Here is a 56,604-nt window from a genome sequence, read left to right on the forward strand (position 1 = left end):
AGGCGCTTGAGCCAAAGGCAGAAGCCGTTGCGCTCCCAGTACAACACTTTGACGCGGTTGCGGTGGCGATTTAGAAAGACGAAAAGCACAGGGTCGAACACCGCAACTTTGATGTCCAGTTCGACCAATGCAGCCAGGCCGTCGATGGACTTTCGAAAATCGACAGGCTTTGGGTAGAGGTACACTTTTTCAACGCTGGCATTGGGACGCATCATGGTGATGGGCTCCTGATGGAAATCGGGAGCACAGCATCAGCCGTCAGCTATCCGCTTGGAATGTGGAGTTCATGGAGCGGATACGATCAAAACCTGCCTGCAAAAACAGATAAACCTGCTGGAAGCCTTGGGCCGCGACAACCCAAAGGTCAACGAATACGCGCTATCGAGCATCTGCGATCAGCTCCCCCATTGGCCTCACGCCAAGGTGCGCAATGCGCTGAAAAGCCTCTATGGTTTCACCTGTGACTATCCGGGCATTCGCCATGGCGGAAAACCCGGCAGCGTAGAAGGCAATATAGAGATGCGCGATATGCTGGCACTTTGTATCCTGTTCACCGGATTCACTCCGTACCTGACCGACCGGTTAGACGTGGCCGCCATATTTCAAGGACGTTGATATGAGTAACTTTGCCTTCCTGCGCACTGAATGGCCCGGCCTCCATGCCGAAGCGGTCAAGGCCGAGGCCAACGTCTTGGCGGACCCACGCTCATCCTGCTTCTATGCCCGGCGCACGCTGGAGTTGCTGGTGGCATGGTTGTTCCAGGCCGATCGCAGCCTGAAGCTGCCATATAAAAGCGACTTATCGGCGTTCCTGTTTGAACCAAGCTTCAAGACCCTGACCGGGCCGATGCTCCACGCCAAAATGGAAGTCATCCGCAAGCGCGGTAACGATGCTGTGCACAGTGCCCGTCAGGTTCGCGAGCAAGACGCCCAAGCCGTGCTCAGCGAGCTGTTTCACGTGGCTTATTGGCTGGGGCGGCATTACGCACGCAGTACGGCGGGTAAACCGGATGGCGCGTTGCGCTTTAACCCGGCGCTGTTGCCAAAGCCGGCAGTAACAGCTGCGACTCAAAGTCTGGCTCAGTTGCAAAAACTGGAAAGCGAACTCGCCCAGCGAGACGTCGCACTCGCTCAAGCACAAAAGAAAAATGCTGCTCTGGATCAAGAGCTCGCTTCGCTGCGCGCTGATGTCGCCGCTGCGAAAGTGGCCAATGCGGTTCAACCCGATACCCACGATTACAACGAAGCGCAAACCCGCGACCTGTTTATCGATCAGTTGCTGCACGAAGCAGGTTGGCCGCTGGATGCCGCCCGTGATCGTGAGTTTGAAGTGGCGGGCATGCCGAACACGCAGAGCCAGGGCTTTGTCGATTACGTACTCTGGGGCGACGACGGCAAGCCAATGGCTCTGATCGAAGCCAAGCGCACTCAGCGCGATGCCCGAGCCGGGCAACAACAGGCCAAGCTGTATGCCGATTGCCTGGAGTCGATGTACGGTCAGCGACCACTGATTTATTGCACCAATGGTTACGAGCACTGGCTATGGGACGACACCTCGTACCCGCCGCGTTTGATTCAGGGCTTCCATAAGAAGACCGAGTTGGAACTGCTGATTCAACGCCGTAGCAGCCGCAAGGCCTTGGGGCCGGCGACGATTGATCCGTTGATTGTCGAACGACATTACCAGCTCAGGGCCATCCGCCGCATCGGTGAAACCTTCGAACAGGATCGTCAACGTAAAGCCTTGGTAGTCATGGCCACCGGCGCCGGCAAGACGCGCACGGTCATTGCCCTGAGCGATTTGTTGATGCGTTGCAATTGGGCCAAACGCATTCTGTTTCTGGCCGACCGCGTCGCATTGGTCAATCAGGCGGCTAATGCCTTCAAAAGCTTTTTGCCTAGTGCCGCCCCCGTGAATTTGGTTACCGAGAAGAACACTGAAGGGCGCATCTACGTCTCAACCTATCCGACGATGATGGGCCTGATCGATGAGAAGCAGGACGGACAGCGGCGCTTCGGTGTGGGCCATTTCGATTTGATCATCATCGATGAGGCTCACCGTTCGGTGTATCAAAAGTACCGGGCGATTTTTTCCTACTTTGATGGGTTGCTGGTGGGGCTGACCGCTACGCCTAAAGACGAAATCGATCGAAACACTTACAGCCTTTTCAACCTCGAAAGCGGCGTCCCGACTGACGCTTACACCCTGGAAGATGCGATTGCCGAGGGTTATCTAGTCAAGCCTCGCGGGGTCTCGGTACCGCTGAAGTTCCAGCGCGACGGTATTAGCTACGACCAACTTTCTGAAGATGAGAAAGATCAGTGGGACGAACTGGAGTGGGGCGAAGAGGAAGAAGTACCGGATGAGGTGAGCGCCGACGCGGTTAATCGTTGGCTTTTCAACACCGACACCGTAGACAAGGTGTTACAGACCCTCATGGAGCGTGGCCACAAAGTGGCGGGTGGGGATCGTCTGGGTAAGACCATCATCTTTGCCAAGAACAACGCTCACGCGCAGTTTATTGCTGATCGCTTCGATGAGAGCTACCCCGATAAGAAAGGTGCCTTCGCTCGGGTCGTTACCTACAAAACTGAATATGCGCAGTCCTTGATTGATGATTTCTCAATCAAGGACAAGGCACCGCACATCGCGATTTCGGTGGATATGCTCGACACCGGGATTGATGTGCCAGAAGTGGTCAACCTGGTGTTTTTCAAGATCGTTCGCTCCAAGGCCAAGTTTTGGCAAATGGTTGGGCGAGGCACGCGGTTGTGCAAAAACCTCTTTGGCCCAGGACAGGACAAAGAAGACTTCTTCATTTTCGATTTCTGCCAGAACCTCGAGTATTTCAATCAAAACCCTGAACCTACCGAGGGAACGCTGAGCGAACCGTTGGGGCAGCGCTTGTTCAAAGCACGTCTGGAAATGCTGGCGGCGCTGGATCGGCGGCGTAACAGCGTCGAGCTCAAGGAGCCTCAGGGCAGTTACTCGGTGGTGTTCAGCGATGATCAACTGCGTGAAGACATTGCCTTGTCGCTGCATGAGCGGGTGTGCTCAATGACACTGGACAACTTCGTTGTTCGCCCTAAACGACGTTGGGTCGAAATCTATTCCGCTGCGGGCATTTGGAAAGACATCGGCGAAACTCAGCTGCGCGAATTGGCCGACCATGTTTCAGGTTTGCCGACCACATTGGCGGAAGAGGACGAGGAGGCCAAGCGCTTCGACCTTCTGTTGCTGCGATTGCAGCTGTGCATTCTCAACGCGGAACCAGGTTTTGCCCGTTTGAGTGAGCAGGTTCAGGAGTTGGCGCAAGCGCTGTTGGGTCAAACCAACATTCCGGCGATTGTCGAACAAGTGCTAATGATCGAAGCCGTGGCGGGGCAGGAGTGGTGGGAAGACGTCACCGTTTCGATGCTGGAACAGGCTCGTCGCAAGTTGCGCGGTTTGATCAAACTGTTGGAAAAAGGGCGCGGGGTTACCGTCTATACCGACTTTGAGGATGAGCTGGGACAGGTCGAGGAGATCGTTATGCCTTCGATGGTGAACCCTGCGAGTTTCGAACGTTTCCGCGAAAAGGCCCGTGCTTTCCTGCGAGCACACCAAGACCATTTGTCCTTGCAGAAGCTACGACGCAATCAACCACTGACGGCTTTGGACCTTGAGGCTCTAGAGCAGATGCTGGTCGAAAGTGGTGCCGGTGCAGGGGAGATTAATCGGGCGAAAGAACAGGCCAAGGGTTTGGGGTTGTTCATTCGCTCCTTGGTTGGTCTGGATCGCGATGCTGCTACTAATGCGTTGTCTGGTTTCTTGGCTGGAAAAGCACTCAGCGGCAGCCAAATCGAATTTAGCAACCTAGTGATCCAGCACCTCACGGAACACGGGGTGATGAATGCGGATTTGCTCTACAAATCACCTTTTACGGATATCACACCCAGTGGACCGGAAAAGTTGTTCGAGCCAGGGCAGGTCGACGAGCTGTTTGCAGCGCTGCAAAAAATTGAGGCCAGTGCTCGCGTTGCTTAATGCAGGCGTTCATAAAGCCAGTTTTTAGTATGGATTGACAGTTTAAAGGAGCTGCACGATGACTTCGATTTCGACCGGTGATGTGATGGCGAATGCTTCGAACGAGGATCTAAAACCCTTGGTCGAATACATTCTCAAAGCAAGCACGACTGAAAGCCTGTCTGGCAAAGATATCTATAAGTCTCACAATCCTGATCATCGTCGTTATGCCAATGAAATCCTGGATGAGATCCGTCTGTTCGGTGGTAATAGCTTCGTCAACCTCTTCCGCAGCAACGGCCCCGATTACCACGAAGTAGTAAAGGACGTAGCTCAGAAGTTTGGCGTTAAGGACGTTGATTCCTTCGGCCTGGTTCAACTCGAAGAGGAGTTGATCCAGAAGATTTTGCGCGATGCGTTGAAAAAAGCTGAAGGCAAAGAGCGAGCCGATATGGAGGCCATTCTCAAGGAAGCGGGGCTCGGTAAAAGCGACTTAAGTGCGCTCTTGTCTGGTGCCTCTCTTTTTACCTTGTTAGGTGCCAGGGCCGCTGGAGTGGTGACCTACCAAGTATCGACAATCGTGGCTAGCGCGATGGCCAAACAGCTTCTTGGCTATGGCATAAAACTCGCCGCCGGCGGTGCCGCAGGTGCGGCTCTGGGACGTGGTGTGGCCGTTTTCATGGGGCCAGTCGGCTGGATTCTCACGGGTGTCTGGACTGCGATTGATCTGGCTGGACCTGCTTTTCGCGTGACAGTGCCTTGCGTGCTACATATCGCGATGCTTAGACAAAAAATGATGTGTGCTCAGCTCAGCTCGGTATTTGAGGGTGCTTTCGATGATTGATTTGAGCATTGTTTTCAAAGTGCCCGAGTGGCTGGCTATCGGACTTGAGTCAGGAGAACTGGAACGCGTCGGTGGGGTGATCAGAGACAAGGTCACGAAAAAGGTTATTGCCTGGTTGAGGGAGGGGGACTCTGTCAGTACCGAGCCGCCGTCAGATATCCTCAATGGACAATTATCGAAGTTGATGATGCAAGGCCAGATGCTGATGGGACTTCAGGTTGCCAACCTGGTTGTGAGCGCCGTTGGCTTTGCCATGATTTATCGGAAGCTACAGGGAATCGAACGGCAGTTAAATGTGATCGGCAATGCTGTAAATGATGTAAAGGCTAAGCAAGAGTGGCTTGAGGAAAAACAGTGGCTTGCTCATTTTGCCCCTGTGAACGCTGCGATGGGTACGCTTGCTGAGTTGGGTAATTACAGTTCGAATGAAGTCGTTCAGCACAAACTACTGACTGCTGAAAATCAGTGCTCTGTTGCTCAGAGTTACTTTCATGGTGTGGTCCGAAAACTGACAGCAGATAAAAGAGAGTATCTGCACGCGTTTGAGCTATCCATGAGCTATAGGTCATGGTTGGCGTCTGGGCAAGGTCGGGTTCAGGCGTTATCGGAGCTGGGTGAGCAGAAAGCTGCACTGGGCGTCGCCCAGAAACTCACAACCGAGCACGCCGAATTTGGTAAGACTCTGACGGCTATTTTGAGTGATCCACTGCGGCGTTTCGTGCCTGGAAATTATGACCAAGAAGCCGGTGCGAATTTAATAGGTCTTGCCGATCAGGCAGCGCAGGTCCATCAGGTATTAAAGGGAAATGTGCTTCAACTGGATTTCATGCATGAGAACAAGCTGCTTCCGTCTGATTTGCCATCGGCTGACGAGCTGGATCAGCGCGGGATGCTGATCTATCTCGCTAATCGTTGAGGCTCACTTTTTCGCAGACATTAAAAAGCCGGCTTGTGGCCGGCTTCTCGGGGACTGGCTTGGATCATTTTTGGTAAACCGCGCCAGCCTTCAAAACGTACACCCGGATCTTGCGTCCGGCTGTGGGACTTGGCGAGAAAGTCATCTGCCTTGTCGGTGCGATTCTCCGCCGCGGGGCGGGTCGATGCGCAAATGTGGGGCGCAGCATACTGATTTTTTTGCGGAATTCCCAGTGTGGCGTGCGCCCTAGAGCGATTGCGGTTACGTGTAATTGGATGGACTCGCCCAAGCCGAGGCGTCTGCGCGCCACGGTGGCATTCTTATAGAAGCCAACGACAGCGAGGGCGAGGCCATGAAAAAGCATACGACGATCAACCAGTCTTTGTCAGCCGAGGCGGCGGCATGCACCACAGTTGCGGTGGATCTTGCCAAAAGAGTCTTTCAGCTGGCCGGGGAGGATGCCCTCGGTCAGGTGTTGTTCGAGGATCGAATCAAGTCACGTGAGGCCTTTCAGGCATTTCTTCATAAGCTTCCAGCGAGCGTGACGGTGTTGGTGGAAACCGGGCCAGGCGCTCAGGCATGGGCGCGATTGCTGCAAACGCAGGGTAATCCAGTCCGCATCCTGCCGGCCCAGCATGTTGCCAATCATCGCAGCGGCCCGAAAAATGATCGCAACGATGCATTGGCTATCTTGCGCGCAGGCCGCGATAGCAAGATCTCAGCCGTACCGCTCAAGAGTGCAGCGGCGCTGGCGATGCAGGCTCTGCACAGGGCCCGGCAGGGATATGTACGGCGACGCACTGCGGTCGGCAATCAGATGCGCGGTTTACTGCTGGAACACGGTGTGGCCATGGCGCAGGGTGAAATAGCGATCAGCCAGCTCGAGCCTCGGATACTGGAAGATGCCACCCAGCCGTTGCCCGATTTGCTGCGCGAACTGATCGCCGAACTGCTGGGCGAATGGAGTCAACTGGGCGAACGCGTCAACGTGCTGACCGGTCGGCTGGAAACAGCCGCGAAGGCGGACGAGACGGCTAAGCGGCTGATGACGGTGCGCGGTGTTGGCCCGATCATCGCCACGGCGCTGTTGGCCAAGCAGACCGAGCCTAAACGCTTTGCCAACGCCCGCTTGTTCGCCGCCTACTTCGGGTTGGTGCCCAGTCAGCACAGCAGCGGGGAGAAGGTCCGGCTGGGCAAGATGAGCAAGCATGGCGATGCTTACTTGCGCAGCCGGACGACCAACGTCTCCTGCGTTGGATATCCCGTCTGGGTCGCAAGGAGGCGGCGGTGCGATTGGCCAACCGCAACCTGCGCATCCTCTGGGTGCTACTGCAAAACGACCAGACTTATCGTCGCCAGCCGGGCACTGACCAGGAGGCTGCGATGAGTCACTGATAACAGAGTTCTGCCACCGGGGCGTTAAGCCGCTCCAACCCATGCTAAGAACATTGACCCCAGGTCAGACCGTCGCGGATTGATGCCTAAGCTGCTACTGGCCCTTGAGGCCTTACTGTAATCGGCATACCGCGAGCTTACCCAATGTTGGCCAGAAGCCGTTGAAGGCTTCCTCGAACAGGCCTCATACATAGATGCAACCGGGTAGCAGTGTTCAAAAGCGGGTTGAACGCGGGGGCGAGTCCATACATAGGAGCTGGCGAAGCCTGCGTCCGGCTGCGCAGCAGTCGTGAATCCGGTATCCGCGTGTACCTGAAACACCGGGTTAGATGGTTTTACGACTGCTGCGTCCGAACGCGGCCCGAACCGGACGCAGGCTTCGCCAGCTGCTACAAAGTTATGTGTTTACAGAAAAGGTACGGGTGGCCTGCGTTTATTCAGGGTCGACCACCAGAACACCCATCCCAGAACCCTTATGTTTTGTTCTTCGATTTGCGGAGGTCTGAAGACTTCATCCGGATATTCGGAGCTGTTGTGGCTGCGCATGCGTATCGCGTTGCCTGGTACCCGGCTCAGGTATTTGATGCGCAACATGCCGTCGTGCTCGATTGCGTAAATCTCTCCGTCGACAATTTGCGTGAGCCCGCGGTCGATGGCGACGATGGAGCCATCTTCAATTTTTTCGGCCATGCTGTTGCCAACCATGCGGGCGCAGATGGCATCGGCGTGGTTGATTTCCAGGGAGTCAAGATCGCTGCGCGGCAGGCGGATCGATTCGCTAGGGTCTTTGATGACATGGGTTTTGTCGGAGCCGGGGGCGGTGGCCGCTTCTTTGTAAAAGGGTAGTTCGATATCGACTGGGTCGATGACCCGATAGGTGCCCCGGATTGACTGGGCGTCGAAGGTGTTGCCGGATGCGTCGACCAGATGCAATGCCCTGGCGTCTTGCGGTCCTTCGCCGGTTTTCAGCCATTCAGTGTTCACGGACAGTCTTCTGGCGACATCTTCCATGCGGTAGTCAGGAACTCCGCGGGTATACCAGTTATGGACAGTTTGAGGGTCGGAAATACCCAGGAATTCGGCAAATCTCGTTGTCGTGATTTGTAGCTCTTTCAGGAGCATTCTGAATCGTGGGCCGCAGGTTTTGTTCTTTTTCATAAACACGAGTCTAGCCGTGCTGCATAAGGCTTTGATTCAACAAAACGTTCAAATCTGGCGTGAAATTTAAGTCCTGATGTAAGACGTCTTTTGTAAAAATTAAACAAGAAAAAACCGGTTTGCCCGCCAGTTAAATGTGCTGTTGAATATGATATTCAAACGCCCACAAAAAACCCCGGATCAACCGGGGCTCTTCGTTATAGCCGTCCGTGAGAGGCGGTTATCAGCCTTTATAGGCAGCAACCGACTTCATGATCTCGGTGCGAGCGGCTTCTGCGTCGCCCCAACCTTCGATCTTCACCCATTTGCCTTTTTCGAGGTCTTTGTAGTTCTCGAAGAAGTGCTTGATCTGTTCCAGCAGCAGAGGTGGCAGATCGGTGTATTCCTTCACATCGACGTACAGCTGGGACAGCTTGTCGTGTGGGACTGCGATGACTTTGGCATCGCCGCCGCCGTCGTCGGTCATGTGCAGGATGCCGACCGGACGGGCGCGGATGACCGAACCTGGAGCAACCGGGTAAGGGGTCACGACCAGCACGTCGAGGGGGTCACCGTCGTCAGCCAGGGTGTTCGGGATGAAACCGTAGTTGGCCGGGTAGAACATCGGGGTGGCCATGAAACGGTCAACGAACAGGCAATCGCTGTCTTTGTCGATTTCGTATTTGATCGGGGCGTGGTTGGCCGGAATCTCGATCGCGACGTAGATGTCGTTCGGCAGGTCTTTGCCAGCCGGAATCTTGCTGTAGCTCATTGGGCGGTGCCCCCGTTAGTTGACCAAAAACACTTGGCCGGATTGACCAAAAAGTGGCGGCGATTATAGGCATATTCCGCCGCCGTTGCTATGTACCAGAGGTCGTAGAGACCTTAGTCGGGTGCCTGATAGACCGGGTCTTCAGCCAGAAGTTGCCGCAGCCGGGCCAGAGGGTCCTGACGATAAAACAGCTTCAGCTGCTCATACACCAGAGGATACGCCTCGTGCAGCAAATCCGGGGCGCTGAAGAAGTATTCGCTGGTGACCGCGAAGAACTCAGCCGGGTTTTCCGCAGCGTACGGGTCGATGGTGGTTTCAGCGTCGGGATTGCGATCCAGTTGTCGATCAAGGTCGTCGTAGGCTTCTTGCATGACCTTGGCCCAGTCGCTGACCCGCATGTCGGCGTGCAGCGGCGGCAGGCCGTTGGCGTCGCCGTTGAGCATGTCGAGTTTATGCGCGAGTTCGTGGATCACCAGGTTGTAGCCTTCCCAGCCGCCGCTGGCCATCACGCCAGGCCAAGCGAGGATGATCGGGCCTTGCTGCCAGGCTTCGCCGCTGTGTTCGCCGTCCCATTCGTGCTCGACACCACTGGCATCTCGATGGCGCTGTGGGCTGAGGAAGTCGTCGGGATAGAGGACGATTTCGTGGAAACCCTGATACCAGTTCAGATCGCCCAAGTGCAGCAGCGGCAGTTGCGCTTGAGCGGCGAGCAGCAGGCGTTGCTCCTGGTGGAGCTCGACGCCGGGCAGGGCGGTCAGGTGTTTGTCCTGGAGGAACAGCACGCTGGCTTCACGCAGCCACCGGTCTTCAGCGGCGCTGAGGCCATCGAGAAAACTCAAGTGATGACGCACCCGCTGCCACATGTCGTCGGCAATCGGGTGTTTGGCCAAGGTGCGCCGGCGACGCCAGGCGCTAAGGGACCACATGGTGAATCAGCGCGATTGAGCTTTGGACGCGGCGTTAGCAAGGCGACTGCGGATCATGCCGATGATCATCGGTACCAGCGACAGCAGGATGATGCCCACTACCAGCAGCGACAGGTTCTTTTTGATGAACGGTACGTTGCCGAAGAAGTAACCGAGGGTCACCAGACCGCCCACCCAGAGGATCGTGCCAAAAACACTGAAGGCGAAGAAACGCGGGTAGGGCATTTTGGCCACGCCGGCGATAAACGGTGCAAAGGTGCGAATGATCGGCATGAAACGCGCCAGCGTCACCGTTTTACCGCCGTGCTTGTCGTAGAAATCGTGGGTTTGTTGCAGGTAGTCGCGGCGGAAGATTTTCGAGTTCGGGTTACTGAACAAACGCTCGCCGGCCGTTCTTCCGATCAGGTAGTTGGTGCTGTCGCCAAGGATTGCCGCCAGCATCAGCAGGCCACCCAGCAGCACCGGGTCCATGCCGCCGCCGGCGGCTACTGCGCCAGCAATGAAAAGCAGGGAGTCGCCCGGCAGGAATGGCATCACGACCAGGCCGGTTTCGCAGAAGATCACCAGGAACAAAATGGCGTAAATCCATGGCCCGTAGTTGTTTACCAGCAAATCGAGGTACACATCGAGATGCAGAATAATGTCGAGCGGGTTGAAATCCATGTGGGGCACCTGTGGTGATAGTCCGACTCAGCAGACCTGTGCGATTGACTTCATGTAAGGCTACAAGCGGGTGTAGTTTTTCTTACAAGCCGGGAAGCTCGGGATTATACGGGCTGAGAAGTGAAAAACGCGTTGAGTTTGTAGCGGGGGATGTCTAGGGATCCACACAGGTTGGAGTGGTGCAATCGATTCCTGTGGGAGCGAGCTTGCTCGCGATTCAGGCACCTCGTTGTATCAGTCATACCGAGGAGAAGCTATCGCGAGCAAGCTCGCTCCCACAATGTTCGATGCGGATCAGAGCTCGTCGCTGATCGGCAACACGTAGTTCTTGAACTCGGTGTCTTCCTTGAATCCGATGGATTCGTAGGTTTTCTGTGCGACTTCGTTATTGCTGCTGGTGGAAACGCGCATGCGTACAGCGTTGGTTTCCTTGGCCATTTTCTTCGCGGTGCGGATGAGGTTGTCGGCCACCAACTGGCGGCGGGCCTCTTCGGCGACGTAGATGTCGTTGAGGATCCACACGCGTTTAAGCGAAAGGGACGAAAAGCTCGGGTACAACTGACAGAAACCCATCAGTTTGTTGCTGTCGTCATCGGCCAGGGCCAGGTAGATCACCGACTCCTTGCGACGCAGGCGCTTTTCAAGGAACGCCCGGGACGAGTCCGGATAGGCCAGGGAGCCATAAAACTCGCGATATTTGACGAACAACGGGGTCAGCAGGTCCAGGTGTTCGAGGGTCGCTTGAATAATCCGCATGGTAGGTCTCGTCTTCAAGTGGCTGTCTTCACGTACTCTGACGGCGAACGGTTCTCACTCGGGCAGCCGTGCGTCGATCCTGCCTGAAACTGGATCAGAAACGCAATGCGGAAACGGTTCAGGCATCCGGCAGACTCAGTAGGAAATTACCTTTCATGTCCGCTCCTGCGTCCGACTCCAGTGTCAGAACCTGTGCTTCGTCCTTCAGATTGACCCCTGACAACTGCCGCCTACAGGCTTCGCGCATCAAATACAGCAAACGGTGTGCTGCCATGCCGTAACTCAGGCCTTCGAGTCGGACATTGGAAATGCAGTTGCGATAGGCATCCGTCAGCCCGACCTTTGGATTGTAGGTGAAATACAGCCCCAAGCTGTCCGGGGAACTGAGGCCAGGGCGTTCGCCGATCAGGATTACCACCATTTTCGCACCCAGCAGTTCGCCGATCTCGTCGGCTACGGCGACCCGACCCTGTTCCACCAGAATGACCGGTGAGACGGACCAACCGTCATTCATAATCTGGTCTTCCATCCGCGCCAGAAACGGCAGGGTATGGCGATGAACGGCCAGCGCCGACAACCCATCGGCAACGACAATTACCAGATCGACACCGCCGGGATTGGCCAATGCGTAATCGCGCAGTGTCTGCGCCGACTCATCACTCAGCTTTCGCCCCAAATCGGGGCGTTGCAAGTAACTGTTCCGGTCCGTAGCGGCGCTGTGTAGCAGCAAACTGGCACGCCCGCGTTCGGCCAGTTGTGAGCTGAGCCCCGCATGGTCGAACGGCAAGTGCACAGCATCCCGGGCCTGAGCGTGGGCGTACTGGAAATCCAGCTGCGCGCTGGTCGGCATGCTGGTGCCGGTTTTACCCAGGGCGATCCGCGCTGGCGTCAGGCGACGCAGTTCCAGCAACGGGTTCTGTGGATCAACGGGTGGTTTATCCATTTCAACACTCATCCCAGTTGCGCCATCGCTTGGCGGAAAGCCGGCGGCAGGCTGTCGCCGAAGTGAATCTTGCCGTCTGCCTGGGTGAAAATGCCCATTCTCGCCAGCCATTGTTCGAATTCCGGCGCCGGTTTCAGGCCCAGCGTCTGGCGGGCGTAAAGGGCGTCGTGGAACGAGGTGGTCTGATAGTTGAGCATGATGTCATCGGAGCCGGGGATGCCCATGATGAAGTTGATCCCGGCCACGCCCAACAGGGTCAGCAGGGTGTCCATATCGTCCTGGTCGGCTTCGGCGTGGTTGGTGTAACAGATGTCGCAACCCATGGGCACGCCCAGGAGCTTGCCGCAGAAGTGGTCTTCGAGGCCAGCGCGGATGATCTGTTTACCGTTGTAGAGGTATTCCGGGCCAATGAATCCTACGACGGTGTTCACCAGGAACGGTTTGAAATGTCGCGCAACGGCGTAGGCGCGGGTTTCGCAGGTCTGTTGATCGATGCCGTGGTGGGCGTTGGCTGACAGGGCGCTGCCTTGGCCGGTCTCGAAATACATCAGATTCTGGCCCAGCGTGCCGCGATTCAGGCTCAAACCGGCGTCATAGCCTTCCTGCAGCACATTCAGGTTGATACCGAAACTGGCGTTGGCCGCCTCGGTGCCGGCGATCGACTGGAACACCAGGTCCAGCGGAACGCCGCGATTGATCGCCTCAATGGACGTGGTGACATGCGTCAGCACGCAGGCCTGGGTTGGAATCTCGTAGCGCTGGATGATCGCGTCGAGCATTTCCAGCATGGCGCAGATCGAGGCGATGCTGTCGGTGGCCGGGTTGATGCCGATCATCGCGTCCCCGTTACCGTACAGCAGGCCGTCGAGAATGCTCGCGGCGATACCGGCCGGTTCGTCGGTGGGGTGATTGGGTTGCAGGCGTGTGGATAACCGGCCGCGCAAACCCATCGTGCCGCGGAATTTTGTAACAACACGGATTTTTTGCGCCACCAGCACCAGGTCCTGCACGCGCATGATTTTCGACACGGCGGCGACCATTTCCGGGGTCAGGCCTGGCGCGAGGGCGCGCAGGCTCTGTTCGTCGGCGGCATCGCTAAGCAGCCAGTCGCGAAAGCCGCCGACAGTGAGGTGGCTGACGGCGGCGAAGGCTTGTTTGTCGTGAGTGTCGATGATCAGTCGGGTGACTTCATCGGCTTCGTAAGGAATGAGTACTTCTTGCAGGAAGTGGCTGAGCGGGATGTTGGCGAGGGCCATCTGCGCAGCCACCCGCTCGCCATCGTTGAGGGCGGCGACGCCGGCCAGAAAGTCCCCGGAACGCGCCGGACTGGCCTTGGCCATGACGTCCTTGAGGCTCTCGAAGCGATAGGTCTGGGCGCCGACGGAATGGGCAAATGCGGCCACGTTATTCTCCTGATTCAATCAACGACTCAAATACACCACCAAACCCCTGTGGGAGCGGGCTTGCTCGCGAAGGCGGTGTGTCATCCAGTACATGTGTCGGATGACACACCGCCTTCGCGAGCAAGCCCGCTCCCACATTGGATCTGCGTGCACTTCAATATGGCAGGCGCCGGGCAACAGGCCCGGCGCCGGTGCAACTCAGACGCCTTCGAGCATCGCGTCCGCCGGCGCATCGAAGCGCTGCTTGGCGGTCAATTGGAAATACAAGTAACCGACAGCCATAAACCCAAGGAACACACAGCCAATTAGCGTGTTGAACCAGGCCATCGCCACCAGGCACACGACAGCCAGGAAAAGCGCAATCCCCGGCACGATCGGGTAGCCCGGCGCGCGGAAGGTGCGCTCAAGGTTCGGCTCGGTTTTACGCAGTTTGAACAGGCTCAGCATACTGATGATGTACATCACGATGGCACCGAATACCGACATGGTGATCATTGCTGCCGTCAGGGTCATGCCTTGCAGGTTGACCAGGCCGTCGCTGTAGATCGCCGCGATGCCGATCACGCCACCGGCCAGGATCGCCCGGTGCGGAGTCTGGAAGCGCGAGAGCTTGGCCAGACCGCGAGGCAGGTAACCGGCCCGGGCCAGCGCAAAGAACTGCCGCGAGTAGCCAAGAATGATCCCGTGGAAACTCGCCACCAGACCGAACAGGCCGATCCACACCAGCATGTGCATCCAGCTCGAATTGTTGCCGACCACTGCTTTCATCGCCTGCGGCAACGGGTCGTTGATGTTCGACAGTTGACGCCAATCGCCAACGCCGCCTGCCATCACCATTACGCCGATGGCCAGGAACACCAGGGTCAGAATGCCGCTGACATAAGCCCTGGGAATCGTGCGTTTCGGGTCCTTGGCTTCTTCGGCCGCCATCGCCGCGCCTTCAATCGCAAGGAAAAACCAGATCGCAAAGGGGATCGCCGCAAAGATGCCAGGGATCGAGCCCATGGTGAACTCGTTGGCGCCCGACCAGCCGTTAAGCGCGAAATTACTGAAGCTGAAGCCTGGCGCAACGACGCCCATGAACACCAGCAATTCGGCGACCGCCAGTACGGTGACAACCAGTTCAAACGTCGCGGCGATGCTGACGCCGAGGATATTCAAGCCCATGAACACGAAATAGGCGCCAACGGCGGCGATCTTGGGGTCCAGTTCCGGGTATTGCACGTTGAGGTAGGCGCCAATGGCCATGGCAATCGCCGGGGGCGCAAAGACGAATTCGATCAGAGTGGCGATGCCGGCGATCAGCCCGCCTTTCTCACCGAAGGCCCGCCGACTGTAGGCAAACGGCCCGCCCGCGTGGGGAATCGCGGTAGTCAATTCGGTGAAGCTGAAGATGAAACAGGTGTACATCGTCGCCACCATTAGGGCGGTGACGAGGAAACCCAGGGTCCCTGCGGTGCCCCAGCCGTAACTCCAGCCGAAGTACTCGCCGGAAATCACCAGGCCGACGGCAATGCCCCATAAATGCAGGGTGCCGAGTGTGGGTTTGAGCTGTGTAGTAGAAGTCATAAGTCCTCGCTGTCTTTTTTATTGTTTGATCTGTTGGACTTTCGGGTACGACGTTTTCGTGTAGAGCGGGCACGCAAAGCCCGTGCCAGAGCGGCAGGGCGATGTCCGGTGTTGTCGGTGAGGACGCCTTCGCGAGCAAGCCCGCTCCCACAGGGGTTCTGTGAACACTGGAGAACCACTGTGGGAGCGGGCTTGCTCGCGAAAGCTATGTGAAGGGCGACACAGGAATACCTGTCCCGCCCACGCTTTTTAGAAGAAGCCCAACGGATTAATGTCGTAGCTCACCAGCAGGTTTTTGGTCTGCTGATAGTGATCAAGCATCATTTTGTGGGTTTCACGACCGACGCCGGATTTTTTGTAGCCGCCGAACGCGGCGTGCGCCGGGTACAGGTGGTAGCAGTTGGTCCACACACGACCGGCCTTGATGGCGCGGCCCATGCGATAGGCGCGGTTGATGTCGCGGGTCCAGAGGCCCGCACCCAAGCCGAACTCGGTGTCGTTGGCGATGGCCAGGGCTTCGGCTTCGTCCTTGAAGGTGGTGATGCTCACCACCGGGCCAAAGATTTCTTCCTGGAACACGCGCATTTTGTTGGTGCCCTTGAGCAGGGTCGGCTGGATGTAATACCCGGTCGCCAGGTTGCCCTCGAGTTTCTCCACCTTGCCGCCGGTCAACAGCTCGGCGCCTTCGCCCTTGGCGATTTCCAGGTACGAAAGGATTTTGTCGAATTGCTGCTCGGACGCCTGGGCGCCGACCATGGTGTCGGTGTCCAGCGGGTCGCCACGTTTGATCGACAGCACTTTTTTCATCACGACTTTCATGAAGTCGTCGTAGATCGACTCTTGCACCAATGCACGGGAAGGGCAGGTGCAGACTTCGCCCTGGTTAAAGAACGCCAGCACCAGGCCTTCAGCGGCTTTTTCAATGAAGCTTGGCTCGGCCTTCATGATGTCTTCGAAGAAGATGTTCGGCGACTTGCCACCCAGCTCCACGGTGGATGGAATGATGTTTTCGGCGGCGCATTTCATGATGTGCGAGCCGACCGGGGTCGAGCCGGTGAAGGCGATTTTGGCGATGCGTTTGCTGGTGGCCAGTGCTTCACCGGCTTCTTTGCCGAAGCCTTGCACCACGTTCAGCACGCCCGGCGGCAGCAGGTCGCCGATCAGCTCCATCAGCACGGTAATGCCCAGCGGCGTTTGCTCGGCAGGCTTGAGCACCACGCAGTTACCAGCCGCCAGGGCCGGGGCGAGTTTCCAGGCAGCCATCAGGATCGGGAAGTTCCACGGGATGATCTGCCCGACCACGCCCAATGGTTCATGGATGTGATACGCCACGGTGTTGCCATCGATCTCGGCGGCGCTGCCTTCCTGGGCGCGGATGCAACCGGCGAAGTAGCGGAAATGGTCGGCCGCCAGCGGGATGTCGGCGTTGAGGGTTTCACGCACGGCTTTGCCGTTGTCCCAGGATTCGGTGATCGCCAGGACTTCGAGGTTCTGTTCGATGCGGTCGGCGATTTTCAGCAGCACCAGCGAGCGAGCCTGGGCGGACGTGGCGCCCCAGGCATCGGCAGCGGCGTGGGCAGCGTCCAGGGCTTTGTCGATGTCTTCGGCCGTGGAGCGCGGGAATTCGGCAATCGGTTGGCCATTCACTGGCGAGGTATTGGTGAAGTACTGACCTTTAACAGGCGCGACGAACTCGCCGCCGATGTAGTTACCGTATTTACTCTTGAACGAAACGATAGCGCCTTCAGTACCGGGGTGAGCGTAACGCATGATGTTTTCTCCTTGGCTTTTGTACTTATTAGAGAGGCGCATGTGCGCTTGCTATAAGCGTAGAGCAAAGGTCGGGCCAGTGCCTTGCAGGTCAGGCAAATCAAGGCCTTACGCGGTTTTTGTCGGACCGACGGACGCTGCCTGTGACGGTTTCGGTACAGCCATGGTGACACTTTGTACCGCTTCTGGCGCAACCTGTGACCGGGCGGTCTTGCCAGCATTGCAAAGCATGGATGGCTGGAGGATGCTCGGTGCCTGTGATGGACCGTAGGCGCTGCCGAAGGCTGCGATCTTTTGATCTCGAACCATCAAAGTCAAAAGATCGCAGCCTTCGGCAGCTCCTACAGGGCCGTGTACACCTTTCGGGGAGAACAATAAGAAATGCACGACAACCATTTGAGTCGCCATGCCCAGCAGGTCCTGACCGTCACTCAGGGAAAGTCTCACTTGCACGGCCCCGGCAGCGATCCGTCGATTGCCCGCTCCTGGCTGCGCTGTCTTGAGGACTATCACCTCGACCCGGCCCTGACCATGGCACCGACAGTGCTGGAACATGGCCGCGTCCTGGAAAGCCGCGAGCGCTTGCAGCAAGTGCTGCACATCGCCGGCAGCGAAATGACCAGTCTTCATCAGCAACTCTCCGGCGCCGGCCACGCGGTCCTGCTGACTGACGCCCGCGGGGTGATCCTCAATTGCGTCACCGCGCCTGCCGAACGGAAGATTTTCGAACGCGCCGGCCTCTGGCTCGGTGCGGACTGGAGCGAAGCCTGTGAAGGTACCAACGGCATCGGCACCTGTCTGGTGGAGCGTCAGTCGCTGACCATCCACCAGGATGAGCATTTTCGCGGCCGTCACACCGGCCTGACCTGCTCGGCGAGCCCGGTGTTCGACCCGCATGGCGAACTGCTGGCGGTGCTCGATGTGTCCTCGGCGCGCCACGAGGTCTCTCGTCAAAGCCAGTTCCACACCATGGCCCTGGTCAATCTTTCGGCGAAGATGATCGAGAGCTGCTATTTCCTGCGCTATTTCGACAATCAGTGGTTGCTGCGTTTTCACCTTCAGGCCGAATCCGTCGGGCTGTTCAGCGAAGGGTTGTTGGCATTCGACGGAGAAGGGCGGATCAGCGCGGTCAACCAGAGTGCGCTGAACCTGCTGGGGCATATTCGCGGTGGGTTGCTGGGCAAACCGGTGGAGGCGTTTTTCGACTGCTCGCTGGATGAATTGCTCGGCCGCGCCAGCGTCAATGCCAGCGCCAGTTGGCCGTTGCGCACGCGCGACGGACGGAGTCTGTTTGCGCTGTTGCGCGGGCAGCCACGCAGCATTCCGGTGCCGGTGGTGCAAAGTGCGGTGATCGCCGAATCTTCGCGCTTGTCGGGTATTTGTCTGGGTGACACGGGGTTGCAGGAAGATTTCCGCAAATCCTTGCGCGTGTTCGAGCGGGACGTACCGCTACTGATCAACGGCGAAACCGGATCCGGTAAAGAAGCGTTTGCCAAAGCCGTCCACCAGGCCAGCCAGCGAGCAGAAAAAGCCTTCGTCGCCCTCAACTGCGCCGCCATCCCCGAAAGCCTGATCGAGAGCGAACTGTTTGGTTATCGTGGCGGCAGCTTTACTGGTGCACGCAAGGAAGGCATGCGCGGCAAGTTGCAGCAGGCTGATGGCGGGACTCTGTTCCTCGATGAAATCGGTGACATGCCCCTGGCCTTGCAGACCCGGCTATTAAGGGTGCTGGAAGACCGTCAGGTGGTGCCGATCGGCGGCGAGCCGGAGTCGGTCAACGTACGGATCATCAGCGCCACTCACCGCAATCTGCTGGAGCGGGTGCAGGACGGCAGCTTCCGCGAGGATTTGTATTACCGACTCAATGGGCTGGAAGTTGCATTGCCGGCGTTGCGTGATCGCAGTGATAAATCCCAACTGCTCGATTTTTTGCTGGCCGAAGAGGCGGGCGGGGAAACCGTATTGATCGACGGTCCGGCACGCCAGGCGTTGCTGGCCTTCGCCTGGCCGGGGAACGTGCGGCAGTTGCGTAATGTGCTGCGCACGTTAGCGGCGTTGTGCGACGGTGGGCGGATCGGGCTGGAGGATTTGCCGGCGATGATTCGTCAGGCTCGGCCAGTTCCGGTTGTTGCCGTTGAGGAGCCGTCGGACTACCCGCTGGATGACGCTGAGCGGCTGGCGTTGCTGAATGCGCTGGAACAGACGCGTTGGCATATGACTCACACGGCTGAACAACTTGGGGTTAGTCGCAATACGCTTTATCGGAAGCTGCGCAAGCACGGGATTGCCCGATAAACCGCGTCGCGGCCATTCGCGAGCAAGCCCGCTCCCACAGTTGATCTGAGTCGTTCACAAATCCAATGTGGGGCTTGCTCCGGGCGGCGTTCCGACGAAGGCGTCCTCAAGTCCGAAACACAAGGTGCGAATTTTCCCACCCTAAGCTAACCTGCGGCCATGTTTTACGAGGTCGACTAATGCACATTCACATTCTTGGTATCTGCGGCACTTTCATGGGTTCGATGGCGGTTCTGGCCAAAGAGCTGGGCCATCACGTGACGGGCTCCGATGCCAACGTCTATCCGCCGATGAGCACTCAGATGGAGGCTCAGGGCATTGAGTTGACCCAAGGCTACGACCCGGCGCAGCTCGATCCGGCACCGGATCTGGTGGTGATCGGCAATGCCATGTCCCGCGGCAACCCGGCTGTCGAATACGTGCTGAATAAAGGCCTGCCGTACGTCTCCGGCCCGCAATGGCTGGCGGATCACGTGTTGCAAGGTCGCTGGGTGCTGGCCGTCGCCGGTACTCACGGCAAAACCACCACCAGCAGCATGCTCGCCTGGGTGCTGGAACACGCGGGCATGAGCCCGGGTTTCCTGATCGGCGGCGTGCCGCAAAACTTCTCGGTGTCCGCTCGCTTGGGTGGTACACCGTTCTTCGTGATCGAAGCCGACGAGTACGACAGCGCGTTCTTCGACAAGCGCTCCAAGTTCGTTCACTACCGCCCGCGCACGGCGATCCTGAACAACCTGGAATACGATCACGCCGACATCTTCCCCGATCTGCCAGCCATCGAGCGGCAATTCCACCATTTGGTGCGGACCATCCCGAGCGAAGGCCTGGTGATCCATCCGACCACCGAGCCTGCGTTGCAGCGTGTGATCGAGATGGGCTGCTGGACGCCGGTGCAAACCACCGGTGCCGGCGGTCAGTGGCAGGTCAAACTGCTCAGCGAAGACGGTTCGAAGTTTGAAGTGATGTTCGAAGGTGTTGCCCAAGGTGTGGTCGAGTGGGACATGACCGGCCAACACAACGTCGCCAACGCCCTGGCCACGTTGGCTGCGGCGCGCCACGTCGGTGTTGTGCCGTCCATGGGCATCGCTGCTCTGAGCGCATTCAAAAGCGTCAAGCGCCGGATGGAGAAAGTCGCGGAGGTCCGTGGCATTACCATCTACGACGACTTCGCTCACCATCCGACGGCGATTGCGACGACCCTCGACGGTCTGCGCAAGCGCATCGGCGATGCACCGTTGATTGCGATCATCGAGCCGCGCTCCAACTCCATGAAGCTCGGTGCTCACCGCGACGGCTTGCCGGAAAGCGTGGTCGATGCCGATCAGGTGATCTGGTATGCGCCGGCCAACCTCGGTTGGGATCTGGGGGCTACTGCTGCGTTGTGCACGGTGCCGTCGATCGTCAGCGATTCGCTTGAAGGCATTATCGAGCGTGTGAAGAGCCAGGCCCAGCCCGGCACTCACGTGGTGATCATGAGCAACGGCGGCTTCGGCGGCCTGCACGGCAAACTCGCCGAGGCGCTGCAATGAACAACGGCCCGGAACGCATCACGCTGGCGATGACCGGCGCTTCGGGCGCCCAATATGGTTTGCGCCTGCTTGACTGCCTGATTCGTGAAGACCGCGAGGTGCACTTCATGATCTCCAAGGCCGCGCAACTGGTGATGGCCACCGAGACTGACGTTACGCTGCCGCCGAAAACACAGATGATGCAGGCCTTCCTCACCGAATACACCGGGGCTGCCGCCGGGCAGATTCGGGTGTATGGCAAGGAAGACTGGATGTCGCCAGTGGCCTCGGGCTCCGGCGCGCCGGCAGCGATGGTGGTGGTGCCGTGTTCCACCGGGACTTTGTCGGCTATTGCGACGGGATCTTGCAACAACCTGATCGAGCGTGCTGCCGACGTCACCTTGAAAGAGCGTCGTCAGCTGATTCTGGTGCCGCGTGAGGCGCCGTATTCGAGCATCCATCTGGAGAACATGCTCAAGTTGTCGAACATGGGCGTGACGATTTTGCCGGCGTCGCCAGGCTTTTATCATCAGCCGCAAACCATCGACGACTTGATCGATTTTGTCGTGGCGCGAATTCTCAATCTGCTGAACATCCCCCAGGACATGCTGCCGCGTTGGGGCGAACACCATCTGACCAGCGATGAATAAGCTATTGGCAATTGTGCTGGCGCTGCAATTGGCTGGCTGCGCCACGGCGCGAACGCTTGATGCCGCCAAGCCCGGAGCGCCGGTGGTGTATTCGGGGACGCGTCTGGATTTGTATGCCATGAACGGCGGTTGCTGCGCCATGGACCACTTCGGCGCCGAAGCCCCGAGCTACCCCGGCATCGACCTGCCGGCCAGTGCGTTGCTCGACACGCTGCTGTTGCCGCTGTCGGTGCTTACGGTGATCGGGGTAAGTTTTCAGGCGACGGGCGGATTGTAAAAAGCAAAAGATCGCGGCCTTCGGCAGCTCCTACAGGTGTACACATTCCACTGTAGGAGCTGCCGAAGGCTGCGATCTTTTGATCTTATTTGCCTAACTTGCGCAACTCATCCGACTCCACAATCCGCACCCCATCCTGCTCTTCCAGCGCCAGTCGCCACATGGCGCGGGCCAGTTGGCAGGCTTCGATGCCGCGGTATTTGCCCGGGATCAAGCGGGACAAGGGCCCGACGAATTGCTCAGCCATACGCGGTTCCATGCGCTCGCCCAGCAGCAGCGAAGGTCGACAAATGGTCAGTTGCGGCCAGTCCTGTGCACGCAATGCATATTCCATCTCGCCTTTGACGCGGTTGTAGAAAATAGAGGACCTGCGATCGGCCCCCAGGGCACTGATCACGATCAGGTGCCGTGCGCCCATCTCCCGTGCGCGTTTGGCGAACGCCACCACCATGTCCAGGTCCACCGCGCGAAACGCCTGCTCCGAGCCGGCCTGTTTGATGGTGGTACCGAGGCAGCAGTAGGCGATGTCGACGCGACCGCTCAGTTGCGGCAGAAACACCGCCGGGTCGCCGACCGGGTTTTCCAAATGGGGATGCTCGGCCAATGGCCGGCGTGAGGGCGCCAATACTCGTGAGATCGTGGGCTCATTGAGCAGGCGATCAAGTAAATGTTCACCGGTCAAACCGGTAGCTCCGGCAAGCAATACGTGCTGAGGCGTCAAGTACATAGTGTTTCCCCCTTGATACTATTCAGCTTAGTTGCTCTTTGCATCCTTGCTGCTGATAGAGACACTTTGCAACGCCTTTCGTGCCTGCTGCTTGCGTAACAGCTGCCAGTGAGAGAGAACGGTTTTCGGCGCCCAGATCTGCGGTTCAGAGGCTTCGAAGCTGTCCGCCAGTTCGCGCTCGGCGACGGTGGCCTTGGCCAATTTGAAGGCTTGCTCCAGGTCGTCGGTCTGGTTCAGTGCCTGGGCGAACAGCGCATCGCCGAAATAGGTGAAATTGGCCTCTTCCGAGCAGCCGAAGGACACGCGGTCAGCCCGCGAGGCGGTCATGATCAGGGTGCGTTCATCCTTGAGCGCGGGAATGAAGCCACCGGAGTAGCAGGATGAAATCACGATGATCTTGTCGCGGCTTTTCAGCGGTGAGAGAACCGCGGCGAGTTCGTCGGCCGGCAGATCGGACAGTTCCATGCGCGGCTGGTCGAGCACCAGTTCGTGTTCGCTGGTGCCGTGGCTGGTCATGTAAATGAAGATCAAGTCTTCCGGGCCACTGCGTTCGGCCAGGGCGGCGGCGGCGCGGCGCAGGTTTTCCCGGGTGGCCATCGGCCGGTCGACGAGGTGGTCGCGATGGTTCACCAGGCGGATCTGGCCAAACGCACCAAAGCGGCTGCTGAGCATGTTGCTGACGTAATCGGATTCGCGCAGGAACACGCTTTGCTTGCCGTCACCGCCGACTGTCAGGGTGTACAACTCGACCGCCGGGGTCGAAGCCGGCACGTTGGACAGTGCATCGTTCAGCAAGCGGCCCTGGGCCAGCAAACCGAGTTCCAGGCTATCGGGCAGCAATTTACCATCGGCATCGCGAACACGCTGGCCATTGATCCACGTACCGCTTTGCACTGTGCCGTCAGTCAGCACCAGGGTGCCGCGCCCCGAGTAACTGTCACCGTCGAACTGGCCGATGTAGAAGCTGCCGTCGGACAGGTTCAATCGACCTTGGCCGGTAAAGCGCCAGTCGCTGAACTGGCCGATGTAATGGCTGCCGTCGGCGCCGATCAACTCGCCCTTGCCGTTCAGCGACCCTTCCTTGAATTGACCAAGCCAGACATCACCGTCGGCGTTCTCGTAGCGGCCCTTGCCGTGCAGTTGGTTGTTCTTGAAGCCGCCGACATAGATATCGCCATCGGCGCTGTTGAAAGTCCCGTTGCCTTCGAGCTGACCGTCGACGAAATGCCCGGTGAACTGATTGCCGCTGGCGTCGCCCCGTTGGCCTTCGCCGTTGGGTTTGCCGTGGGCGAACTGGCCCTGATACGAGCTGCCGTCTTCGAGTTCGAGACGACCGAGCCCTGAATATTGATCGGCCTTGAATTCACCGCGGTAGGTCATACCGTTTTCTTTGAGGGTGCCTTCGCCGTCCCGTCGACCGGCTTTGAAATTGCCGGTGAAGCTGCTGCCGCTGGTGGTCAGTATGCCCTTGCCGTCGAACAGCCCTAGATTGAATCCCCCGCGATAGACTTCGCCGTTGCTGCCGTGCCATTCGCCCTGGCCATGCCATTGGCCCTTGTCGAAGTCGCCGGCGTACCAGCTGCCGTTCGGGTAATCGATACGGCCCTGGCCTTGCAGCAATCCGTTGACCAGTTCACCGCGATAGCGTCCGCCGTCCGGCAACCGGGCGTCGGGGGGCAACAGCGATTCGCCGTCGCCGCAAGCGGTGAGCAATAGGGTCAGAGCGAGGAGGGCAAGTGGGCGCATAGCGGGATCCGGGCAATTAGGCGACCGAGTATGCCGCAGCTGTTTGACCTTATATAGCCAGGAAACAGGAGAGGGCGCGAAACAGCGTGAGCTGCTTCGCATCCGGGGATGGGTTACACGAAGCAGAGCGACAGTGGCTCGGCGATGTAGGCCGGTTTATCCGAGCCTTCGATTTCAAGCGTGGCGGTGGCTTTGAGCAGCCATTGACCGGGCTTTTTCTCGATGACTTCGTTCATGTCGACCTTGAGTCGTACCCTGGAATTGACCTTCACTGGCTGGATGAAACGCACGGTATCCAAGCCGTAGTTGACCACCATCTTCGCCCCTTCAGGGAGGATCAGGATGTCTTCCATCAGTTTGGGGATCAGCGACAGCGACAGGAAACCGTGTGCAATGGTGCTGCCAAATGGCGTTTGCGCGGCTTTGACCGGGTCGACGTGGATGAACTGATAGTCCCCTGTGGCTTCGGCGAACAGGTTGATGCGCTCCTGATCGATGGTGAGCCATTCGGAACGTCCGAGTTCCTTGCCGACATAATCTTTGAGCTCCGCAACTGGAACATAGGGCATTGAGACTCTCCTTGGGTTCATCGGTTTTATAGTTTTGAGGTGGGGGGATTTGACCTCCCGGATTACCACTTTAGATCAACATGGCAAATGGCTCCGGTCAACTGACCATGATTTTGGCGAATGCCGGTCCATAGCGTTGGCGTGCTTATAATGCCGAGCGCGAATTTGCGGGAGATGATGGATGTTGTTACGTGGCCTGACCTGGCTGGTGCTGTTCCAATTGCTGGGCACAGCCATCAACCACTTGTTTTTACCGGTGCTGCCGGGGCCGATTGTCGGCCTGCTGTTGCTGCTGGTGTTCCTGATCAGCCGTGGCCAGGTCGGCGAACCGCTGAACCTCGCGGCCAGCAGTCTGCTGCGTTATCTGCCCTTGCTGCTGGTACCGCCAGCCGTGGGTGTGATGGTTTACGCCAAAGACATTGCCGCGGATTTCTGGGCCATCGTCGGTGCGCTGGTATTGTCACTGTTGCTGTCACTGGCCTTCGCTGGCGTGCTGATGCAGCGCATGGTCAAGCGTCACGCTCATCGTGAGGACGGCCAATGATCCTCGACTGGCACGGCGCCTGGACGTCGGTGATTCATCATCCGTTGTTCGGCATCGGTATTACGCTGGGGGCTTATCAGTTGGTGCTGGCGGCGTTCGAGAAAACCCGCTGGATCTTTCTGCAACCGGTGCTGGTCTCGATGCTGCTGGTGATCGGCGTATTGGTGGGTTGCGGCCTGACCTATGCCGAGTACCGCAAGAGCACCGAGATCCTCAGCATCCTGCTCGGCCCTGCGACCGTCGCGCTGGCTGTGCCGCTGTACCTCAATCTGCGACGCATTCGGCAGTTGTTCTGGCCGATATTTACTACGCTGGTGATAGGTGGCGTCGTCGCCACCGGCATGGGCGTATTGCTAGGCTGGTCGTTTGGTGCCGAACATATGATCCTGATGACCATGGCGCCGAAGTCGGTGACGTCGCCGATTGCCATGCTGGTGGCGGAGCAGATCGGTGGCGTCGCGGCGCTGGCGGCAGTGTTCGTATTGATCACCGGGGTGATCGGGGCGATCTTCGGGCCGAGCCTTTTGACCAGGCTGGGTGTGCACAGCCCTGAGGCGCGCGGTATGGCGCTGGGCATGACGGCGCACGCGGTCGGCACGGCGGTGGCGATGCAGGAAAATGAAGAATGCGGCGCCTTCGCGGCGCTGGCGATGAGTCTGATGGGCGTGGCCACGGCAGTTTTCCTGCCGTTGGCGGTGTCGATGGTGGCGTAAGGAAATGTCTATGAGCTTGCCGCTTTTTCCGCTGAACACGGTGTTGTTTCCTGGTTGCATCCTCGATTTGCAGATCTTCGAGGCGCGCTACCTGGACATGATCAGTCGCTGCATGAAACAGGGCGGCGGCTTCGGCGTGGTGTGCATCCTCGACGGCGAAGAAGTCGGCATCGCCCCGGCGGGCTACGCGCTGGTCGGATGCGAGGCGCTGATCACTGATTTCAAACAGCAGGACAATGGCTTGCTGGGCATTCGGGTGCAGGGCGGGCGGCGTTTCCACGTGTTGCGTACCGAGATTCAGCGCGATCAGCTGACCGTCGCCGAGGTCGAGTGGCTGGAGGACGAACCTGAGCAACCGCTGCAGGACGAAGACGCCGACCTGGTTGCGCTGCTCAAAGCCTTGGCCGAACACCCGATGGTCGAAGCATTGAACATGGGCACCGAAGCAACCGGGCAGCAGTCGTTGGCCAATCAGTTGGCGTACCTGTTGCCGTTTGCCGAAGTGGACAAGATCGACCTGCTGCAACTCGATGATCCGCAGCAGCGGCTGGATGCGATTCAGGCGCTGCTGGATGAGTTGCAGGGTGAGTTGTTTGCTTAGTTGTACTTTGTATTAACTTGGTTTGTCTGCCAGTATTGTTTTGATTTTGTCTTTGTCTTAATTTCAAGTTGCCCGCAAGGAGTGGGCGATCTGATTAATAACAAGGATGAAGTCATGAATATTTATGAAGACGAATGGGCGTTTTGGGATGATGTCGCTGGCAAATATATTCTGAAGCATGCAGCGGCCGATCATAACGTCGATAAGGTAATAGATGCGGCGGGCGTTTATGCTGACTTGATGGTGGTTGAACGTCGTAAGCGCAAGCGCCTAAAACCTTTGTTGAAGGAAGTGTCCGTGGCCGCTATGCCTACGGTTTAGTCAGTATTTTTGTATTTCGTTATTTTTGTTAACGGTACTCTCACTATGTTGGTGGGGAGTAAGTAGTGCCGCATCTAATAAAATCAAGGTGTTTTTATGGTCATGGAAGAAAATAAAACGTTTACAGCGAACCTTTACGTTAACGGTTTGCCGTTGGTCCTGAACCAGCAGCGCCTGAAGACAAGACTCAGTGATCCGCGAATCACCAGGCGCGAACAACTGGATGTTGAAGTTGCCCTGGCCGACAGGGGCGCTTCGAGTATTATTACGCTCGCCGATCATGAGGATGATACTCCTTTGTTATTCAAGTTTGTTCCGCGCGGTGACGATTATGCTGTCACAGTCGTTTTGCGAGGTGCTTATGAAGGATGGTGCTTGAAAATAGAGGCCGATACTCACCATGTGTCCGTAAGTGACAATGCGGATTCTGATTTTTTTTCAATCAGTAAACACGGCGCGCCTAAAGCCAGGTTTACTGATCTTGACCCAGGGCCCTCTTATGTTTACATCGTGAGTGAGGTGAATGGGCGAGCGTTATATCGTGCCGAAGAGAGCGGGAAGATAATCTTTAAAAATGTAGACCCCAACCGCACGGGGCATGACGCCTTTAACGACAAGCCAGCCACCTTTGTACTCAAGGTTATTCCGACGTCCGCCGCGGTGGATGAGTGAACTCGCGCCATTCATTCGTGCAATGAATGGCGCGTTTTATCGGCATCTTTAATACGCATACCGCAACATCGCATGCGGCAAATGCCGCAACGCAAAGAAACCGAACAGCGCCACCAGCGCCGGCAACACCAGCCACCAGACCTTTGGTGGCATGGCGTTCAGCGGCGCCGGGCGCTGATTCAGCCACAAACTCGCCGCACACACGCACGCCGCCAGCATCGCGCCGGCCAGCACATCCGTCGGCCAGTGCGCGCCCAGGTACACCCGCGACAGGGCAATCGCCAGCGCGGGCAAGCAACCCAATAGCAGCCAGGTCAGACGCATGCGCGGCGGTTGTCCGCGGCCGGCCAGCACGGCCAGCGTCAGAAACAGAGCAAAAGAGCCCGAGGCGTGGCCGCTCGGCATGCTGTAGCTGGTCAGAGGATCGCTCAACACTTCCGGGCGTACGCGGGCGAAAAAGTGTTTGGTCACGGTGTTGCCCAGCGCGGTGCACAGCAGGGTGCTACCGGCGAAAATCGCCTGGCGCCATTGCCGGGTGAGCAACAGCAAACCCGTCAGCAGGGCGCTGAACACCAGCATGTTGTGAAACTCGCCGATCAGCGTGAACGTCACCGCCACTTCATCGAGCAGCGGGCTGCGGTGTTCCTGCACCAGGGTCATCACGCCCTGATCGAGGGCGGTCAGGTGCGGATAGCCGATAAACAGTCCGGCCAAAATCAGGAAGCTCATTCCGGTAATCAGCATCGTCGCTTTGCGATGACGGCGCATGCTGCTGGTGATGCTCAAGCCCACCATGAGGGCGATGCTGCCGGCGACGATGCCGGCCTCAGGCCAGAATCCCTCCGGCAACGGCAAGCGAATTGCCGCCCCCGTGGCCCAGCCGGGCAGCAGGTACGCGACGCTCCAGCCGGCGGCGGCCAGCAAGCTGACGGCGGCGAAGCGCGGGAAGGGCATGTCGAACATCCCGGCGACCATCGGCAGCATCGGCCGCAGCGGACCGATGAAGCGCCCGACCAGCAGGCTGGCGATGCCGTAGCGCTGGAAATACGCCTCGGCCCCGGCGATCCATTCCGGATGATGGCGCAACCCTGGCAGGCGCCGGATGTTCTGGTGGAAATGTCGTCCGATGAAGTAAGAGACGATATCGCCCAGAACGCCGGCGACGAATCCCAGTAATAGCGTTTCGCTCAATGACAGCGCGCCACTGCCGGCCAGTACCGCCACGGCAAACAGCAGCACCGTGCCGGGCACGATCAGCCCGGCAATCGCCAAGCATTCCACGAAGGCCACTATGAACACCGCCGCGGCCAGCCATTGCGGGTTGACCGTCAACCAACCGGTCACGCTATCGAGCCATGGGCCCATAAAAACAACTCCCTCTTATTAATTGACCCCCGGCGTAGGAGCTGCCGCAGGCTGCGATCTTTTGATCTTGATCCTTTAAGATCAAAAGATCGCAGCCTACGGCAGCTCCTACAGGGAACTGTGTTCACAGCAAAAAATAATCGCGACCTTCGACCTGCCCCCGTCGCAGCGGGTTTCGCGTGCAATACGGCGCGTAAGCCGCATCGACGAAGCGGTACATCAAATGCTCATCGCGGCCGTGGGGAATGCCCAAACGCGTGGTTTGTATGATGTGAACGGGCGCCGGGCCGACATCTTCCACCAGCAGCACTTCATGGTCGAAGCGCTTGGCGTCCCAGGCCGGCACCTTCAGGCCCAGCGCCTTGCAGAGCAAAGTCTGTCCGGCGCAAAGCTTTTGCGAGGGGCGAGGGCGACTTTGGGCGTCGGGATTGTTCAACAGCATCTGCGCCAGGCTCGCCGGCCCGCTCAAGTCATCGACCCACGGATAGGCGGATTTGATCAGCACAGCATTGCCCGGACCCTGGGCGCTGAAGTTCAGGGAATCGCCGCCCCGGGCGTAGTACATATAGATGTGGCCGCCATCCAGAAACAAAGCCTTACGTTTTTCTGTGTAGCCGAGGGAGGCGTGGCTGCCTTTTTCTTCGAAGTAATAGGCTTCGGTCTCGATAATCCGGGCGCTGAGCCACAGGTCGCCGACCCGGTGACGGATGACTTTACCGAGTAAATCCCGGGCCAGCGTTTGGGCGTCTCTGTCGAAAAATGCATCCGCGAGCCCCTTGGGCAGGCTCGTCGCGGACGTGCGAACAGTCAGATTGGTCATGATGAACGGCGTTTATCAGGGCTGATTGAGTCGCGATGATAACAATTTGCAGCTTAATCACGGCTGAACGTCGGCAAATTGCCCTCCATTTCGACCATCCGCCCGTCACCGCTGTTAGTCGGTGGACGCGACAGCTATAATCTGCCGCTTTACTCTTTACCAAGACCTTAGCAAAGACCACCACAGACAATGACTGAGTCCGTTCTTGACTACATGACCCGCCTGGGTCGCGCTGCCCGCGAAGCTTCTCGCGTCATCGGCCGTGCCAGCACCGCGCAGAAAAACCGCGCCTTGCAGGCTGCTGCCAATGCGTTGGACGCCGCACGCGCCGAGCTGACGGCTGCCAATGAACTGGATTTGGCCGCTGGCCGCGCCAATGGTCTTGAGCCTGCATTGCTTGAGCGTCTGGCGCTGACCCCGGAACGCATTGACGGCATGATCGTCGGTTTGCGTCAGGTAGCGGCTTTGCCGGACCCGGTCGGCGCGATCCGCGACATGAGCTTTCGGCCGTCGGGCATTCAGGTCGGCAAGATGCGCGTGCCGTTGGGCGTGATCGGGATCATCTACGAATCCCGGCCGAACGTGACCATCGATGCCGCCAGCCTGTGCCTGAAGTCCGGCAACGCGACCATCCTGCGTGGCGGCTCCGAGGCGATTCATTCCAATCGTGCCATTGCCGCCTGCATCCAGCGCGGTCTGGCCGAAGCCGATTTGCCTGCCGCCGTGGTGCAAGTGGTCGAAACCACCGATCGTGCCGCCGTTGGCGCACTGATCACCATGCCAGAATACGTCGACGTTATCGTGCCCCGTGGCGGCCGTGGCCTGATCGAGCGCGTTAGCCGCGATGCCCGCGTGCCGGTTATCAAACACCTGGACGGCATCTGTCACGTTTATGTCAGTGCCGACGCCGACCTGCCGAAAGCCCAGCGCATCGCCTTCAATGCCAAGACTTACCGCTATGGCATCTGCGGTGCCATGGAAACCCTGCTGGTGGACCAGTCGGTCGCCAAGGATTTCCTGCCATCGATGGCTGCACAGTTCCGCGAAAAAGGCGTCGAGCTGCGCGGTTGCGAACGCACCCGGGCGATCATCGAGGCTGTTGCAGCGAGCGAAGAAGACTGGAACACCGAGTACCTGGCGCCGATTCTCTCGATCCGTGTGGTCGACGGGCTGGACCAGGCCATCGAACACATTAATAAGTACGGCTCCCATCACACCGATTCGATCGTCAGCGAAAACCTTGCTGACACCCGGCGTTTCGTCGCGGAAGTCGATTCGTCGTCGGTGATGATCAATACCCCGACGTGCTTCGCTGATGGCTTCGAATACGGATTGGGTGCCGAGATTGGCATTTCTACTGATAAGCTGCACGCCCGCGGCCCGGTGGGCCTCGAAGGTCTGACCTGCGAGAAGTACATCGTGGTCGGTGATGGCCAGTTACGCGGCCAGGCGTCGGACTGACTTGGGCGACCTCGACTTGTCAGCCCCGGTCACCGCCAGTGAGCCTGCGCCTCGACGCATTGGCATGCTGGGCGGAACCTTCGACCCGGTGCACATCGGCCATTTGCGCAGTGCGCTGGAAGTCGCCGAATCGCTGGCGCTCGATGAGCTGCGTCTGACACCCAGTGCCAGACCACCTCATCGCGGTACGCCGCAGGTGTCGGCGAAAGACCGTCTGGCGATGGTCGAGTGCGCGGTGGCCGGTGTGGCGCCGTTGGTGGTGGACGCCCGCGAACTGCAGCGGGACAAACCGTCCTACACCATCGACACCCTGGAACTGATGCGCGCAGAACTTGCCGCCTCCGACCAGGTTTTTCTACTTTTGGGCTGGGACGCATTTTGCGGCCTGCCCACTTGGCACCGCTGGGAAGAGTTGCTCCAGCATTGCCACATCCTGGTGCTGCAACGCCCGGATGCCGACAGCGAACCGCCGGATGCCTTGCGCAATCTGTTGGCGGCACGCTCGGTGAGCGACCCGCTGGCCCTCAAAGGGCCGAGCGGACAGATTGCATTCGTCTGGCAGACACCGCTCGCGGTATCCGCCACCCAGATCCGTCAACTGCTGGCCAGCGGTAAGTCGGTACGTTTCCTGGTGCCCGACGCGGTCCTGGCCTACATCGATGCGCACGGACTCTACCGTGCGTCGAACTGAAAAAGGGAGCGCTTCAAAACACGTGAACGCGTGTACCGAAGCGCCCGAACATACGAGCAAAACGAGTTTTATATGACTGACAAAGACGTAACTAAAGTAAAGCGCAAAGGCACGTTCAAGAGCGCCCCGCTGCCAGTAGAGGTTCCAACCGGCCCTGAGCTGCGCGGCGAAGAGCTGGTCAAGGTTGCCGTAGCGGCCCTGGAAGACGTGAAAGGCCAGGACATTCAGGTAATCGACGTTCGTGAAAAGCAGAGCATCACTGACTTCATGATCATCGCTACCGGTACCTCCAACCGCCAGATCGGCGCGATGCTGGACAAGGTCCGCGAAGCCGTCAAAGCCCTGGGCGTCAAGCCACTGGGTGAAGAAGGCAAGGGCGACAGCGACTGGGTGCTGCTGGATATGGATGATGTCATCGTGCACATGATGACCGCTTCGGCTCGTCAGTTTTACGACCTGGAGCGTCTGTGGTCCGGTGCAGAACAGAGCCGTGCTCTGAACGCGGCTCACCACAGCCCGGAAAACACCCATGAGCACTTCGTCAAGCTCAACAAAGACCAGCAATAAGGGACCGCTGTGCGACTGCGACTGATCGCCGTCGGTTCACGCATGCCCAAGTGGGTGGAAGAAGGCTGGCATGAATATGCCAAGCGTCTTCCGTCCGAGCTGGCGCTGGAACTGGTGGAAATACCGCTCAACACCCGTGGCAAGAACGCCGACGTGGCGCGCTTCATCCGTCAGGAAGGCGAAGCCATGCTGGCCAAGGTCGGGCCGAACGAGCGCGTTGTGACCCTCGAAGTCCACGGCAAGCCCTGGAGCACCGAGCAGCTGGCGGTCGAGCTCGATCGCTGGCGGCTGGACTCGCGCACGGTGAATTTCATGGTCGGCGGCCCCGAAGGGCTGGCGCCGGAAGTCTGTGCCCGGGCCGATCAGCGCTGGTCGCTCTCGCCGTTGACGTTGCCGCACCCGCTGGTGCGAATCCTGATCGGCGAACAGCTGTATCGTGCCTGGACAGTCCTGTCCGGCCACCCTTACCACAAGTAGTTCTGCCCTCATGCCCCAGCCGATCCGCATCAAGGACCACGAAAAAGACGCCCGTCTAGTGCGTGGCCGCGTCGTGTTCGGGGCAATTGCGGTCGTGACGCTGATCGGTGTGCTGATCGCGCGGCTGTATTTCCTTCAGGTGATCCAGTACGAGTACCACTCGACCCTGTCGGAAAACAACCGCGTCCATGTGCAGCCGATTCCGCCGACTCGGGGCTTGATCTTCGATCGCAATGGCGTGGTGGTGGCGGATAACCGGCCCAGCTTCAGCCTGAGCATGACCCGCGAGCGCTCCGGCGACTGGCAGCAAGTACTCGACGTCATTGTCGAAGTGCTGGAGCTGACGCCCGAAGACCGAGTGATCTTCGAGAAGCGCATGCGTCAGGGGCGTCGGCCGTTCGAGCCGGTGCCGATCCTGTTCGAGCTGACCGAAGAACAGATCGCCCGCATCGCGGTGAACCAGTTCCGTCTGCCGGGCGTGGAAGTGGTCGCGCAGCTGGTTCGTCACTATCCGCAGGGCGCGCACTTTGCGCATTCGGTGGGATATATGGGGCGGATCAACGAGAAAGAGCTCAAGTCTCTGGACCCGGTGAGTTACAGCGGCACCCATCAAATTGGCAAAACCGGCATCGAGCGCTTCTACGAGCCCGAATTGCACGGTCAGGTCGGTTACGAAGAAGTCGAGACCAACGCGCGTGGCCGCGTGCTGCGGGTGCTCAAACGTACCGAACCGGTTTCCGGCAAGGACATCGTCCTGAGCCTGGACATCAAATTGCAGGAGGCCGCCGAAGCTGCACTCGGCGGTCGCCGTGGCGCAGTGGTGGCGCTGGACCCGAAAACCGGCGAAGTCCTGGCGATGGTCAGTCAGCCGAGTTTTGACCCGAACCTGTTCGTCACCGGCATCAGTTTCAAGGCCTATTCCGAGCTGCGCGATTCCATCGACCGGCCACTGTTCAACCGCGTGCTGCGCGGCCTGTACCCGCCGGGCTCGACCATCAAACCGGCTGTGGCAATTGCCGGCCTGGATTCTGGCGTTGTGAACGCGTCGAGTCGGGTGTATGACCCCGGCTATTACCAGTTGCCCAACTACGATCACAAATACCGGAACTGGAACCGTACCGGTGACGGCTACGTCGATCTGGACACGGCGATCATGCGGTCCAACGACACCTACTTCTACGACCTGGCCCACAAACTGGGAATCGATCGCTTGTCGGCGTACATGAGCAAATTCGGCATCGGCCAGAAGGTTTCGCTGGACATGTTCGAAGAGTCGCCGGGGCTGATGCCTACACGTGAATGGAAGCGTGCAACCCGGCGTCAGGCCTGGTTCCCGGGCGAAACGCTGATTCTGGGGATTGGTCAGGGCTACATGCAATCAACGCCATTGCAACTGGCCCAGGCCACGGCGCTGGTCGCGAACAAGGGTGTCTGGAACCGTCCGCACCTGGCCAAGACCGTCGAAGGCGAGCGGCCGAAGGATGAAAACCCGATGCCGGACATCATCCTGCGCGACCCGTCCGACTGGACCAAGGTCAACCACGGCATGCAACAGGTGATGCACGGTGCCCGTGGTACCGCGCGCAAGGCATCGATTGGCGCTCAATACCGGATTGCCGGCAAAAGTGGTACGGCCCAGGTCGTCGCGATCAAGCAGGGCGAGAAGTACGACCGCTCCAAGGTTCAGGAACGCCATCGCGACCACGCCTTGTTCGTCGGCTTCGCACCAGCCGACAATCCGCAAATCGTGGTGTCGGTGATGGTCGAGAACGGCGAGTCCGGTTCCGGCGTCGCAGCGCCCGTGGTGCGTCAAATCATGGACGCCTGGCTTCTGGACCAGGACGGTCGGTTGAAGGCCGAATACGCCAGCCCTATCAGTGCGGAGGCTACGGCCCGTGAAGAGTAATTTCGATCGCATCCTCTCCAGCGAGGATGTGATGCGTCGCCGCGCGACGCTGTTGCAACGCATGCACATCGACGGGCCGTTGCTGATCCTGCTGCTGACCCTCGCCGCCGGCAGCCTGTTCGTGCTGTATTCGGCCAGCGGCAAGAGCTGGGATCTGCTGGCCAAGCAGGCTACCTCGTTCGGCATCGGCCTGGTGTCGATGATCGTCATCGCCCAATTCGAGCCGCGCTTCATGGCCCGTTGGGTGCCAGTCGGTTATGTCCTCGGCGTGCTGTTGCTGGTGGTGGTGGATGTCATGGGCCACAACGCCATGGGCGCCACACGCTGGATCAACATTCCCGGGGTGATCCGCTTCCAGCCCTCGGAGTTCATGAAGATCCTGATGCCGGCGACCATCGCCTGGTATCTGTCCAAGCGCACCTTGCCGCCGCAGCTCAAGCATGTGGGCGTCAGTCTGTTTCTGATCGGCTTGCCGTTTATCCTGATCGTGCGTCAGCCCGATCTTGGTACTTCGCTGCTTATCCTCGCCGGTGGCGCTTTCGTGTTGTTCATGGGCGGCTTGCGCTGGCGCTGGATCATCAGCGTAATCGCCGCCGCCGTGCCGGTGGCCGTCGCGATGTGGTTCTTCATCATGCACGACTACCAGAAACAGCGAATCCTGACCTTCCTCGATCCGGAAAGCGATCCGCTGGGCACTGGCTGGAACATCATTCAATCGAAAGCCGCCATCGGTTCCGGCGGTGTGTTCGGCAAGGGCTGGCTGCTCGGCACCCAGTCGCACCTGGACTTCCTGCCGGAAAGCCACACCGACTTCATTATTGCGGTCATGGGCGAAGAATTCGGCCTGGTGGGTATCTGCGCACTGCTGCTGATTTACCTGCTGTTGATCGGCCGCGGACTGGTGATTACTGCCCAGGCCCAGACATTGTTCGGCAAATTGCTCGCGGGCAGCCTGACCATGACGTTTTTTGTTTACGTTTTCGTCAACATCGGTATGGTCAGTGGCCTGTTGCCGGTTGTGGGGGTGCCGTTGCCGTTCATTAGCTACGGAGGAACTTCGCTGGTGACGCTGCTGTCAGCGTTTGGGGTTTTGATGTCGATCCATACCCATCGTAAGTGGATCGCTCAGGTTTGAATAAGGTGAAGATTTCAATGCAAGTAATGCGTGGCTGGGCGACTCGATATGCGCCATGGGTCGGCCTGGTAAGCATCCTTGGCACAGCGCAGGAAGCGTTGGCCGGCGATTACGAAGGCTCACCGCAGGTGGCCGAATTCGTCGGTGAAATGACCCGCGACTACGGTTTTGCCGGTGAACAGCTGATGGGCGTGTTCCGCGAAGCCGAGCGCAAGCAGTCGATTCTGGACGCGATCTCGAAACCGGCCGAGCGGGTCAAGCAGTGGAACGAGTATCGCCCGATGTTCATCACCGACGCGCGCATCGCCCGTGGTGTGGACTTCTGGCGCCAGCACGAGGCGGTACTGGCCCGTGCCGAGCAGGAATACGGCGTGCCGGCGCAGGTCATCGTCTCCATCATCGGCGTTGAGACCTTTTTCGGCCGCAATACCGGCAATTTTCGAGTAATCGACGCCTTGTCGACCCTGGGTTTCGACTATCCTCCCCGTGCCGAATTTTTCCGCAAGGAATTGCGTGAGTTCCTGTTGCTGGCCCGGGAAGAGCAGGTCGATCCGCTGACCCTCAAAGGCTCTTACGCCGGCGCGATGGGTTTGCCGCAGTTCATGCCGAGCAGTTTTCGCGCCTACGCGGTGGATTTTGACGGTGACGGCCACATTAATATCTGGACCAATCCGGACGATGCCATTGGCAGCGTCGCCAGTTATTTCAAGCGTCACGGCTGGGTCGCCGGTGAACCGGTGGTCAGCCGCGCCGATGTGCGTGGCGAACACGTGGACGAAGGTTTGACCACGGGCATCGAACCGACTAAAACCGTCGGGGAGTTGCGGGCGCTGGGGTGGTCAAGTCATGATGCGCTGCGCGATGATATGCCGGTCACGGCTTTCCGCCTGGAAGGTGACAATGGCCCCGAATACTGGATGGGCCTGACGAATTTTTACGCAATCACGCGTTATAACCGCAGCGTGATGTACGCCATGGCCGTACATCAACTGTCTGAACAGCTGGTCCAAGCACGGGGCGTCAAGTAATGCGGGCATTGCCTATGAATAAACCCCTGAAGCTGATGGCATTCGCCGCGTTGGCGGTGCTGGTCGCCAGTTGTTCGACCAGCCGTGCGCCGACCCAGAAGTCTTCCACCGCCGTGCGCGCAGCGCCAGGCCTGGACATCAACCGCGCGCACAAAGATGGCGCGCCGTGGTGGGACGTCGATGTATCGCGCATCCCGGATGCCACGCCGACCCTGCATACAGGTCCTTATAAAGCCAACCCATACACCGTGCTGGGCAAGACTTATTTCCCGTTGCAGGAATCCAAGACCTACGTGGCCTCGGGCACTGCGTCCTGGTATGGCACCAAGTTCCACGGTCAGAACACCGCCAATGGCGAGGTTTACGACCTGTACGGCATGAGTGCTGCTCACAAGACCTTGCCGCTGCCCAGTTACGTTCGGGTGACCAACCTGGACAACAACAAGAGCGTAGTCCTGCGAGTCAACGACCGCGGGCCGTTCTACTCGGACCGAATCATCGACTTGTCCTACGCGGCCGCCAAGAAGCTCGGCTATGCCGAAACTGGTACCGCGCGGGTCAAGGTCGAAGGCATTGACCCGCAACAATGGTGGGCAGCCAAAGGCCGTCCGGCGCCTTTGATGCTTAACGAGCCGCAAATCTCGCAAAAAAGCACCCCGACGATTACGGCTTCGGCCGGCACCGTCGAACAATGGACACCACCGCCGCAGCAGCACGCCGCGGCCGTTGTGCCCGTCCCGATCGATGCAAAAAAAAACGCTTCTGTACCAGCCTCTGGCCAGTATCTGCAGGTGGGCGCGTTCGCCAACCCGGACGCTGCAGAGCTCCTGAGATCGAAGCTCAGCGGGATGGTGAGCGCTCCGGTGTTCATCAGTTCGATCGTGCGCAATCAACAGACCCTGCATCGGGTACGCATGGGGCCGATCGGCTCGCCGGGTGAAATCCAGCAGGTGCAGAACAGTGTGCGCTTGGCCAATCTCGGTTCGCCGAGCCTGGTCACCGCCGAGTAATACGTAGTACTTGATTGACGGTTCGCTTGCGGTTTGGGGGGCGAACCGGGTTGTTGGCTCGTTGAAGAACAAAAGCCCGGCAAGGGTTCTGAGTGAACAACTGAACACGCGACAGCTCGTAGGGTTTGTTCGAAAACTCGCCGAGCGGCGATCAGGCAAGGCAAAAACCGGTGAGGAAGCGGAGTGTAGGGGACCTACATGAGCATTCCGAGCCTGTTTTTAACGCCGCATGATCGTCGCGCAGGCATTTTTGGACAAAGCCTGAAAGCTGTCTGATTAGTTTTGCCCTTGGGCAGTTTCCATTAGCGATTTCGAGAGACGGATGAACATCACCACCTTTGCCAAACGCCTGTGCCTGCTAGTCCCGCTGCTCCTCTCGCCTGCCGCTTTCGCGGTCGAGATGATGCCGTCGCCACCGCAACTGGCCGCCAAAGCCTACGTACTCATGGACGCCAGCAGCGGCAACGTGCTGGTGGAGAACAACGGTGACCAGCGTCTGCCGCCGGCCAGCCTGACCAAGCTGATGACCGCGTACATCGCGACCCTGGAAATCCGTCGTGGCCAGATCGGCGAAAACGATCCGGTGACCGTCAGCGAAAACGCCTGGCGTACCGGCGGTTCGCGGATGTTCATCAAGGTCGGCTCGCAAGTCACTGTCAGCGACCTGCTGCACGGCATCATCATTCAGTCGGGTAACGACGCCAGTGTTGCGCTCTCCGAGCACATCGCCGGCAGCGAAGACGCCTTCGCTGACATGATGAACAAAACCGTGGCCGATCTGGGCATGACCAACAGCCACTTCATGAACCCGACCGGTCTGCCGAACCCTGAGCACTACTCGTCGGCTCACGACATGGCGGTGCTGGCTAGCGCGATCATCCACGAAGACCCAGCTCACTACGCGATCTACTCGCAGAAAGAGTTCTTCTGGAACGGCATCAAGCAACCAAACCGTAACCTGCTGCTGTGGCGCGACAAAACGGTCGACGGCCTGAAAACCGGCCACACCGACGAAGCCGGCTATTGCATGGTGTCTTCGGCCGTGCGTGATGGCATGCGCCTGATCGCTGTGGTGTTCGGCACCAGCAGCGAAGTGGCTCGCGCCTCCGAAACCCAGAAGCTGTTGACCTACGGTTTCCGCTTCTTCGAAACCCAGACGTTCTATCAGAAAGGCGCCGAGCTGGCTCAGGCTCCTGTCTGGAAAGGCACCACCAATCAAGTCAAGGCCGGCCTGGCTGAAGACCTGACCATGACCCTGCCAAAAGGCCAGCTGAAAAAGCTCGCCGCCAGCATGACCATGAACCCGCAACTGGTTGCGCCAATCGCCAAGGGCGACGTAATCGGTAAAGTCGAAGTGAAGCTGGACGACAAAGTCGTGCATAGCGCTGATCTGATCGCTCTGGACGCGGTCGACGAGGGTGGTATCTTCCGCCGCATGTGGGATAGCATCCGTCTATTCTTCTACGGCTTGTTCAACTGAATTAGTGTGGACTTGCATGGCCCTGTTCCAATCCGGAACGGGGCCATGTCCGTTGCCACGGCTTACGAGGCCGTTACGCCATGACAGACAACGAAGTAAAGGCGCCAAAAATCGAATTTCCCTGCGCGGATTACCCTATCAAGGTGATCGGCGACACAGGCGTGGGTTTCAAGGACAAGATCATCGCAATCCTTGAGAAACACGCGACCGTTGACCACAAGACCCTGGCCGAGCGCCAGAGTACCAACGGCAAGTACACGACCATCCAGTTGCACATCATCGCCACCGGTCAAGAACAGCTGTACGACATCAACAGCGAGTTGCGGGCTACCGGTTTCGTGCACATGGTGCTGTGATGTCTGGCACGCTGGGCTTTCGCGAGCTCGGCCAGATGGCTTACGAGCCGGTCTGGCATGCCATGCAACGCTTCACCAACGAACGCGGCAGTGATGCCGCGGACGAGATCTGGCTGGTCGAGCATCCACCGGTGTTCACCCAGGGACAGGCCGGCAAGGCTGAGCACTTGTTGCTCCCGGGGGATATTCCGGTAGTAAAGGTTGATCGCGGTGGTCAGGTGACTTATCACGGTCCCGGCCAATTGGTGGCCTACCTGTTGCTCGATGTGCGCAAGCTGGGTTTCGGCGTGCGTGACCTGGTCAGCCGCATGGAACAATGCCTGATCGAGTTGCTGGCCAGCTACGGCGTGACCGCCGTGGCCAAGCCGGATGCACCGGGTGTCTACGTCAATGGGGCGAAAATCGCTTCTCTGGGTCTGCGGATCCGCCACGGTTGCTCCTTTCATGGCCTGGCCCTGAATGTGGACATGAACCTGGAACCGTTTCGACGGATTAATCCCTGCGGCTACGCCGGGCTGGCGATGACCCAGCTGAGCGATCACGCAGGATCGATTGAATTTGCCGAGGTAAGTGCCCGGCTGCGCGCGCAGCTCGTCAAACACCTCGACTATGCTGAGCAGACGACCCTAACGGGCGGAATCGACTGATATGACTACTGATGCAGTGCAAACCATGATCCCGACGCTGGATGTCACCGAGCGTCCGGCCCCGCGTGCCAAGGTTGAAGCCGGCGTCAAGCTGCGCGGCGCCGAGAAGGTTGCACGTATCCCGGTGAAGATCATTCCGACCACCGAACTGCCGAAGAAACCTGACTGGATTCGCGTGCGTATCCCGGTTTCCCCGGAAGTCGACCGCATCAAGGCCCTGCTGCGCAAACACAAGCTGCACAGTGTCTGCGAAGAGGCGTCCTGCCCGAACCTGGGCGAATGCTTCTCCGGCGGCACCGCGACCTTCATGATCATGGGCGACATCTGCACCCGTCGCTGCCCGTTCTGCGACGTTGGCCACGGTCGTCCGAAGCCACTGGACACCAACGAGCCGGAAAGCCTGGCCATCGCCATTGCCGACCTGAAACTCAAGTACGTGGTGATCACCTCGGTAGACCGCGATGACCTGCGTGACGGTGGTGCCCAGCACTTTGCCGATTGCATCCGCGAGATCCGCAAGCTGTCGCCGAACGTACAGCTCGAAACCCTGGTTCCGGACTACCGCGGTCGTATGGACGTTGCGCTGGAGATCACCGCTGCCGAGCCGCCGGATGTGTTCAACCACAACCTGGAAACCGTGCCGCGCCTGTACAAGGCTGCGCGTCCGGGTTCGGATTACCAGTGGTCGCTGACCCTGCTGCAACGTTTCAAGCAAATGATGCCGCACATTCCGACCAAGTCCGGCCTGATGCTGGGTCTGGGCGAGACCGACGAAGAAGTGATCGAAGTCATGAAGCGCATGCGTGAACACGACATCGACATGCTGACCCTGGGCCAGTACCTGCAACCGTCCCGCAGCCACTTGCCGGTCCAGCGTTTCGTGCACCCGGACGTGTTCGCCTGGTTCGCCGAGGAAGGTTACAAGATGGGCTTCAAGAACGTCGCTTCCGGCCCTCTGGTACGTTCCTCGTACCACGCCGACGAGCAGGCGAAACTGGTCAAGGCCGAGCTGATGTCGTCCTGATCGGCTGCAAGACATGAAAACGCCCGCAAGGCATTGCGCCTTGCGGGCGTTTTTTTGCCTTGCCCACGGCAATCAGCGCTTTTTCCTGCAACCTGCGGGGCGACTGACCCTCTTCTGTTTGTCCCCGTTCCTGACTACTGTGTGCTGAAGTGTTCACGCAGGGAGATTCATGGATGACCGTTCGACCGACTCACACGCTCTGTCCTCACGCACCCGTTCCGGCCTTGCCGTCGGAAGGGCTGATTGGCGTTATTGCGCCCGCTGGTCCCGCACCGTTGGACGCCGATAAAGCCATCGCCTGGATGAGCGCTCGCGGATATTCACTGCGGATTTTCCCTGGCGTGTACGAGAAAGATGATTATCTGGCCGGCAGCGACGATGCTCGGCTCAATGACCTGCACGCGGCGTTTGCCGACAGTGAGGTCGACGCCATCATTTGCTTGCGTGGGGGTTACGGTACGCCGCGGTTGCTCGATCGCATCGACTTTGAACTGCTGCGCAACAATGCCAAGCCGTTCATCGGCTACAGCGACATCACCGCGCTGCACTTGGCGATCAGCCGTTATGCGGGCTTCGTGACCTTTCATGGCCCGATGCTCAACGCCGACCTGCTGGGTGACAAGCAAAAACCTACCGAGTCTTCATTCTTCAACATGCTCAGAGGACAGGTGAAGGCCGGTAGCGTGTTAACGCACCCGGTGGCCTACCCGTTGACCACAATCGAGCCTGGTATCGCTCACGGGCGTTTGCTGGGGGGCAATTTGTCGCTGATTGCAGCGACCATGGGCACGCCGTATGAGTTGGATGCCGAGGGCGTCATCCTGTTTATCGAGGACATCAACGAGCCGTTGTATCGGATCGACCGGCTGCTGACTCATCTGCGTCTGGCCGGCACGCTGCACAAGCTGCGCGGGGTTCTGGTGGGGGATGTGGCGGGGGTTGATACGGTTTCTCTGGAGCGCTTGCTCAAGCAGACCTTCGAGCCGTTGCGGATACCGGTGTTGTCCGGGTGGCGCAGCGGGCATTGCGATCCGAACCTGACGTTGCCGATGGGTGCGCTGGTCAGGTTAGATGCGGGGAACAAGGCGTTGGTGTTGGAGCAGGATGTGGTCGTCAGGCGCTAGATAGTGGTTGCTTATTAGTCAGTCTTCGCGAGCAAGCCCGCTCCCACAGGGGATACGCGGTGCCAATGTGGGAGCGGGTTTGCTCGTGAAGGCGGCATCCGCCATACGGCTGACTATCGGTTACGCAGTCCTTCGAGCAACTTGTGCGTCGGATACCCATCCGCCGGCCAGCCAAACGACTGCTGGGCGCTGCGGATCGCTTTGCGGGTGTTGGCGCCGATAATGCCGTCGGCGTTGCCTGCGTCATAGTTCTGCGCGCTCAGCAGGCTTTGCAGTTCGATCCGCTCGGTACGGCTCAGCGGCAAATCATCTTTCGGCCATGTGCCGTTGATCAGGCCGGCACCGTTGAAACGCTCGGACAACAGGCTAACGGCCAAGGCGTAGGACGACGAATTGTTGTACTTGAGGATCGCGCGGAAGTTGTCGAGGACCAGGAACGCCGGGCCACGGTAACCGGCCGGCAGCAGCAGGGCGGCTGACAGGTGTTCGGAGCCTGGCGGAACCTGGCCGCCATTGGGCAGGGTGACGCCCAGTTGCAGCCATTCAGCGACGCTCTTGCGAATCGTGCCATCGGCCAGGATGTAGTTGAAACTGCCCGGCAGCTGCACTTCAAAGCCCCACGGCTGGCCTTTCTGCCAGCCCGAGCTTTGCAGGTAATGCGCCGTCGAGGCCAGCGCGTCGGCCGGGCTGCCCCAGATGTCGCGGCGGCCGTCGCCATCGAAGTCTACGGCGTGGGTGTTGTAGGTGGTCGGGATGAACTGGGTCTGGCCCATGGCACCAGCCCAGGAGCCAAGCATTTTCTCCGGCTCGATATCACCCTGTTGCAGGATCTGCAGGGCGGCGATCAGTTGCGCGTGGGCAAACCCGGGGCGCCGACCTTCATAGGCCAGGGTCGCCAGGGAATTAATCACCGACTTGTTGCCCTGAAACTGCCCGAAGTTACTTTCCATGCCCCACACCGAGACCAGTGCCTGACGATCGACGCCGTAGCGCTGTTCGATGCTTTGCAGGATGTCGGCGTACTGGTTGGCCAGTGCCTGACCATTGCGTACCCGCAGCGGCGAAAGCGCACCGTCGAGGTATTCCCACACCGGGCGGGAGAATTCTGGCTGGCTGCGGTCGGCGCGGATCACGCTGGTGTCGAGGCTGACATTGGCGAAGGCGCGGTCGAACAGATCGGCGCGGATACCGGCGGCCAGAGCGTCCTTGCGGAAACCCGCCTGCCATTCGGCGAAGGTCTGGGTTGGCTGGATGTCGAGGTTTTCACCGGTCGGCACCACGGGCGGAATGACCGCAGGGGCTGTCGCGACGGGGAGGGTCTGAAGCGGCTTGGCGTCGGCTGCGGTCGGTTTTTCCGCGCAGGCGACTAGCAAAACGAGGCTGGAGGCAGCTATCAGTTGGCGCAGGGGCCAACGACGGGAAATACAAAGGGGCATGCACGGGTCCAGGGAGTACGAATCAGGTACAGACCTTAACATGTTGAGCGAGCGCTTGCCTTTCAGGCCGCCAGAAAGTAAGAAGCCTCCCAGCTATTAGACTGGAAGGCTTCGCGGCGGTAGCTGCCTTTGCCCTTGCCGGCTGGTTCCTGACGGCTGCGGAACAGTGGCTGGGCGATGATGGATTTGGCCTTGTTTGGGCCATTTTTGGATGGCTTTTTGCTCATGATGATTTCTCGCAAGTGAGTGGGTTTTGCGGGGCAAATCATCGGCCGAAGTCGGGGTTCTGTCTAGTCCCCACATTGCGTAGGATCTTTCGCTGATCACAGAACTTGTAGCAGCTGGCGAAGCCTGCGTCCGGCTGCGCAGCAGTCGTAATCCCTGAATCCGGAATCATCAGACACACCGCGTCACCTTATTTTGCGACTGCTTCGCAGCCGAACGCAGGCTTCGCCAGCTGCTACAGAGGGCGTGTTTACTCGGCAGGCAAGTTCAGCCGTTGGCCGGCCATCAACAACGACAATCGACTGAGGCTCATCCACGGTGAACCGGCCGCCTGGCCTTTGATCTGTGCGTCGATGCGCTGAGCTTCCAGTAATAGCTGCGCCCAGCGTTGCGCCGAGTAGCGTTGCAAGGCTTTGCTCATCAATGGTTTGCGTTTGTCCCAGACCGGCGGTCGGGCAGAGCTGAAGGCTTTGTCCAGCGGCACGCCCTGGCTGTATTGCAGTGACAGGTTGGCCAGCAGACGCAGCTCCCGGGCCAGCGCCCAGAGAATCACCGGTGGTTCGACGCCTTCACCGCGCAGGCCTTCGAGCATGCGCAGGGCATGAGCCGCTTCGCCGTTGAGAATCGCATCGGTCAGGCCAAAGACATCGAAGCGCGCACTGTCGGCCACCGCCGCTTGCACGGTTTCGACGGTGATCTGACCACCTTCGGCCATCAGCTTGAGCTTTTCGATTTCCTGGGCTGCCGCCAGCAGGTTGCCCTCGACCCGTGCTGCGATCAGCTCGACGGCGTCCTGACTGGCGGAAAGCCCGGCCTGGGACAATCGTTGACGGATCCAGCTCGGCAACTGGTTGGCCTCTATCGGCCAGATTTGCACGAACTGGGTCTGCTGGCCTTCGACCAGCGCCTTGCCCCACTTGGTTTTCTGTGCACTGCCATCAAGCTTGGGCAGGCTGATCAGCAACACCGTGTCTTCGGCCGGCCGTGAACAGTACTCGATAAACGCAGCAGCGCCTTTGTCACCTGGTTTGCCGGACGGCAGACGCAGTTCCAGCAGGCGCTTTTCGGCGAACAACGACATGCTCGCGCCGGCTTGCAGCAACGTTCCCCAGTCGAAACTGGCGTCGGCGGCGAAGACCTGGCGTTCGTCGAATCCCTGTTGGCGGGCGGCGGCACGAATGGCATCGGCGGCTTCCTGACACAGCAGTGGGTCATCGCCACTGATGATGTAGACCGGCGCGAGGGCACCTTGCAGGTGTTTGGCGAGTTGGGCGGGGGCGAGTTTCATAGGCGAGGGCGAACGGGGCGCCTGAGCGCCCCGTAAGTCTTACTGCTGCGGCAGTTCGATTGGCGACTGTCGCGGTGTTTGCGCTTCAGCCTTCTGCGCCGCTTCCAGTGCATCGGCTTCAGCCTTGGCTCTGGCTTCGGCGGTCTGTTGCAGCTGATCCAGCTGGGTCGGCGTGAGCTGTTGCAGGCGCAGCATCATCCGTTGAACCAGTTCACGACGGGTTTCCTTGCGGGCGTCGTTGCCTTCCTGGTCGGAACCCACCAGGTTGTTGCCGTCGTGCATGAAGACCTTCTGCACTTCGAGCTTGTCGCTCAGCAGCGAAAGGTTGCGCCCACCACGGATATCGTAGTTCAGCACCGTAGTCACCTGATACTCGCCAGTGCGACCGGCACCTGCGTAGCTGAGAATGCGCTGGCTTTCCTGCTCATCGGTCAGCACCAGTTTGTAAGGGGCACCGGTGTAAACCTTGACGCCGCTGCTTTCGAGTACCTGGCGCAGTTGAGTCACGGTTTCGCCGTAGGCGTTGCGGGCGCTCAGGTCGAGTTCCTTGATCGCCAGTTCAGTGGTGCCGGTGCCGCGCAGCTGGAAACCGCAGGCGCTCAACAGGACCGCAAGGCCCATCACCAGCAAATTGCGTTTGATCATCTTGTTGCTCCCCTTGAAACCATGTGGGCCGATCTTGCGGCCCGAAAGGTTTTACTCGGCGCCAGGTATGACCTGGCGCCTGATCCAATTAGCTGGCGACGATATTGACCAGTTTCCCGGGCACTACGATCACTTTACGAATGGTCAGACCGTCGACAAAGCGCAGCACGTTCTCGTTGGCCCGTGCGGCGGCTTCGACTTCTTCGCGGCTGGCGCTGGCGGGCATTTCGATGTGGCCGCGCAGCTTGCCGTTGACCTGGATGACCAGTTGCAAGCTGTCCTGCACCAACGCGCTTTCGTCCAGCACCGGCCAAGCGGCGTCGATCACCGGATCGGCGTGACCCAGGCGATGCCACAGCTCATGGCTGATGTGCGGAGTGATTGGCGCCAGCAGCAGGACCACGGTTTCCAGACCTTCGTGAACCAGCGCGCGATCCTGTTCGGTGCCTTGCGGGGCTTTTTCCAGCACGTTCATCAGCGTCATCACCTGGGCGATGGCGGTGTTGAATTTGTGGTTCTGGCCGACGTCGTGGCTGGCCTGCTTGATGGCCTGGTGGATCGAACGGCGAATGGCTTTCTGCTCGTCATTCAGGCCGGCGACGTCCAGTTTGCCCGGCAGGCCCTGAGTGACGTGGGCTTGAGCCAGGCGCCAGACACGCTTGAGGAAGCGGTGCGAACCTTCCACTCCGGAGTCGGACCATTCCGCGCTCATGTCAGGTGGCGAGGCGAACATCATGAACAGGCGGCAGGTGTCTGCACCGAACTGATCGATCATCGACTGAGGGTCAACGCCGTTGTTCTTCGACTTGGCCATCTTCTCGGTGCCGCCAATTTCCACCGGCAGGCCGTCTGCGATCAGCTTGGCGCTAATTACTTTGGCTTTGCTGTCGCGTTCGAGTTCGACGTCCGCCGGGTTGAACCACGTATAGGCACCGTTGGCTTCGCGACGATAGTAAGTCTCGGCGATCACCATGCCTTGGGTCAGCAGGTTCTTGAACGGCTCATTGGAGCTCACCAGGCCTTCATCGCGCATCAGCTTGTGGAAGAAGCGCGCGTAGAGCAGGTGAAGAATGGCGTGTTCGATACCGCCGATGTACTGGTCCACCGGTAACCAATGGTCGGCCGCCGATTTTTCCACCAGACCGCCTTCATAGTGCGGCGAGGCGTAACGGGCGTAGTACCACGAGGACTCGACGAAGGTGTCCATGGTGTCGGTTTCACGCTTGGCCGGTGCGCCGCATTTCGGGCAGCTGCACTCGTAGAACTCAGGCATGCGCGCCAATGGCGAACCAGCGCCGTCCGGTACGACGTCTTCCGGCAACACGACTGGCAACTGATCTTCCGGGACCGGCACATCACCGCAGGTGTTGCAGTGGATGATCGGGATCGGGCAGCCCCAGTAGCGCTGGCGGCTGATGCCCCAGTCGCGCAGGCGGAACTGGGTACGCGAGGCGCCGAGGTTCTTCTTGATCAGCGCGACTTCAATAGCGTCGAACGCACCAACGAAGTCCAGGCCGTCGAACTCACCGGAGTTGATCAGCGTGCCGTACTCGCCATAAGCGTCCTGCCACGGAGCCGGGTTGGTGTCACCGGAGCTGGTGCGCACCACGGACTTGATCGGCAGGTTGTACTTGGTGGCGAACTCGAAATCACGTTCGTCATGAGCTGGTACTGCCATGACCGCGCCATCGCCGTAGTGCATCAGCACATAGTTGGCGACCCACACCGGGAGTTTCTCACCGGTCAGCGGGTGCTCGACGAACAGCGAAGTGCGCAGGCCTTTTTTCTCTTGAGTGGCGACGTCGGCTTCGGCGACGCTGCCGCCCTTGCATTCAGCGATGAACGCTTGCAGCTCAGGGTTGTTCTGCGCGGCCAGGGTGGCCAGATGGTGTTCGGCGGCCACGGCAACGTAGGTTGCGCCCATCAAGGTGTCCGGGCGGGTGGTGAAGACTTTCAGCGCGCCGGTTTCGCCGATGGAGTCGACGTTGTACGGAAACTGCACTTCCATGCCGCGGGATTTGCCGATCCAGTTGCGCTGCATGGTCTTGACCTGATCAGGCCAGCCAGTCAGTTCGTCGAGGCTCTCCAGCAGCTCATCCGCGTAAGCGGTGATCTTGAAGTAGTACATCGGGATTTCGCGCTTTTCGATCAGGGCGCCGGAACGCCAGCCGCGACCGTCGATCACCTGTTCGTTGGCCAGAACGGTCTGATCGACCGGGTCCCAGTTCACGGTGCCGCTTTTTTTGTAAATCACGCCTTTTTCGAACAGGCGAGTGAACAGCCATTGTTCCCAGCGGTAGTAATCAGGCTTGCAGGTGGTGACTTCGCGGGACCAGTCCACCGCCAGGCCCAGGCTGCGCAGCTGGGTTTTCATGTAGGCGATGTTTTCGTAGGTCCACTTGGCGGGCGCTACGTTGTTCTTCATCGCGGCGTTTTCCGCCGGCATGCCGAAGGCATCCCAACCCATGGGTTGCAGGACGTTCTTGCCTTGCATGCGCTGGTAGCGGGAGATCACGTCGCCGATGGTGTAGTTGCGCACGTGCCCCATGTGTAGCTTGCCGCTGGGGTAAGGGAACATCGACAGGCAGTAGAAAGTCTCCTTGCCTGGCTGTTCACTGACTTCAAAGGACTTTTGCTCGTCCCAGAACGACTGGGCGGCGGCTTCGATTTCACGGGGCTGATATTGTTCGTGCATGGCTACTTTTGAACTGAATAGGGGTGGCCTAATCCTCTTCAATGCAACGCTGGACGGTGATCACGCCAAATCGGCGTTTCGGTGCCCGGACGAGCTGGAAGTGGAGTTACAGGAAGCGCCGTAGCATACATGACCGCACTCTACCGAGGGAAACCCTGATTACTGCTGCGGGTCGCCCAAAAACCGCTGCGAGGGCCGTTGGTCGCAGCATTCAGCCGGTTTGTTCATGGAAGCTAAGCTCTAAATGGGGAGTGAGTCTTATCTTCAATGAGGTGAGGGATGGTTGAGTCACGGCAAAAAGTTACAAAACCGGAGCTGTACGAAAGACTGATCGATCGTCTGGGAATGGCCCTGGACGCGGCAAAAACCGCTGGTCGGTTACGCGATGAGCGTCCGCTGGAACTGGAATTGCGTGGCTTGAGCCCCGCAGAGTTTGCACTGGTCCAGGCGTATCTCGATCGCAGTGAACGTGAGACACACGGATGCTTGTCAGAAGCAGTGAAGCAACTCGACGCACCACGTTCGGCCAAGATCATCTGGCTCAAGGACAAGGTTCCCGGCAGGGACGCGGTAAAGGTCCGGTCTTTGCAATTCAAGTAAGGACACTGGAAGTAATGTCTGATGTATTTGTGAAGCATAGTCCTTCCGTATTTGTTGTCGCATTGCGTCAACCCACTTAGGCTTCGGGCATCTTTTTGGAGATGCTCGATGCCTTTTCGATATTTCGTTAAACAACTCCTGTTTCCGCCCGGCATTTTTTTGCTGCTGTTGGTGCTTGCCTGGTGGCTGCGTCGCTCAAGACCGCGCCTTGCCGGATTGTGCTTTGCGCTGGGCGTGGGCGGCTTCTGGCTGATGAGCTTGCCGGTGGTGGTGCAGTGGGGCGCCAAGGCGCTGGAGCGTGAAGCGCCGTTGGCCCGCGACGATTGGGCAACGCTGAGTCAGCGCGCCGACGCGATCGTGGTACTCGGTTCGGGGCGTGAGCGGGGCGATCTGGCATGGGGCGCTGACCAGCCAACGGGCGTGGGCCTGGAACGCGAGCGCTATGCGGCGCGGCTGGCCAAGGCCTCCGGTTTGCCGATTCTGACCAGCGGAGGCCTGCATTACGGCACCCCGCCAACCGAAGCGAAGTTGATGGCGGACTCGCTGCACGATGATTTCGGCATGGCAGTGCGCTGGCAAGAAGGGCGCAGTCGCACGACCTGGGAGAACGCGCAGTTCAGCGCGCAAGTGTTGTTGCCGGAAGGGATCAAGCGCGTGGTCGTCGTGACTCAGGCCTGGCACATGCCACGAGCGGTCTGGAGTTTCAAAAAGGCAGGATTTGAAGTGGTGCCAGCACCAGTGGGGTTTTTAGGCGTGGACAACGCCCGGCCACTGGGTGGCTGGATGCCGGAATTCAAGTCGATCTGGCAGAGCGGGCAGTTGTTGAATGAGGCGGTGGGGCAGATCGGGTATTCGTTGTTTTACCGCTGAATATCAAAAGATCGCAGCCTCGTTTCACTCGACAGCTCCTACAGGGGATTGCGTACTCTGTAGGAGCTGTGTAGGAGCTGTCGAGTGAAACGAGGCTGCGATCTTTTTACTGGCGCCGCAATACCTAAACGGTCTTGGCCATCCGGCTAGCCACCAGCGCCCAACCAAACAGCAACACGCAAACAATGATCAGCGGCCACGAACGCCATTCCAGATAAGGCGTCAGGTTGTGCATGGGCACCACTTCACCGTACAAAATGCCGCGCTCGAACTGCGGGATCTGGACAGTGATCTGGCCGAACGGGTTGATCAAACCGGTCACGCCGTTGTTGGTGGCGCGGATCATCCAGCGACCGGCCTCCAGTGCGCGCATCTGCGCCATTTGCAAGTGTTGCAGCGGGCCGATGGACGTGCCGAACCAAGTGTCATTGCTGATGGTCAGCAGCAGATCGCTACGCGCCGCAAGGCTGGCGGCGAATTCCGGGTAAACCACTTCGTAGCAGATAAACGGCGCAATTTGATAACCCTTGGCCTGCAGCATCGGCTGATCGGCGGGGCCGCGGGCAAAGTCCGACATCGGCAGGTCAAAGAAGGCGATCAGTCCGCGAAGCACGTCTTGTAACGGAACATATTCGCCAAACGGCACCAGCTTCTGTTTGAGGTAAGTGCCATCGCCTTCACCTGCGACGGTGATGCCGTTGTAGAAACGCTTCTGGTGATGGACTTCCTCGCGAATCGGTACGCCGGTAATCAGCGCGGACTTACGCTCTGCTGCGAAGCTTCCCATCATGTTCAGGTAGCCCTCGGCGGACTCCTTGAGCACCGGGATGGCCGTTTCCGGCCAGATCAGCAAGTCGACCGGTTTCGAGCTGAAGCTCATGTCGCGGTACAGCGCCAACTGCGCGTTGAGCTGCGCCGGGTCCCACTTCATGCTCTGTTCGATGTTGCCCTGAATCGCCGCGACACTCAGCGGATCACCCGCCGGGGTTGTCCAGGCGTGTTCCTTGAGCGCCATGCCGGCCACCCAAGGGCCGACCAGCAGCAACACACCCGCGGCGATGAAACCTTTGCGGCCAGTGCGCACCAGGCGCAAAGCGTTGTAGATCAGCGCGGCCGTCAGGGCCAGGGTGAAGGAGATCAGCCACATCCCGCCGAGTGGCGCGAGCCCGGCCAACGGGCCGTCGAGCTGGCTGTAGCCGGAATAAAGCCAGGGGAAACCGGTCAGGAACCAGCCGCGAAAGGCTTCCTGGCCGACCCACAGCGCCGCAAACGCCAGGGCATCAGCCAGCGGCGCTTCGTTACGGCGCAGCCAGCGTGCCCAGATCCAGGCGGGCAGGGCGAAGAACCAGGCAATCGCCGCCGTGAAGATCAGCATCAGGAAACCGGCCAGCAGCACCGACGCGCCACCGAAGTGGTGAATGCTGTAGTAGATCCAACTGGTGCCAGCGCCAAAAAGGCCGAAACCGAAACACCAGCCACGGCCCTGGGCCTGACGGGGGTTCAGCTCGCGTAAGCCGGCATAGAAGAAACCGACCGCCAGCAGTGCCAATGGCCAGATATCGTACGGCGCCAACGCCAGGGTGGTGATTGCACCGGCCACCACGGCCAGCAGGTTACCGGGCCAGCCGGGGCGGGTCAGACGATGCATTTCAATCCTTAGAATTACCGGGCGATAGGTGTCAGGCGCAGCAGGTGAATCCGACGGCTGTCGGCGTTCAGGATGCGGAAGCGATAAGGGCCGATTTCAGTGATTTCGTTGCGTTTTGGCAGGTGCCCGAACGCGCTCATCACCAGACCGCCGACAGTGTCGAATTCGTCATCGGAGAATTGGCTGTCGAAGAACTCGTTGAAGTTCTCGATCGGCGTCAGGGCCTTGATCAGGAAATCACCGCTGGGCAGCGGCTTGATGTAGCTGTCTTCTTCGACGTCATGCTCGTCTTCGATGTCGCCGACGATCTGTTCCAGCACGTCTTCGATGGTCACCAGGCCCGCCACACCGCCGTATTCGTCAATGACGATGGCCATGTGGTTGTGGTTGGCGCGAAACTCGCGCAGCAGCACATTCAGGCGCTTGGACTCAGGCACGAAAGTGGCCGGGCGCAGCAGGTCCTTGATGTTGAAGCTGTCGCCGTTCTCCTTGAGGATCAACGGCAGCAAGTCCTTGGCCAGCAACACGCCCATCACGTCATCGTGGCTTTCGCCGATCACCGGGTAGCGGGAGTGGGCCGAGTCGACCACGGCAGGCAGGAACTCGCGGGGTGTCTGGGTCGCCTTGATGCTGATCATCTGCGAGCGCGGGACCATGATGTCCCGTACTTGCAGGTCAGCAACCTGGATGGCGCCTTCGACGATGGCCAGCGCTTCGCTGTCCAGCAACTTGTTTTGGTGTGCATCGCGCAGCAGCTCCAGCAGCTCCTGGCGGTTCTTCGGCTCGTGGGCAAAAGCCTGGGTGAGCTTACCCAGCCATGACTTTTGCCCGTTGCTCGATCGATCTTCGCTCATAGCGATTACTCTGAATCCTTTGTTGTAACGGTAGGGGATGCGTCTGTTTCGTCGTCCGCATACGGGTCGGGAAAGCCCAACTCTGCAAGCAACGTTCGTTCCAGTGCTTCCATTTCTTCGGCTTCATCGTCATCTATATGGTCGTAACCCAGCAGATGCAAGCAGCCGTGAATCACCAGATGCGCCCAATGGGCGTTAAGAGCTTTGCCTTGTTCGGCGGCTTCGCGCTCGACCACCGCCACGCAGATCACCAGATCGCCCAGTAGCGGGATATCCAGAAATTCGTCGGGAACGTCAGCGGGGAACGACAGAACATTAGTGGCGTAATCCTTTTGCCGCCAGGTGTGATTGAGCTCACGACCTTCGGCTTCGTCGACCAGGCGAATAGTCATCTCGGAGTCAGCGGTGCGCTGACGCAGCGCCAGTTCGCACCATTGGCGGAACTCGGCTTCGCTTGGGGCAGGCGCTTCGGTAGCCAGTTGCAGATCAAGCTCAAGCATCGCGGCGGCTGTCCTTTGGGGCTTCATCGGTCACGCGATTCTCGAAGCGCTCGTAGGCTTCGACGATGCGTTGCACCAGTGGATGGCGCACAACGTCCTTGGGTTTGAAATGGGTGAAGCTAATACCCGGCACATCTTTCAGCACTTCGATCACATGGTGCAGCCCGGACTTGGTGCCTTTCGGCAGGTCGACCTGGGTGATGTCACCGGTGATGACTGCGGTAGAGCCGAAGCCGATCCGGGTCAGGAACATCTTCATCTGCTCGACGGTGGTGTTCTGGCTTTCGTCGAGGATGATGAAACTGTTGTTCAAGGTGCGACCGCGCATGTAGGCCAGCGGCGCGACTTCGATCACCTGACGCTCGATCAACTTGGCGACGTGTTCGAAGCCGAGCATTTCGTAGAGTGCGTCATAGAGCGGGCGCAGGTACGGGTCGATCTTCTGTGACAAGTCGCCGGGCAGGAAACCGAGCTTTTCGCCCGCTTCAACCGCCGGACGCACCAGCAGGATGCGGCGAATCTGCTCGCGTTCCAGCGCGTCTACCGCGCAGGCAACGGCCAGATAGGTCTTGCCGGTACCGGCCGGGCCGATGCCGAAGTTGATGTCGTTACCGAGGATTTCCTTCACATAGCGCAACTGATTCAAGCCGCGAGGGCGAATCATGCCTTTTTTGGTGCGCAGGGCGACGGAAGGTTCGGAGGGGGAGGCGTTGTCCAGCTCTTCGACGGCCGATTCCTGCAGGAACAGGTGAACCATGTCCGGCGACAGCTCGGTACCCTTGGTTTCCCGGTACAGGCGGCGCAGGAGGTTTTCCGCGGAGGTGGTGTGCTTGGGTTCGCCGATCAGTTCGAACTGGTTTCCGCGGTTGCGGATCTCGATGGTCAGGCGCTGTTCGATCAAGCGCAGATGCTCGTCGAATTGCCCGCACAGATTGGCGAAGCGGCGAGCTTCAAAAGGCTCGAGGATAAAACGATGTGGTTCTATGGGTGCGTTCAAGGTCGTATTTAGCCGCCCTGGGGCAATTAAGATGAAATCAAGGATAACGCCAGTGGCCTGGGTGCGAAAGCTCTTAAATATTCCAGCGCCAAACACCGTCCCTTGTGGGAGCGAGCTTGCTCGCGATGGCGGCATGACAGACGACTTATATGTTGAATGTCAGACCGTAATCGCGAGCAAGCTCGCTCCCACAGGGGAATGCGGTGTTACGAAATCAACGAGCCCCGCAGCGAGTGCGGCTGAGCAGCATCAATGTGCACATCGGCGAACTGACCAATCAACGTCGGATTGTCGCAGCGGAAATTGACGATGCGGTTATTCTCGGTCCGGCCTTGCAGTTCGCCGGGGTCTTTTTTCGAATAATCGGTCACCAGGATCCGCTGGATCGAACCGACCATTTGTCGGCTGATCTCGAAGCCTTGCTGGTTCAGGCGATGTTGCAGGGCGTTCAGGCGTTCTTTTTTCAGCTCTTCCGGCGTTTCGTCGGCCAGATCGGCAGCAGGAGTACCCGGGCGCTGGCTATAGACGAACGAGTAGGAGAAGTCGAAGCCGACGTCTTCGATCAGCTTCATGGTCTGTTCGAAGTCTTTCTCGGTCTCACCCGGGAAGCCGACGATGAAGTCCGAACTGATGCAAATCCCCGGCACAGCGGCCCGCAGTTTGCGCAGTTTGGATTTGTATTCCAGCGCGGTGTGGTTGCGCTTCATCGCCGCCAGGATTCGGTCCGAACCCGACTGCACCGGCAAGTGCAGGTGTTTGACCAGTTCCGGCACGTCGGCGTGAGCCTGGATCAGGCTGTCGGAGAACTCCAGCGGGTGTGAGGTGGTGTAGCGGATGCGGTCGATGCCATCGACGGCGGCCACCACCCGGATCAACTCGGCGAGATCCGCCAGGCGTCCATCGTGAGTGGTCCCACGGTAACCGTTGACGTTTTGGCCCAGCAGGGTCACTTCGCGCACGCCGTTTTCAGCCAGGTGCATGATCTCGGCGATCACGTCATCGAAAGGTCGGCTGACTTCTTCGCCGCGGGTGTAAGGCACCACGCAGAACGTGCAGTACTTGCTGCAGCCTTCCATGACCGACACGTAGGCGCTTGGGCCATCGATGCGCGGTTCGGGCAAGTGGTCGAACTTTTCGATTTCCGGAAACGAGACGTCGACTTGCGGCAGCTTGGTAGCGCGGGCGGCGTCGATCATTTCCGGCAGGCGGTGCAGGGTCTGCGGACCGAAGACCACGTCCACGTAAGGGGCGCGGTCGCGAATTGCAGCGCCTTCCTGGCTGGCCACGCAACCGCCAACGGCGATGACCATGTCCGGGTTTGCCAGTTTCAGTTCGCGCCAGCGGCCGAGTTGGGAATACACCCGGTCCTGGGCGCGTTCGCGGATCGAGCAGGTGTTGAGCAGGATCACGTCGGCATCTTCAGCGCGAGCGGTGACTTCCAGGGCCTGATGTTCGCCCAGCAGATCGACCATGCGCGAGCTGTCGTACTCGTTCATCTGGCAACCGTGGGTTTCGATGTAAAGCTTCTTGGCCATGGACAGAGTCATCACGTGATTCAAAGAACCGCGCATTATAGGGAACATGTCCCAAGGTTCCTACCGCTGTGCGTCCGGCGGCTATGCTATAGTTCGCGCCCTCATTTTTATCCCCGATGTGTTGCTCGCCCACCATGACCAAACGTGAAGCTCCAATCTACAAGGTGATTTTCCTCAACCAGGGCCAGGTGTACGAAATGTATGCCAAGCAGATCTATCAAAGTGATCTGTGGGGCTTCCTGGAAGTGGAAGAGTTCGTCTTTGGCGAGCGCACGCAAGTGGTCGTCGATCCGAGCGAAGAGAAGCTCAAGGCTCAGTTCGAAGGCGTTGTGCGCAGCTTTGTGCCGATGCATTCGATCGTGCGGATCGACGAGGTCGAGCGCCTCGGCACACCGAAAATCAGCGAAGCCCGCGGCGCGGTCGGCAATGTCATGCCGTTTCCGATGCCGATGCCTGAGAAGTAAGCCTCAAGACCGAGTTGCCCCCATTCGCGAGCA

Annotated in this window: 54 protein-coding genes and 1 pseudogene; 30 read left to right on the forward strand and 25 right to left on the reverse strand. The window is 59.1% G+C overall.

Annotated elements, in window-relative coordinates; translation table 11 throughout:
* Positions 1–212: IS66 family insertion sequence element accessory protein TnpB (gene tnpB, locus CUN63_RS16400; RefSeq protein WP_256657529.1), on the reverse strand; the 212-nt coding region annotated here is incomplete at its 3' end.
* Positions 213–270: 58 nt separating this feature from the next.
* Between tnpB and CUN63_RS16405 the strand changes: the two genes are divergently transcribed.
* From CUN63_RS16405 to CUN63_RS16425, 5 genes and pseudogenes are all read left to right on the forward strand, one after another.
* Positions 271–615 carry a hypothetical protein gene (locus tag CUN63_RS16405; RefSeq protein ID WP_178082663.1) on the forward strand — a complete coding sequence of 115 codons (345 nt, stop codon included), beginning with the start codon at positions 271–273 and terminating at the stop codon, positions 613–615.
* A 1-nt stretch (position 616) separates the two neighbouring features.
* On the forward strand, positions 617–4,027 hold the full coding sequence (locus CUN63_RS16410; RefSeq protein WP_129440848.1) for a DEAD/DEAH box helicase family protein: 3,411 nt from the start codon (positions 617–619) through the stop codon (positions 4,025–4,027).
* A 58-nt stretch (positions 4,028–4,085) separates the two neighbouring features.
* The gene (locus CUN63_RS16415; protein WP_129440850.1) at positions 4,086–4,850 is read left to right on the forward strand and encodes a ubiquinol-cytochrome C chaperone family protein; all 765 of its coding nucleotides are present in this window, start codon (positions 4,086–4,088) and stop codon (positions 4,848–4,850) included.
* The gene (locus CUN63_RS16420; RefSeq protein WP_129440852.1) at positions 4,843–5,766 is read left to right on the forward strand and encodes a hypothetical protein; all 924 of its coding nucleotides are present in this window, start codon (positions 4,843–4,845) and stop codon (positions 5,764–5,766) included. Before CUN63_RS16415 ends, CUN63_RS16420 begins: the two co-directional genes overlap by 8 nt.
* Before the next feature lie 352 nt (positions 5,767–6,118).
* A pseudogene (locus CUN63_RS16425) lies at positions 6,119–7,161 on the forward strand (IS110 family transposase).
* A gap of 405 nt (positions 7,162–7,566) precedes the next feature.
* Here the strand turns inward: CUN63_RS16425 and CUN63_RS16430 are convergent.
* The 9 genes from CUN63_RS16430 to CUN63_RS16470 all read right to left on the reverse strand — a co-directional run bounded on the left by CUN63_RS16430 (position 7,567) and on the right by CUN63_RS16470 (position 17,100).
* On the reverse strand, positions 7,567–8,319 hold the full coding sequence (locus CUN63_RS16430; RefSeq protein WP_129440854.1) for a S24 family peptidase: 753 nt from the start codon (positions 8,317–8,319) through the stop codon (positions 7,567–7,569).
* 223 nt (positions 8,320–8,542) lie between these two features.
* Complete coding sequence (gene ppa, locus CUN63_RS16435; RefSeq protein WP_028620880.1) at positions 8,543–9,070, reverse strand: inorganic diphosphatase; 528 nt, start codon at positions 9,068–9,070, stop codon at positions 8,543–8,545.
* Positions 9,071–9,183: 113 nt separating this feature from the next.
* On the reverse strand, positions 9,184–9,996 hold the full coding sequence (locus CUN63_RS16440) for a zinc-dependent peptidase (protein WP_129440856.1): 813 nt from the start codon (positions 9,994–9,996) through the stop codon (positions 9,184–9,186).
* A 6-nt stretch (positions 9,997–10,002) separates the two neighbouring features.
* Positions 10,003–10,659 carry a DedA family protein gene (locus CUN63_RS16445; protein ID WP_129440858.1) on the reverse strand — a complete coding sequence of 219 codons (657 nt, stop codon included), beginning with the start codon at positions 10,657–10,659 and terminating at the stop codon, positions 10,003–10,005.
* Between the two features lie 294 nt (positions 10,660–10,953).
* A complete protein-coding gene (locus tag CUN63_RS16450; protein WP_095130795.1) occupies positions 10,954–11,415 on the reverse strand; it encodes an N-acetyltransferase in 462 nt (153 codons plus the stop codon).
* Positions 11,416–11,533: 118 nt separating this feature from the next.
* Positions 11,534–12,358: an ethanolamine ammonia-lyase subunit EutC gene (gene eutC / locus CUN63_RS16455; RefSeq protein WP_165353255.1), complete on the reverse strand. Its 825-nt coding sequence runs from the start codon at positions 12,356–12,358 to the stop codon at positions 11,534–11,536.
* Between the two features lie 8 nt (positions 12,359–12,366).
* Positions 12,367–13,761 carry an ethanolamine ammonia-lyase subunit EutB gene (locus CUN63_RS16460; RefSeq protein ID WP_129440862.1) on the reverse strand — a complete coding sequence of 465 codons (1,395 nt, stop codon included), beginning with the start codon at positions 13,759–13,761 and terminating at the stop codon, positions 12,367–12,369.
* Positions 13,762–13,959: 198 nt separating this feature from the next.
* Positions 13,960–15,330: an ethanolamine permease gene (gene eat / locus CUN63_RS16465; RefSeq protein WP_046047379.1), complete on the reverse strand. Its 1,371-nt coding sequence runs from the start codon at positions 15,328–15,330 to the stop codon at positions 13,960–13,962.
* 249 nt (positions 15,331–15,579) lie between these two features.
* Positions 15,580–17,100, reverse strand: coding sequence for an aldehyde dehydrogenase family protein (locus CUN63_RS16470; RefSeq protein ID WP_010467346.1), 1,521 nt, complete (start codon positions 17,098–17,100; stop codon positions 15,580–15,582).
* Positions 17,101–17,481: 381 nt separating this feature from the next.
* Between CUN63_RS16470 and CUN63_RS16475 the strand changes: the two genes are divergently transcribed.
* The 4 genes from CUN63_RS16475 (at position 17,482) to CUN63_RS16490 (ending at position 21,830) form a co-directional block, all read left to right on the forward strand.
* Positions 17,482–19,395, forward strand: a complete 1,914-nt coding sequence (locus tag CUN63_RS16475; protein ID WP_129440864.1) for a sigma-54-dependent Fis family transcriptional regulator — start codon at positions 17,482–17,484, stop codon at positions 19,393–19,395.
* Positions 19,396–19,574: 179 nt separating this feature from the next.
* Complete coding sequence (gene mpl, locus CUN63_RS16480) at positions 19,575–20,924, forward strand: UDP-N-acetylmuramate:L-alanyl-gamma-D-glutamyl-meso-diaminopimelate ligase (protein ID WP_129440866.1); 1,350 nt, start codon at positions 19,575–19,577, stop codon at positions 20,922–20,924.
* Positions 20,921–21,553, forward strand: coding sequence for a flavin prenyltransferase UbiX (gene ubiX / locus CUN63_RS16485; RefSeq protein WP_129440868.1), 633 nt, complete (start codon positions 20,921–20,923; stop codon positions 21,551–21,553). The genes mpl and ubiX overlap by 4 nt, the downstream gene beginning before the upstream one ends.
* Positions 21,546–21,830: a YceK/YidQ family lipoprotein gene (locus CUN63_RS16490; RefSeq protein WP_129440870.1), complete on the forward strand. Its 285-nt coding sequence runs from the start codon at positions 21,546–21,548 to the stop codon at positions 21,828–21,830. Before ubiX ends, CUN63_RS16490 begins: the two co-directional genes overlap by 8 nt.
* Positions 21,831–21,915: 85 nt before the next feature.
* On the opposite strand, the gene CUN63_RS16495 is transcribed toward CUN63_RS16490, so the two are convergent.
* The 3 genes from CUN63_RS16495 to CUN63_RS16505 all read right to left on the reverse strand — a co-directional run bounded on the left by CUN63_RS16495 (position 21,916) and on the right by CUN63_RS16505 (position 24,872).
* Positions 21,916–22,557, reverse strand: coding sequence for an oxidoreductase (locus CUN63_RS16495; protein ID WP_129440872.1), 642 nt, complete (start codon positions 22,555–22,557; stop codon positions 21,916–21,918).
* A 27-nt stretch (positions 22,558–22,584) separates the two neighbouring features.
* Positions 22,585–24,303, reverse strand: a complete 1,719-nt coding sequence (locus CUN63_RS16500; protein ID WP_129440874.1) for a C13 family peptidase — start codon at positions 24,301–24,303, stop codon at positions 22,585–22,587.
* 113 nt (positions 24,304–24,416) lie between these two features.
* A complete protein-coding gene (locus tag CUN63_RS16505) occupies positions 24,417–24,872 on the reverse strand; it encodes a MaoC family dehydratase (protein WP_123367685.1) in 456 nt (151 codons plus the stop codon).
* Between the two features lie 181 nt (positions 24,873–25,053).
* Between CUN63_RS16505 and CUN63_RS16510 the strand changes: the two genes are divergently transcribed.
* The 5 genes from CUN63_RS16510 to CUN63_RS16530 all read left to right on the forward strand — a co-directional run bounded on the left by CUN63_RS16510 (position 25,054) and on the right by CUN63_RS16530 (position 27,723).
* Positions 25,054–25,416 (forward strand): CidA/LrgA family protein, encoded by a 363-nt coding sequence (locus CUN63_RS16510; RefSeq protein WP_129440876.1) that lies wholly within the window; start codon positions 25,054–25,056, stop codon positions 25,414–25,416.
* Positions 25,413–26,129, forward strand: coding sequence for an LrgB family protein (locus CUN63_RS16515; RefSeq protein WP_129440878.1), 717 nt, complete (start codon positions 25,413–25,415; stop codon positions 26,127–26,129). Before CUN63_RS16510 ends, CUN63_RS16515 begins: the two co-directional genes overlap by 4 nt.
* A gap of 10 nt (positions 26,130–26,139) precedes the next feature.
* Positions 26,140–26,730 carry an LON peptidase substrate-binding domain-containing protein gene (locus CUN63_RS16520; protein ID WP_008152802.1) on the forward strand — a complete coding sequence of 197 codons (591 nt, stop codon included), beginning with the start codon at positions 26,140–26,142 and terminating at the stop codon, positions 26,728–26,730.
* Between the two features lie 114 nt (positions 26,731–26,844).
* Complete coding sequence (locus CUN63_RS16525; RefSeq protein WP_129440880.1) at positions 26,845–27,051, forward strand: hypothetical protein; 207 nt, start codon at positions 26,845–26,847, stop codon at positions 27,049–27,051.
* 96 nt (positions 27,052–27,147) lie between these two features.
* Entirely contained in the window at positions 27,148–27,723 is a 576-nt protein-coding gene (locus CUN63_RS16530; RefSeq protein WP_129440882.1) for a hypothetical protein, read from the forward strand.
* A gap of 48 nt (positions 27,724–27,771) precedes the next feature.
* Here CUN63_RS16530 and CUN63_RS16535 read toward each other — a convergent pair whose 3' ends face one another.
* Positions 27,772–29,088 (reverse strand): bifunctional DedA family/phosphatase PAP2 family protein, encoded by a 1,317-nt coding sequence (locus tag CUN63_RS16535; RefSeq protein WP_129440884.1) that lies wholly within the window; start codon positions 29,086–29,088, stop codon positions 27,772–27,774.
* Positions 29,089–29,212: 124 nt separating this feature from the next.
* Positions 29,213–29,908, reverse strand: a complete 696-nt coding sequence (locus CUN63_RS16540) for a DNA-3-methyladenine glycosylase (protein ID WP_129440886.1) — start codon at positions 29,906–29,908, stop codon at positions 29,213–29,215.
* Between the two features lie 189 nt (positions 29,909–30,097).
* On the opposite strand from CUN63_RS16540, the gene CUN63_RS16545 reads away from it, so the two are divergent.
* The 13 genes from CUN63_RS16545 to CUN63_RS16605 all read left to right on the forward strand — a co-directional run bounded on the left by CUN63_RS16545 (position 30,098) and on the right by CUN63_RS16605 (position 42,814).
* Positions 30,098–31,369, forward strand: coding sequence for a glutamate-5-semialdehyde dehydrogenase (locus CUN63_RS16545; RefSeq protein WP_129440888.1), 1,272 nt, complete (start codon positions 30,098–30,100; stop codon positions 31,367–31,369).
* 1 nt (position 31,370) lies between these two features.
* A complete protein-coding gene (gene nadD / locus CUN63_RS16550) occupies positions 31,371–32,060 on the forward strand; it encodes a nicotinate-nucleotide adenylyltransferase (protein WP_256657754.1) in 690 nt (229 codons plus the stop codon).
* A gap of 72 nt (positions 32,061–32,132) precedes the next feature.
* Positions 32,133–32,627: a ribosome silencing factor gene (gene rsfS / locus CUN63_RS16555; protein WP_046055550.1), complete on the forward strand. Its 495-nt coding sequence runs from the start codon at positions 32,133–32,135 to the stop codon at positions 32,625–32,627.
* A gap of 9 nt (positions 32,628–32,636) precedes the next feature.
* Positions 32,637–33,104 (forward strand): 23S rRNA (pseudouridine(1915)-N(3))-methyltransferase RlmH, encoded by a 468-nt coding sequence (gene rlmH / locus CUN63_RS16560; protein WP_007937439.1) that lies wholly within the window; start codon positions 32,637–32,639, stop codon positions 33,102–33,104.
* A gap of 10 nt (positions 33,105–33,114) precedes the next feature.
* A complete protein-coding gene (gene mrdA / locus CUN63_RS16565; RefSeq protein ID WP_129440892.1) occupies positions 33,115–35,010 on the forward strand; it encodes a penicillin-binding protein 2 in 1,896 nt (631 codons plus the stop codon).
* 31 nt (positions 35,011–35,041) lie between these two features.
* The gene (gene rodA / locus CUN63_RS16570) at positions 35,042–36,145 is read left to right on the forward strand and encodes a rod shape-determining protein RodA (protein WP_046055582.1); all 1,104 of its coding nucleotides are present in this window, start codon (positions 35,042–35,044) and stop codon (positions 36,143–36,145) included.
* Positions 36,146–36,162: 17 nt separating this feature from the next.
* Complete coding sequence (gene mltB / locus CUN63_RS16575) at positions 36,163–37,173, forward strand: lytic murein transglycosylase B (protein ID WP_129440896.1); 1,011 nt, start codon at positions 36,163–36,165, stop codon at positions 37,171–37,173.
* Positions 37,173–38,183, forward strand: coding sequence for a septal ring lytic transglycosylase RlpA family protein (locus CUN63_RS16580; protein WP_129440898.1), 1,011 nt, complete (start codon positions 37,173–37,175; stop codon positions 38,181–38,183). The genes mltB and CUN63_RS16580 overlap by 1 nt, the downstream gene beginning before the upstream one ends.
* A gap of 322 nt (positions 38,184–38,505) precedes the next feature.
* Entirely contained in the window at positions 38,506–39,663 is a 1,158-nt protein-coding gene (locus tag CUN63_RS16585; RefSeq protein WP_129440900.1) for a D-alanyl-D-alanine carboxypeptidase family protein, read from the forward strand.
* Between the two features lie 80 nt (positions 39,664–39,743).
* Positions 39,744–40,019, forward strand: coding sequence for a DUF493 domain-containing protein (locus tag CUN63_RS16590; RefSeq protein WP_129440902.1), 276 nt, complete (start codon positions 39,744–39,746; stop codon positions 40,017–40,019).
* Positions 40,019–40,666: a lipoyl(octanoyl) transferase LipB gene (gene lipB, locus CUN63_RS16595; RefSeq protein WP_008152829.1), complete on the forward strand. Its 648-nt coding sequence runs from the start codon at positions 40,019–40,021 to the stop codon at positions 40,664–40,666. The genes CUN63_RS16590 and lipB overlap by 1 nt, the downstream gene beginning before the upstream one ends.
* 1 nt (position 40,667) lies before the next feature.
* Complete coding sequence (lipA, locus tag CUN63_RS16600; protein WP_008152832.1) at positions 40,668–41,690, forward strand: lipoyl synthase; 1,023 nt, start codon at positions 40,668–40,670, stop codon at positions 41,688–41,690.
* Positions 41,691–41,863: 173 nt separating this feature from the next.
* Positions 41,864–42,814, forward strand: coding sequence for an LD-carboxypeptidase (locus CUN63_RS16605; RefSeq protein ID WP_129440904.1), 951 nt, complete (start codon positions 41,864–41,866; stop codon positions 42,812–42,814).
* 113 nt (positions 42,815–42,927) lie between these two features.
* Here the strand turns inward: CUN63_RS16605 and CUN63_RS16610 are convergent, their stop codons facing one another.
* The 5 genes from CUN63_RS16610 to leuS all read right to left on the reverse strand — a co-directional run bounded on the left by CUN63_RS16610 (position 42,928) and on the right by leuS (position 49,103).
* Entirely contained in the window at positions 42,928–44,250 is a 1,323-nt protein-coding gene (locus CUN63_RS16610) for a lytic murein transglycosylase (RefSeq protein ID WP_129440906.1), read from the reverse strand.
* Between the two features lie 62 nt (positions 44,251–44,312).
* The gene (gene arfA / locus CUN63_RS16615; protein WP_008152840.1) at positions 44,313–44,477 is read right to left on the reverse strand and encodes an alternative ribosome rescue factor ArfA; all 165 of its coding nucleotides are present in this window, start codon (positions 44,475–44,477) and stop codon (positions 44,313–44,315) included.
* A 248-nt stretch (positions 44,478–44,725) separates the two neighbouring features.
* Positions 44,726–45,763, reverse strand: a complete 1,038-nt coding sequence (gene holA, locus CUN63_RS16620; RefSeq protein ID WP_111451165.1) for a DNA polymerase III subunit delta — start codon at positions 45,761–45,763, stop codon at positions 44,726–44,728.
* A gap of 39 nt (positions 45,764–45,802) precedes the next feature.
* Positions 45,803–46,408: an LPS assembly lipoprotein LptE gene (lptE, locus tag CUN63_RS16625; protein ID WP_129440908.1), complete on the reverse strand. Its 606-nt coding sequence runs from the start codon at positions 46,406–46,408 to the stop codon at positions 45,803–45,805.
* Between the two features lie 88 nt (positions 46,409–46,496).
* Positions 46,497–49,103: a leucine--tRNA ligase gene (gene leuS, locus CUN63_RS16630; protein WP_129440910.1), complete on the reverse strand. Its 2,607-nt coding sequence runs from the start codon at positions 49,101–49,103 to the stop codon at positions 46,497–46,499.
* A gap of 279 nt (positions 49,104–49,382) precedes the next feature.
* Between leuS and CUN63_RS16635 the strand changes: the two genes are divergently transcribed.
* Complete coding sequence (locus tag CUN63_RS16635) at positions 49,383–49,703, forward strand: hypothetical protein (RefSeq protein WP_129440912.1); 321 nt, start codon at positions 49,383–49,385, stop codon at positions 49,701–49,703.
* A gap of 108 nt (positions 49,704–49,811) precedes the next feature.
* Complete coding sequence (locus CUN63_RS16640) at positions 49,812–50,573, forward strand: YdcF family protein (protein WP_129440914.1); 762 nt, start codon at positions 49,812–49,814, stop codon at positions 50,571–50,573.
* A gap of 124 nt (positions 50,574–50,697) precedes the next feature.
* On the opposite strand, the gene lnt is transcribed toward CUN63_RS16640, so the two are convergent.
* The 5 genes from lnt to miaB all read right to left on the reverse strand — a co-directional run bounded on the left by lnt (position 50,698) and on the right by miaB (position 56,107).
* Entirely contained in the window at positions 50,698–52,221 is a 1,524-nt protein-coding gene (gene lnt / locus CUN63_RS16645) for an apolipoprotein N-acyltransferase (protein ID WP_129440916.1), read from the reverse strand.
* A gap of 14 nt (positions 52,222–52,235) precedes the next feature.
* Complete coding sequence (locus tag CUN63_RS16650) at positions 52,236–53,075, reverse strand: HlyC/CorC family transporter (protein WP_008152854.1); 840 nt, start codon at positions 53,073–53,075, stop codon at positions 52,236–52,238.
* A 5-nt stretch (positions 53,076–53,080) separates the two neighbouring features.
* Positions 53,081–53,575 (reverse strand): rRNA maturation RNase YbeY, encoded by a 495-nt coding sequence (ybeY, locus tag CUN63_RS16655; RefSeq protein ID WP_129440917.1) that lies wholly within the window; start codon positions 53,573–53,575, stop codon positions 53,081–53,083.
* Positions 53,568–54,572 (reverse strand): PhoH family protein, encoded by a 1,005-nt coding sequence (locus tag CUN63_RS16660; protein ID WP_129440918.1) that lies wholly within the window; start codon positions 54,570–54,572, stop codon positions 53,568–53,570. Before CUN63_RS16660 ends, ybeY begins: the two co-directional genes overlap by 8 nt.
* A gap of 206 nt (positions 54,573–54,778) precedes the next feature.
* Positions 54,779–56,107 (reverse strand): tRNA (N6-isopentenyl adenosine(37)-C2)-methylthiotransferase MiaB, encoded by a 1,329-nt coding sequence (gene miaB, locus CUN63_RS16665; protein WP_165353324.1) that lies wholly within the window; start codon positions 56,105–56,107, stop codon positions 54,779–54,781.
* 134 nt (positions 56,108–56,241) lie between these two features.
* Here miaB and CUN63_RS16670 point away from each other — a divergent pair, with 134 nt between their 5' ends.
* Positions 56,242–56,571, forward strand: a complete 330-nt coding sequence (locus tag CUN63_RS16670; RefSeq protein WP_007894425.1) for a DUF1820 family protein — start codon at positions 56,242–56,244, stop codon at positions 56,569–56,571.
* Positions 56,572–56,604 lie beyond the last annotated feature (33 nt).

Source organism: Pseudomonas sp. ACM7 (assembly GCF_004136015.1).
Taxonomy (GTDB): Bacteria; Pseudomonadota; Gammaproteobacteria; order Pseudomonadales; family Pseudomonadaceae; genus Aquipseudomonas; species Aquipseudomonas frigoris.

Excerpts from the sequence above, each read along its gene's own strand:
- CUN63_RS16410 (WP_129440848.1), top strand. The coding sequence starts at position 617 with ATGAGTAACTTTGCCTTCCTGCGCACTGAATGGCCCGGCCTCCATGCC.
- CUN63_RS16415 (WP_129440850.1), top strand. The coding sequence starts at position 4,086 with ATGACTTCGATTTCGACCGGTGATGTGATGGCGAATGCTTCGAACGAG.
- CUN63_RS16420 (WP_129440852.1), top strand. The coding sequence starts at position 4,843 with ATGATTGATTTGAGCATTGTTTTCAAAGTGCCCGAGTGGCTGGCTATC.
- CUN63_RS16430 (WP_129440854.1), bottom strand. The coding sequence starts at position 8,319 with ATGAAAAAGAACAAAACCTGCGGCCCACGATTCAGAATGCTCCTGAAA.
- ppa (WP_028620880.1), bottom strand. The coding sequence starts at position 9,070 with ATGAGCTACAGCAAGATTCCGGCTGGCAAAGACCTGCCGAACGACATC.
- CUN63_RS16440 (WP_129440856.1), bottom strand. The coding sequence starts at position 9,996 with ATGTGGTCCCTTAGCGCCTGGCGTCGCCGGCGCACCTTGGCCAAACAC.
- CUN63_RS16445 (WP_129440858.1), bottom strand. The coding sequence starts at position 10,659 with ATGGATTTCAACCCGCTCGACATTATTCTGCATCTCGATGTGTACCTC.
- CUN63_RS16450 (WP_095130795.1), bottom strand. The coding sequence starts at position 11,415 with ATGCGGATTATTCAAGCGACCCTCGAACACCTGGACCTGCTGACCCCG.
- eutC (WP_165353255.1), bottom strand. The coding sequence starts at position 12,358 with ATGGATAAACCACCCGTTGATCCACAGAACCCGTTGCTGGAACTGCGT.
- eat (WP_046047379.1), bottom strand. The coding sequence starts at position 15,330 with ATGACTTCTACTACACAGCTCAAACCCACACTCGGCACCCTGCATTTA.
- CUN63_RS16470 (WP_010467346.1), bottom strand. The coding sequence starts at position 17,100 with ATGCGTTACGCTCACCCCGGTACTGAAGGCGCTATCGTTTCGTTCAAG.
- CUN63_RS16475 (WP_129440864.1), top strand. The coding sequence starts at position 17,482 with ATGCACGACAACCATTTGAGTCGCCATGCCCAGCAGGTCCTGACCGTC.
- mpl (WP_129440866.1), top strand. The coding sequence starts at position 19,575 with ATGCACATTCACATTCTTGGTATCTGCGGCACTTTCATGGGTTCGATG.
- ubiX (WP_129440868.1), top strand. The coding sequence starts at position 20,921 with ATGAACAACGGCCCGGAACGCATCACGCTGGCGATGACCGGCGCTTCG.
- CUN63_RS16490 (WP_129440870.1), top strand. The coding sequence starts at position 21,546 with ATGAATAAGCTATTGGCAATTGTGCTGGCGCTGCAATTGGCTGGCTGC.
- CUN63_RS16495 (WP_129440872.1), bottom strand. The coding sequence starts at position 22,557 with ATGTACTTGACGCCTCAGCACGTATTGCTTGCCGGAGCTACCGGTTTG.
- CUN63_RS16500 (WP_129440874.1), bottom strand. The coding sequence starts at position 24,303 with ATGCGCCCACTTGCCCTCCTCGCTCTGACCCTATTGCTCACCGCTTGC.
- CUN63_RS16505 (WP_123367685.1), bottom strand. The coding sequence starts at position 24,872 with ATGCCCTATGTTCCAGTTGCGGAGCTCAAAGATTATGTCGGCAAGGAA.
- CUN63_RS16510 (WP_129440876.1), top strand. The coding sequence starts at position 25,054 with ATGTTGTTACGTGGCCTGACCTGGCTGGTGCTGTTCCAATTGCTGGGC.
- CUN63_RS16515 (WP_129440878.1), top strand. The coding sequence starts at position 25,413 with ATGATCCTCGACTGGCACGGCGCCTGGACGTCGGTGATTCATCATCCG.
- CUN63_RS16520 (WP_008152802.1), top strand. The coding sequence starts at position 26,140 with ATGAGCTTGCCGCTTTTTCCGCTGAACACGGTGTTGTTTCCTGGTTGC.
- CUN63_RS16525 (WP_129440880.1), top strand. The coding sequence starts at position 26,845 with ATGAATATTTATGAAGACGAATGGGCGTTTTGGGATGATGTCGCTGGC.
- CUN63_RS16530 (WP_129440882.1), top strand. The coding sequence starts at position 27,148 with ATGGTCATGGAAGAAAATAAAACGTTTACAGCGAACCTTTACGTTAAC.
- CUN63_RS16535 (WP_129440884.1), bottom strand. The coding sequence starts at position 29,088 with ATGGGCCCATGGCTCGATAGCGTGACCGGTTGGTTGACGGTCAACCCG.
- CUN63_RS16540 (WP_129440886.1), bottom strand. The coding sequence starts at position 29,908 with ATGACCAATCTGACTGTTCGCACGTCCGCGACGAGCCTGCCCAAGGGG.
- CUN63_RS16545 (WP_129440888.1), top strand. The coding sequence starts at position 30,098 with ATGACTGAGTCCGTTCTTGACTACATGACCCGCCTGGGTCGCGCTGCC.
- rsfS (WP_046055550.1), top strand. The coding sequence starts at position 32,133 with ATGACTGACAAAGACGTAACTAAAGTAAAGCGCAAAGGCACGTTCAAG.
- mrdA (WP_129440892.1), top strand. The coding sequence starts at position 33,115 with ATGCCCCAGCCGATCCGCATCAAGGACCACGAAAAAGACGCCCGTCTA.
- rodA (WP_046055582.1), top strand. The coding sequence starts at position 35,042 with ATGCGTCGCCGCGCGACGCTGTTGCAACGCATGCACATCGACGGGCCG.
- mltB (WP_129440896.1), top strand. The coding sequence starts at position 36,163 with ATGCAAGTAATGCGTGGCTGGGCGACTCGATATGCGCCATGGGTCGGC.
- CUN63_RS16580 (WP_129440898.1), top strand. The coding sequence starts at position 37,173 with ATGCGGGCATTGCCTATGAATAAACCCCTGAAGCTGATGGCATTCGCC.
- CUN63_RS16585 (WP_129440900.1), top strand. The coding sequence starts at position 38,506 with ATGAACATCACCACCTTTGCCAAACGCCTGTGCCTGCTAGTCCCGCTG.
- CUN63_RS16590 (WP_129440902.1), top strand. The coding sequence starts at position 39,744 with ATGACAGACAACGAAGTAAAGGCGCCAAAAATCGAATTTCCCTGCGCG.
- lipB (WP_008152829.1), top strand. The coding sequence starts at position 40,019 with ATGTCTGGCACGCTGGGCTTTCGCGAGCTCGGCCAGATGGCTTACGAG.
- lipA (WP_008152832.1), top strand. The coding sequence starts at position 40,668 with ATGACTACTGATGCAGTGCAAACCATGATCCCGACGCTGGATGTCACC.
- CUN63_RS16605 (WP_129440904.1), top strand. The coding sequence starts at position 41,864 with ATGACCGTTCGACCGACTCACACGCTCTGTCCTCACGCACCCGTTCCG.
- CUN63_RS16610 (WP_129440906.1), bottom strand. The coding sequence starts at position 44,250 with ATGCCCCTTTGTATTTCCCGTCGTTGGCCCCTGCGCCAACTGATAGCT.
- arfA (WP_008152840.1), bottom strand. The coding sequence starts at position 44,477 with ATGAGCAAAAAGCCATCCAAAAATGGCCCAAACAAGGCCAAATCCATC.
- holA (WP_111451165.1), bottom strand. The coding sequence starts at position 45,763 with ATGAAACTCGCCCCCGCCCAACTCGCCAAACACCTGCAAGGTGCCCTC.
- lptE (WP_129440908.1), bottom strand. The coding sequence starts at position 46,408 with ATGATCAAACGCAATTTGCTGGTGATGGGCCTTGCGGTCCTGTTGAGC.
- leuS (WP_129440910.1), bottom strand. The coding sequence starts at position 49,103 with ATGCACGAACAATATCAGCCCCGTGAAATCGAAGCCGCCGCCCAGTCG.
- CUN63_RS16635 (WP_129440912.1), top strand. The coding sequence starts at position 49,383 with ATGGTTGAGTCACGGCAAAAAGTTACAAAACCGGAGCTGTACGAAAGA.
- CUN63_RS16640 (WP_129440914.1), top strand. The coding sequence starts at position 49,812 with ATGCCTTTTCGATATTTCGTTAAACAACTCCTGTTTCCGCCCGGCATT.
- lnt (WP_129440916.1), bottom strand. The coding sequence starts at position 52,221 with ATGCATCGTCTGACCCGCCCCGGCTGGCCCGGTAACCTGCTGGCCGTG.
- CUN63_RS16650 (WP_008152854.1), bottom strand. The coding sequence starts at position 53,075 with ATGAGCGAAGATCGATCGAGCAACGGGCAAAAGTCATGGCTGGGTAAG.
- ybeY (WP_129440917.1), bottom strand. The coding sequence starts at position 53,575 with ATGCTTGAGCTTGATCTGCAACTGGCTACCGAAGCGCCTGCCCCAAGC.
- miaB (WP_165353324.1), bottom strand. The coding sequence starts at position 56,107 with ATGGCCAAGAAGCTTTACATCGAAACCCACGGTTGCCAGATGAACGAG.
- CUN63_RS16670 (WP_007894425.1), top strand. The coding sequence starts at position 56,242 with ATGACCAAACGTGAAGCTCCAATCTACAAGGTGATTTTCCTCAACCAG.